Annotated in this window: 52 protein-coding genes (1 of these 52 running past the window's edge); 15 read left to right on the forward strand and 37 right to left on the reverse strand. The window is 58.3% G+C overall.

Translation table 11 applies throughout. The annotated features are described in order from the left end of the window. Positions 1–159 precede the first annotated feature (159 nt). The 24 genes from ACOTXI_RS04365 to ACOTXI_RS04480 form a co-directional block, all read right to left on the reverse strand. On the reverse strand, positions 160–570 hold the full coding sequence (locus ACOTXI_RS04365; RefSeq protein ID WP_227009980.1) for a hypothetical protein: 411 nt from the start codon (positions 568–570) through the stop codon (positions 160–162). Between the two features lie 231 nt (positions 571–801). Continuing rightward, positions 802–2,220, reverse strand: a complete 1,419-nt coding sequence (locus ACOTXI_RS04370; protein ID WP_045410456.1) for a serine/threonine protein kinase — start codon at positions 2,218–2,220, stop codon at positions 802–804. A gap of 24 nt (positions 2,221–2,244) precedes the next feature. Then, on the reverse strand, positions 2,245–4,860 hold the full coding sequence (gene tssH / locus ACOTXI_RS04375) for a type VI secretion system ATPase TssH (RefSeq protein ID WP_058653350.1): 2,616 nt from the start codon (positions 4,858–4,860) through the stop codon (positions 2,245–2,247). A gap of 38 nt (positions 4,861–4,898) precedes the next feature. Continuing rightward, positions 4,899–5,942, reverse strand: coding sequence for a type VI secretion system baseplate subunit TssG (gene tssG, locus ACOTXI_RS04380; protein ID WP_058653352.1), 1,044 nt, complete (start codon positions 5,940–5,942; stop codon positions 4,899–4,901). Next, positions 5,939–7,810: a type VI secretion system baseplate subunit TssF gene (gene tssF / locus ACOTXI_RS04385; RefSeq protein ID WP_058653353.1), complete on the reverse strand. Its 1,872-nt coding sequence runs from the start codon at positions 7,808–7,810 to the stop codon at positions 5,939–5,941. Before tssF ends, tssG begins: the two co-directional genes overlap by 4 nt. A gap of 2 nt (positions 7,811–7,812) precedes the next feature. Next, positions 7,813–8,376 (reverse strand): type VI secretion system baseplate subunit TssE, encoded by a 564-nt coding sequence (tssE, locus tag ACOTXI_RS04390; protein ID WP_008502634.1) that lies wholly within the window; start codon positions 8,374–8,376, stop codon positions 7,813–7,815. Further along, positions 8,369–9,181, reverse strand: coding sequence for a type VI secretion system accessory protein TagJ (locus ACOTXI_RS04395; protein WP_008502635.1), 813 nt, complete (start codon positions 9,179–9,181; stop codon positions 8,369–8,371). Before ACOTXI_RS04395 ends, tssE begins: the two co-directional genes overlap by 8 nt. A gap of 9 nt (positions 9,182–9,190) precedes the next feature. Beyond that, complete coding sequence (locus ACOTXI_RS04400) at positions 9,191–10,189, reverse strand: hypothetical protein (protein WP_008502636.1); 999 nt, start codon at positions 10,187–10,189, stop codon at positions 9,191–9,193. A 16-nt stretch (positions 10,190–10,205) separates the two neighbouring features. Further along, positions 10,206–11,003 (reverse strand): PP2C family protein-serine/threonine phosphatase, encoded by a 798-nt coding sequence (locus tag ACOTXI_RS04405; protein ID WP_008502637.1) that lies wholly within the window; start codon positions 11,001–11,003, stop codon positions 10,206–10,208. Further along, positions 11,000–12,760, reverse strand: coding sequence for a type VI secretion system-associated FHA domain protein TagH (tagH, locus tag ACOTXI_RS04410; RefSeq protein WP_421633924.1), 1,761 nt, complete (start codon positions 12,758–12,760; stop codon positions 11,000–11,002). Before tagH ends, ACOTXI_RS04405 begins: the two co-directional genes overlap by 4 nt. An 81-nt stretch (positions 12,761–12,841) precedes the next feature. After that, complete coding sequence (locus tag ACOTXI_RS04415; RefSeq protein WP_008502639.1) at positions 12,842–13,249, reverse strand: putative T6SS immunity periplasmic lipoprotein; 408 nt, start codon at positions 13,247–13,249, stop codon at positions 12,842–12,844. 67 nt (positions 13,250–13,316) lie between these two features. Then, the gene (locus ACOTXI_RS04420) at positions 13,317–13,799 is read right to left on the reverse strand and encodes an Hcp family type VI secretion system effector (protein WP_008502640.1); all 483 of its coding nucleotides are present in this window, start codon (positions 13,797–13,799) and stop codon (positions 13,317–13,319) included. Positions 13,800–13,979: 180 nt separating this feature from the next. Beyond that, a complete protein-coding gene (locus tag ACOTXI_RS04425; RefSeq protein WP_084831952.1) occupies positions 13,980–14,429 on the reverse strand; it encodes a T6SS amidase immunity protein Tai4 family protein in 450 nt (149 codons plus the stop codon). Further along, on the reverse strand, positions 14,414–14,908 hold the full coding sequence (locus tag ACOTXI_RS04430; protein WP_021240383.1) for a T6SS effector amidase Tae4 family protein: 495 nt from the start codon (positions 14,906–14,908) through the stop codon (positions 14,414–14,416). The genes ACOTXI_RS04425 and ACOTXI_RS04430 overlap by 16 nt, the downstream gene beginning before the upstream one ends. After that, on the reverse strand, positions 14,905–15,336 hold the full coding sequence (locus ACOTXI_RS04435; protein WP_021240384.1) for a Rap1a/Tai family immunity protein: 432 nt from the start codon (positions 15,334–15,336) through the stop codon (positions 14,905–14,907). The genes ACOTXI_RS04430 and ACOTXI_RS04435 overlap by 4 nt, the downstream gene beginning before the upstream one ends. 80 nt (positions 15,337–15,416) lie before the next feature. After that, positions 15,417–16,916 (reverse strand): type VI secretion system contractile sheath large subunit, encoded by a 1,500-nt coding sequence (gene tssC / locus ACOTXI_RS04440; protein WP_013096181.1) that lies wholly within the window; start codon positions 16,914–16,916, stop codon positions 15,417–15,419. 3 nt (positions 16,917–16,919) lie between these two features. Continuing rightward, positions 16,920–17,444 (reverse strand): type VI secretion system contractile sheath small subunit, encoded by a 525-nt coding sequence (tssB, locus tag ACOTXI_RS04445; RefSeq protein ID WP_008502644.1) that lies wholly within the window; start codon positions 17,442–17,444, stop codon positions 16,920–16,922. 75 nt (positions 17,445–17,519) lie between these two features. Next, a complete protein-coding gene (gene tssA / locus ACOTXI_RS04450) occupies positions 17,520–18,530 on the reverse strand; it encodes a type VI secretion system protein TssA (protein ID WP_008502645.1) in 1,011 nt (336 codons plus the stop codon). 11 nt (positions 18,531–18,541) lie between these two features. After that, positions 18,542–19,258, reverse strand: a complete 717-nt coding sequence (tagF, locus tag ACOTXI_RS04455) for a type VI secretion system-associated protein TagF (protein WP_008502646.1) — start codon at positions 19,256–19,258, stop codon at positions 18,542–18,544. A 16-nt stretch (positions 19,259–19,274) separates the two neighbouring features. Further along, positions 19,275–22,895: a type VI secretion system membrane subunit TssM gene (tssM, locus tag ACOTXI_RS04460; protein ID WP_058653356.1), complete on the reverse strand. Its 3,621-nt coding sequence runs from the start codon at positions 22,893–22,895 to the stop codon at positions 19,275–19,277. Between the two features lie 3 nt (positions 22,896–22,898). Next, positions 22,899–24,137: a DotU family type VI secretion system protein gene (locus ACOTXI_RS04465; protein ID WP_008502648.1), complete on the reverse strand. Its 1,239-nt coding sequence runs from the start codon at positions 24,135–24,137 to the stop codon at positions 22,899–22,901. 17 nt (positions 24,138–24,154) lie between these two features. Further along, the gene (tssK, locus tag ACOTXI_RS04470; RefSeq protein WP_008502649.1) at positions 24,155–25,498 is read right to left on the reverse strand and encodes a type VI secretion system baseplate subunit TssK; all 1,344 of its coding nucleotides are present in this window, start codon (positions 25,496–25,498) and stop codon (positions 24,155–24,157) included. A gap of 28 nt (positions 25,499–25,526) precedes the next feature. Beyond that, positions 25,527–26,030, reverse strand: a complete 504-nt coding sequence (tssJ, locus tag ACOTXI_RS04475; protein ID WP_023344389.1) for a type VI secretion system lipoprotein TssJ — start codon at positions 26,028–26,030, stop codon at positions 25,527–25,529. Positions 26,031–26,053: 23 nt separating this feature from the next. After that, complete coding sequence (locus ACOTXI_RS04480) at positions 26,054–26,548, reverse strand: hypothetical protein (protein WP_058653360.1); 495 nt, start codon at positions 26,546–26,548, stop codon at positions 26,054–26,056. Positions 26,549–27,552: 1,004 nt separating this feature from the next. On the opposite strand from ACOTXI_RS04480, the gene ACOTXI_RS04485 reads away from it, so the two are divergent. Together ACOTXI_RS04485 and ACOTXI_RS04490 are read left to right on the forward strand one after the other, a co-directional pair. Beyond that, on the forward strand, positions 27,553–29,841 hold the full coding sequence (locus tag ACOTXI_RS04485) for an FdhF/YdeP family oxidoreductase (protein ID WP_058653362.1): 2,289 nt from the start codon (positions 27,553–27,555) through the stop codon (positions 29,839–29,841). 21 nt (positions 29,842–29,862) lie between these two features. Next, positions 29,863–30,759, forward strand: a complete 897-nt coding sequence (locus ACOTXI_RS04490) for a LysR family transcriptional regulator (protein ID WP_058653363.1) — start codon at positions 29,863–29,865, stop codon at positions 30,757–30,759. Here ACOTXI_RS04490 and ACOTXI_RS04495 read toward each other — a convergent pair. Beyond that, positions 30,738–31,496, reverse strand: coding sequence for a phosphate/phosphite/phosphonate ABC transporter substrate-binding protein (locus ACOTXI_RS04495; protein WP_058653365.1), 759 nt, complete (start codon positions 31,494–31,496; stop codon positions 30,738–30,740). The two genes, ACOTXI_RS04490 and ACOTXI_RS04495, sit on opposite strands and share 22 nt — an antisense overlap. Then, on the reverse strand, positions 31,489–32,460 hold the full coding sequence (locus ACOTXI_RS04500) for a fatty acid desaturase (protein ID WP_087855443.1): 972 nt from the start codon (positions 32,458–32,460) through the stop codon (positions 31,489–31,491). The genes ACOTXI_RS04495 and ACOTXI_RS04500 overlap by 8 nt, the downstream gene beginning before the upstream one ends. A gap of 148 nt (positions 32,461–32,608) precedes the next feature. Here ACOTXI_RS04500 and ACOTXI_RS04505 point away from each other — a divergent pair, with 148 nt between their 5' ends. Together ACOTXI_RS04505 and gap are read left to right on the forward strand one after the other, a co-directional pair. Further along, positions 32,609–33,589, forward strand: coding sequence for a GlxA family transcriptional regulator (locus ACOTXI_RS04505; protein ID WP_058653369.1), 981 nt, complete (start codon positions 32,609–32,611; stop codon positions 33,587–33,589). 78 nt (positions 33,590–33,667) lie between these two features. Further along, a complete protein-coding gene (gap, locus tag ACOTXI_RS04510; protein WP_021240396.1) occupies positions 33,668–34,678 on the forward strand; it encodes a type I glyceraldehyde-3-phosphate dehydrogenase in 1,011 nt (336 codons plus the stop codon). 41 nt (positions 34,679–34,719) lie between these two features. Here gap and ACOTXI_RS04515 read toward each other — a convergent pair whose 3' ends face one another. Next, the gene (locus tag ACOTXI_RS04515; RefSeq protein ID WP_023325486.1) at positions 34,720–35,907 is read right to left on the reverse strand and encodes an MFS transporter; all 1,188 of its coding nucleotides are present in this window, start codon (positions 35,905–35,907) and stop codon (positions 34,720–34,722) included. Positions 35,908–36,022: 115 nt separating this feature from the next. Here ACOTXI_RS04515 and ACOTXI_RS04520 point away from each other — a divergent pair, with 115 nt between their 5' ends. Both ACOTXI_RS04520 and ACOTXI_RS04525 read left to right on the forward strand, forming a co-directional pair. After that, on the forward strand, positions 36,023–36,979 hold the full coding sequence (locus ACOTXI_RS04520) for an AraC family transcriptional regulator (RefSeq protein ID WP_008502659.1): 957 nt from the start codon (positions 36,023–36,025) through the stop codon (positions 36,977–36,979). Between the two features lie 102 nt (positions 36,980–37,081). Further along, positions 37,082–38,767 carry an alpha,alpha-trehalase gene (locus tag ACOTXI_RS04525; protein WP_023344396.1) on the forward strand — a complete coding sequence of 562 codons (1,686 nt, stop codon included), beginning with the start codon at positions 37,082–37,084 and terminating at the stop codon, positions 38,765–38,767. Between the two features lie 64 nt (positions 38,768–38,831). Here ACOTXI_RS04525 and ACOTXI_RS04530 read toward each other — a convergent pair whose 3' ends face one another. After that, complete coding sequence (locus tag ACOTXI_RS04530) at positions 38,832–40,934, reverse strand: TonB-dependent siderophore receptor (RefSeq protein WP_058653370.1); 2,103 nt, start codon at positions 40,932–40,934, stop codon at positions 38,832–38,834. Between the two features lie 112 nt (positions 40,935–41,046). After that, positions 41,047–41,301 (reverse strand): GlsB/YeaQ/YmgE family stress response membrane protein, encoded by a 255-nt coding sequence (locus ACOTXI_RS04535; RefSeq protein WP_008502662.1) that lies wholly within the window; start codon positions 41,299–41,301, stop codon positions 41,047–41,049. A gap of 208 nt (positions 41,302–41,509) precedes the next feature. Here ACOTXI_RS04535 and ycgR point away from each other — a divergent pair, with 208 nt between their 5' ends. Then, the gene (gene ycgR, locus ACOTXI_RS04540) at positions 41,510–42,241 is read left to right on the forward strand and encodes a flagellar brake protein YcgR (protein WP_058653372.1); all 732 of its coding nucleotides are present in this window, start codon (positions 41,510–41,512) and stop codon (positions 42,239–42,241) included. Positions 42,242–42,280: 39 nt separating this feature from the next. Here ycgR and emtA read toward each other — a convergent pair whose 3' ends face one another. Beyond that, positions 42,281–42,892: a membrane-bound lytic murein transglycosylase EmtA gene (emtA, locus tag ACOTXI_RS04545; protein WP_008502664.1), complete on the reverse strand. Its 612-nt coding sequence runs from the start codon at positions 42,890–42,892 to the stop codon at positions 42,281–42,283. Between the two features lie 107 nt (positions 42,893–42,999). Here emtA and ldcA point away from each other — a divergent pair, with 107 nt between their 5' ends. Further along, complete coding sequence (gene ldcA / locus ACOTXI_RS04550; RefSeq protein ID WP_023344398.1) at positions 43,000–43,914, forward strand: muramoyltetrapeptide carboxypeptidase; 915 nt, start codon at positions 43,000–43,002, stop codon at positions 43,912–43,914. Between the two features lie 97 nt (positions 43,915–44,011). Then, positions 44,012–45,745 carry a potassium/proton antiporter gene (locus tag ACOTXI_RS04555; protein WP_021240401.1) on the forward strand — a complete coding sequence of 578 codons (1,734 nt, stop codon included), beginning with the start codon at positions 44,012–44,014 and terminating at the stop codon, positions 45,743–45,745. 96 nt (positions 45,746–45,841) lie between these two features. On the opposite strand, the gene dadX is transcribed toward ACOTXI_RS04555, so the two are convergent. Together dadX and ACOTXI_RS04565 are read right to left on the reverse strand one after the other, a co-directional pair. Beyond that, positions 45,842–46,912, reverse strand: coding sequence for a catabolic alanine racemase DadX (gene dadX, locus ACOTXI_RS04560; RefSeq protein ID WP_058653374.1), 1,071 nt, complete (start codon positions 46,910–46,912; stop codon positions 45,842–45,844). Between the two features lie 9 nt (positions 46,913–46,921). Continuing rightward, a complete protein-coding gene (locus ACOTXI_RS04565; protein ID WP_058653376.1) occupies positions 46,922–48,220 on the reverse strand; it encodes a D-amino acid dehydrogenase in 1,299 nt (432 codons plus the stop codon). A 321-nt stretch (positions 48,221–48,541) separates the two neighbouring features. Here ACOTXI_RS04565 and ACOTXI_RS04570 point away from each other — a divergent pair, with 321 nt between their 5' ends. Next, positions 48,542–50,074: a SpoVR family protein gene (locus ACOTXI_RS04570; protein WP_023293929.1), complete on the forward strand. Its 1,533-nt coding sequence runs from the start codon at positions 48,542–48,544 to the stop codon at positions 50,072–50,074. Between the two features lie 109 nt (positions 50,075–50,183). Here ACOTXI_RS04570 and fadR read toward each other — a convergent pair whose 3' ends face one another. Continuing rightward, complete coding sequence (fadR, locus tag ACOTXI_RS04575; RefSeq protein ID WP_008500512.1) at positions 50,184–50,903, reverse strand: fatty acid metabolism transcriptional regulator FadR; 720 nt, start codon at positions 50,901–50,903, stop codon at positions 50,184–50,186. Between the two features lie 201 nt (positions 50,904–51,104). On the opposite strand from fadR, the gene nhaB reads away from it, so the two are divergent. Together nhaB and dsbB are read left to right on the forward strand one after the other, a co-directional pair. Continuing rightward, the gene (gene nhaB, locus ACOTXI_RS04580) at positions 51,105–52,643 is read left to right on the forward strand and encodes a Na(+)/H(+) antiporter NhaB (RefSeq protein ID WP_023293930.1); all 1,539 of its coding nucleotides are present in this window, start codon (positions 51,105–51,107) and stop codon (positions 52,641–52,643) included. A 143-nt stretch (positions 52,644–52,786) separates the two neighbouring features. After that, on the forward strand, positions 52,787–53,317 hold the full coding sequence (gene dsbB / locus ACOTXI_RS04585; RefSeq protein WP_021240406.1) for a disulfide bond formation protein DsbB: 531 nt from the start codon (positions 52,787–52,789) through the stop codon (positions 53,315–53,317). A gap of 115 nt (positions 53,318–53,432) precedes the next feature. Here dsbB and ACOTXI_RS04590 read toward each other — a convergent pair whose 3' ends face one another. From ACOTXI_RS04590 to ACOTXI_RS04600, 3 genes are all read right to left on the reverse strand, one after another. Next, complete coding sequence (locus ACOTXI_RS04590; protein WP_008500509.1) at positions 53,433–53,873, reverse strand: YcgN family cysteine cluster protein; 441 nt, start codon at positions 53,871–53,873, stop codon at positions 53,433–53,435. 93 nt (positions 53,874–53,966) lie between these two features. Next, a complete protein-coding gene (locus tag ACOTXI_RS04595; protein ID WP_008500508.1) occupies positions 53,967–54,626 on the reverse strand; it encodes a fumarylacetoacetate hydrolase family protein in 660 nt (219 codons plus the stop codon). A 47-nt stretch (positions 54,627–54,673) separates the two neighbouring features. After that, positions 54,674–54,949, reverse strand: a complete 276-nt coding sequence (locus ACOTXI_RS04600) for a YcgL domain-containing protein (RefSeq protein WP_008500507.1) — start codon at positions 54,947–54,949, stop codon at positions 54,674–54,676. Between the two features lie 123 nt (positions 54,950–55,072). Between ACOTXI_RS04600 and minC the strand changes: the two genes are divergently transcribed. The 3 genes from minC to minE are packed head-to-tail and all read left to right on the forward strand — an operon-like array spanning position 55,073 to position 56,889. After that, on the forward strand, positions 55,073–55,780 hold the full coding sequence (gene minC / locus ACOTXI_RS04605) for a septum site-determining protein MinC (RefSeq protein ID WP_008500506.1): 708 nt from the start codon (positions 55,073–55,075) through the stop codon (positions 55,778–55,780). A gap of 23 nt (positions 55,781–55,803) precedes the next feature. Then, complete coding sequence (gene minD, locus ACOTXI_RS04610; protein ID WP_008500505.1) at positions 55,804–56,616, forward strand: septum site-determining protein MinD; 813 nt, start codon at positions 55,804–55,806, stop codon at positions 56,614–56,616. Positions 56,617–56,619: 3 nt separating this feature from the next. Continuing rightward, a complete protein-coding gene (gene minE / locus ACOTXI_RS04615; protein ID WP_008500504.1) occupies positions 56,620–56,889 on the forward strand; it encodes a cell division topological specificity factor MinE in 270 nt (89 codons plus the stop codon). A gap of 73 nt (positions 56,890–56,962) precedes the next feature. Here minE and rnd read toward each other — a convergent pair whose 3' ends face one another. Further along, positions 56,963–57,671, reverse strand: partial view of a ribonuclease D gene (gene rnd, locus ACOTXI_RS04620; RefSeq protein ID WP_123260982.1) — the 3' portion only. 407 nt of this gene lie beyond the right edge of the window; the window shows 709 of its 1,116 coding nt (coding positions 408–1,116); the start codon falls outside the window, past its right edge; it ends in the stop codon at positions 56,963–56,965.

The following is a 57,671-nucleotide window of genomic DNA, read 5'->3' on the forward strand; positions in this document are numbered from 1 at the left end:
TCAGCGCGAACGACTCGGACATCGCCTCGCGGCCCGTCAGTTTCCAGAACAGAAGCCCCTCCACCGGGAGCTGAACGGTAATTCGGTTGAGCATAATCTTTATTCCATCTAGCTTATGCGATGCAGATAAGAGGTTCTGCATCTGTGATAAAGCGTCATTCAAGAAAGGGGCTTTTCCCTCTTGATCATCCAAAAAACAAGAGAGTAGATTTTCAGTGACTCTGATGTGACAAATAAACCTACATTCAACCAGATGTTTGAAAAATCAAACATACTTACTAAAAGAGGGGACAATGAGACCGAACATCTGAATGAAATCAAGCGAAAAAATTCCTGAGCGAGGGCAAGTTTAACCGCTCCGATCTTTCGCTTGAAGAATAAACAGGCCGAAGTACACAAAGAGAGTAATAAAAGTAAGTCAAGCACAAAAAAAAGCATGACCAAAATGCTGAAACCATCACCTGCATAATAATGCAACGAATCACTAAACGCTTTTGCGTCAGAAATGAATGGAATTCTGTGCTGGCGAACTGAATTCACGCAATAAAGCAATATTGCGAGAAGATCCATACCTCCCCAGAAATACCATAGATGGCTATTTAAATGAGCGAGCTTGTTTTGTGTACGCCCGTTATTGTTATTTAAAAAAATGGGGGAGCACATATTGGCTTCAACTCAACCCTCCGGGTTAGGAATAAATTCAAAACGCACAAACAGGAGAGACAATCTTCTCGTACTCCTTTGAATGAAGCCTAAGACTTCGAAGATCGTACACTTCCATAGTCTCCCCTGTTTATATTCCTACGGATTCACCAGCCAGGTGCCCGGCTTGGTAATATCCAGCGTCTGGCCACGCGTTCTTCCGTTGCCCTGCAGTTCAATCTTCGCCTCACCGGCCGGCAGCTTGAGCGATGCATAGCCGTTGGTTCCCGGACGCAGCGCTTTTGGCTCGCCGTTCACTTTCAGCGTTTCGCCGTCGAGGATGCGGATATAGACCAACGCAACAGGGCTCGCGGCAGGCGGTGGCGTCTGCTGTGCCGTCGCCGGTTCGCTCACCTTCGCCGTTTCTGGCTTCACGTCTGGGGCGTTCGCGGCGGTTTCGGTTGGACGCGTCTCTGCCGGTGCCTGCGCAGCCTGCTCTGGCGCATCTTTGCCGCTGCTGAACAGCATCGCGCCAGCGACAACGCCGACCAGCACGCCTGCGGCAACCATGCCCGGGATCCTGTAGCGACGCCAGTCGAGCAGCGACGCCGGCTGTTCCTCCTCCACCGGTACCAGCATCGTGCCGGGCTTTTTCGCCGTCAGCACGTCGTTAATCCCGGCGACCGGCATCTCTATCAGCGCGGCGAACTCATCGATGGACTGTGGACGGTCCTCCATGTGCAGCGCCAGCGCGCGGTCAATGGCCTGCAGCAGCGGAATGGAATAGCCCTGCGGCATGATTTCCACCAGCGGTTTGCAGGTATCCTGAATCGAGCGCACCACGCTGACCGGCGGCGGAGAACCCACAATCAGGGTACGCAGCACGGCGCCGAGGGCGTAAATGTCCGTCCACGGGCCCTGCTCGCTTTCGTTGTCGTCGGTGTACTGCTCAATCGGCGCAAAGCCCGGGCGCAGCATGGTTTCCGTTTCGTCGGAAAGGTTACCGATGGTGCGGCGCGCGGAGCCGAAATCGAGCAGCACCGGCAGGCCGTTATCCTGGATCTGGATGTTATCCAGCGAGATGTCTCGGTGCAGATAGCCTTCGTCGTGGATGGTCTTGATCGCACCGAACAGCATCGGCAGCGTGCGGCGGATCCAGGCCTCGTTGATCAGTTCCGGCTTTTCCTCGCGCAGGCGCGAAAGCGTGGTGCCGCTGTAAAACAGCGTCCCCATGTAGGCCGTGTCGTTTTGCACCCAGAAGCGCAGAACGTGCAGCAGGTTCGGGTGGTTAAAGCGCGCCAGCAGACGGGCTTCCTGGATAAAGCTGTTCAGGCCTGCGGAAAACGCTTTGCCAAAGCGCTCGCTGCGCAGCACCAGGGTCATGTCGTCGCCGCGTACGGCGAGCGAGGAAGGCATAAATTCTTTGATAGCGATAGTGCGTTCGAGCTGGTGATCCCACGCGCGATAGACAATGCCAAAACCGCCGCCGCCGATCACCTCTTTGATTTCAAACTCGTTGAAGCGGTACCCGACCGGGAGCGCGTTTGGGACAGTCCGATTGTTATCATTATCCGTCATCTTTTACAGTTCTCTTGATGATTATTACGCGGCAAACTGACAGTGAAACTCGCCCTGCTCGCAGGTGACGTGCAGACGTCGGTACTGTTCGTCGCTGCGGCTGGCGGTAAGTAAGATCTGGCTCATCTGAGGCAGCAGGGTGTTGGTCAGAATAGCATCCACCATGCGGCCGCCGGACTCCACCTCGGTGCAGCGCTGAACAATCTGTTCCACCACGCTGTCGTCAAACTCAGAAATAATGCTGTGATTCTCCTCCAGACGACGCTGGATGCGCCTGAGCTGCAGGCGAACAATCTGCCCCAGCATCTCGTCGCTGAGCGGGTAGTACGGCACCACCAGCAGGCGGCCCAGCAGCGCCGGAGGGAACACCTCCAGCAGCGGCTGGCGCAGCGCGCCGCTTAAGGCATCAGGCTCCGGCATGAGGTCCGGATCGGCGCACATGGCGCTAATCAGCTCGGTGCCGACGTTGGAGGTCAGAATAATAATGGTGTTGCGGAAATCAATATGGCGCCCCTCGCCGTCTTCCATCCAGCCTTTATCAAAGACCTGGAAGAAGATCTCGTGGACGTCCGGGTGCGCTTTCTCAATTTCATCCAGCAGCACGACGCTGTATGGACGGCGGCGGACGGCCTCGGTTAATACCCCGCCTTCACCATACCCTACGTACCCCGGAGGCGCACCTTTTAAGGTGGAGACGGTGTGCGCTTCCTGGAACTCGCTCATGTTGATGGTGATGACGTTCTGCTCGCCGCCGTACAGAGATTCGGCGAGCGCCAGCGCGGTTTCGGTTTTACCGACGCCGGACGGGCCGCACAGCATAAAGACGCCCACCGGCTTGTTCGGGTCGTCGAGCTTCGCCCGGGAGGTTTTCACGCGGCGGGCAATCAGGTCCAGACCGTGACGCTGGCCGATAACGCGCTGGTTCAGCGTGTCGGCAAGGTTGAGTACCGCGTCGATCTCGTTTTTAACCATCCGGCCCAGCGGGATCCCGGTCCAGTCAGAGACGACCGCGGCGACCACGTTTTCATCCACCGCGGCAAACAGCAGCGGCTCGTCTCCCTGTAAGGCGTTCAGCGCCTGCTGCTGCTCCGCCAGCTGGCCGCGCAGCTCGGCGGTATCTTCTTCGCCCGCCGCGAACAGCGCGGCGCGCAGGCGGATAATCTCCTGCACCAGGCTGCGCTCTTTTTCCCAGCGCCGGGCCAGGGCTTCGCGTTTTGTCTCATACGCGTCGCGTTCGGCGCGTAATGCCGTGACGCGCTCGGCATCACCGGCCCCCACGCGCGCTTCGCGCTCAGCGATCTCAATTTCCACGTCAAGCGCAGCAAGGTGGCGCAGGCAGTCTTCCAGCTGCGCAGGCGGCGCGCTCTGGCTCACCGCGACGCGGGCGCAGGCGGTGTCGAGCAGGGCCACGGCTTTGTCCGGCAGCTGACGCGCCGGGATGTAGCGGTGGGACAGCTTCACCGCCGCGCTGACCGCTTCGTCGAGCAGCAACACCTGGTGGTGCGTCTCCAGCGGCGACACGGTGCTGCGCAGCATCAGAATCGCTTTCGCTTCGTCCGGCTCGTGAACCTGCACCGTCTGGAAACGACGGGTCAGCGCCGGATCTTTCTCAATGTACTTTTTGTATTCTGCCCAGGTGGTGGCGCCGATGGTGCGCAGCTGGCCGCGCGCCAGGGCTGGCTTCAGCAGGTTCGCCGCATCGCCGGTCCCCTGCTGGCCGCCTGCGCCAATCAGGGTGTGGATCTCATCGATAAACAAAATGATCGGCGTGGCGCTGGACTGGACTTCGTTAATGAGCGCCTGCAGACGGGCTTCAAACTCGCCTTTCATGCCTGCACCGGCCTGCAGCATACCGATATCCAGCAGCCACAGCTGAATGTTCTGCAGCGGCTCCGGCACGTCGCCGTCGGCGATACGCAGCGCCAGCCCTTCCACCACCGCCGTTTTCCCGACTCCGGCTTCCCCGGTCAGCAGCGGGTTGTTCTGACGGCGACGCATCAGGATATCGACCATCTGGCGGATCTCCTCGTCGCGCCCGACGACCGGGTCAATCTTCCCTTCCCGGGCGCGGGCGGTCAGGTCCTGACCGTACTGGGCCAGCGTCCCCTGAGCAGCCGGTACTGCACCCGCCGGTGCGTCGACAGCGGCAGCGGCCTGCTGCGTCTCTTTGCTGTTGGCGCAGATGGTATCGAACTGCTCAATCAGCACCTCGACGTTAAGGCGGGTGAACTGCGCCGAAATGCTTTTCAGCACGTTGGCCAGATTCCAGGTTTTGAGTATGCCGATCAGCAAATGGCCGCCGCGAATGCGGCTGACGCCAAACTTCAGCGAGCCGAAGACCCAGGCGCGCTCCACGGCGCTGTCGATATGCTCGGAGAGATCGGAAACGGAACTCGCCCCGCGCGGAAGCACATCCAGCGCGGCAACGATATCGCGCGTCAGCTGCTGCTCGTCGAGGGCAAAGTGGCGGATGACCTGCTGCAGATCGCCATCCTGCTGCTGCATCAGCTGATGCAGCCAGTGCACCAGCTCAACATAGGGGTTGCCGCGCAGCTTGCAGAACGCAGTGGCGCTTTCCAGAGAGGTAAATAACAGCGTATCCAGTTTGCCGAAAAGCACGGCACGGCTAATTTCTGACATGTTAGTTTCCATTAACAATGATTCGGTATACGGAAGGATTACCGCTCTGCGCGATACACCAGATCGCCGCGCGGGACAGGCTGCGGCTGAAGGCCCAGCCAGGTGTTATAGCCTAATCGCCCATGACTGCCGAGCGTGGCGCCCTGCACCGCGTCTGCGCGCAGGATCACCCGCGTTTCCCATTCAAACTCCACGCCGGCGTACTGACGCACCCAGTCGCGCAGCTCGGTGACCCACGCTTCACCCGGCAGAAAGCGGTTGTACTCCTCCGCGCTCAGCGGGCCAATCTCGATGCGAAACTTATGCTGCACGTCGCGGACGGCGACGCCGAGAAAGGCGGACACACCCATGCGCGGCATGCGGCGTCCTTCCCCAAGCTGCGCCTGCTCGCGCGTGGAGAGCGGCATCCACTGCGGCACGTTGCTGACCAGTTTGACCGGCGCCTTAAAATAGCTGCGCAGGATCTTCTCCAGCCCCTCCGGATCCCGCCCGTGACGGGTCAGGTGCCCGGCGTGGGTAAAACGCGCGTGCGCGCTCAGGCTGCCGTTGTCCATCTGACCCGGCTGGCCCATCCCAATCAGCGACGCCAGATAGCCCTCAAAGCGCTTGTTATCGGCGCGGTCCAGCGAGACGGTGGGCTGCGCATCCGCCCAGGCGCGGTAAAACAGCAGCGCAAGGCGGTGGTGGAACAGATCGGCAAACGCGCTCAGGCTGGTGTCCTGATGATGATAAATACGCTCGCGGGCGTACTCGGTCATGTGGACCGGCAGCGGGCCGTTCGGGCCAAACAGGCCGAAGCTGAGGATAGAGACCTCATGCAGCCCGCTCTCTTCCCGCTGACGCACCCTGGCCAGCGTCGACGGAGCAAAACTCATCGACGGCTGCTGGCCAATGCGCAGCGGTTCAAATTTTGGCAGCGGCGCGCGGCCCAGCGGGTAGCGCTCGCCGCCCTGGGCATCAATGCGCCTTAACAGCTGAAACAGATCGTAGCGCCAGGGCGTCTCACGGACGCCGTGCCAGAACGCGTCCGGCAGCTTCGTCAGGCGATGCACGCGCAGCGGTGCAGTGGCAGCGTCACTCATATCAGCGCCCTTTTACCCATGCGCGGCGCCCAGTAGCCAATCTCGCCGCGCTGCTGACTCTTCAGGGTGAACTCAGTGAAGCTGTTGATGGAGACCAGGCGGGCAAAAAGACGCTCCATCAGGCTGCCGAAGAGCCACGGACTTGCCCCCGAAAAGGCTCGCTCATCCACCGTCAGGGTAATGCCGATCCCGCGGGCGAACACCACCGGGCCGGGTTCAGGCACGCGGCGGTGAACCGGCTCCAGCACGCAGTGACGAACGCCTTCCACCTGACGCGCCACGGGCGTTTCGGCCAGGTTGGCGTACAGCCCTAACAGCTGGCGCAGCGCGGCCGCCCCCTCCTCATTGTCACTGTCCATCAGGCTGAGGTAGTTCATCTGCAGCTGGCTGATAAGCCGCCAGGTGCTGAACCCTTCTGCCAGCGCCGGACGCGGCGGCGTCGGCCCTTTACGCAGGGTGAGGGATTTCACCGGCATGGAGTCCGCCATAATGAACTCCCCGAGCTCCTGCTGCAGCATCAGCGGCAGGTCACGGCTGGTGCAGAGCACCTCGGCAGAGATATAGCGCAGATTTTCCTGCCACGGCGCGTGCTGTTCATCCACCAGCGAGACGAAGACCTCCGAGCCGATATAGCCGGTACGGGTGCCGTAGCGCAGGGCGTGCTCGGACAGCACGCGCTGCTCGCGTCGCAGGGAAAAATAGGCCCCGTAGTTGCCCGCATCGCCGCTCCAGGTGCTCCAGAACGGACGAAACGTCTGGTCATCACGCTGGCCGTCCGCGCTGCCATAGATTTTTTTTACCGCGTAGATTTCATAATCCAGCGGACGGATGTTATCGACCACCAGATGGTATTCATGCTGACCGTCATTAAGCTTCTGCCGCGCCGCAACTTTCGGGAACAGGTTGATGACGGGAGTGCAGTGCAGCGCCAGGTGGCTGGCATCGACCACGCGCTCCAGCTGTTCATCCGACTTATCCAGCAGGATGAAGATGTCGAAGGCTTTTTCTTCTTCACAGCGCTGGATCAGCGTGCTCAGGCCGCTGAGGCTAATGAAGCGGAAACGGGCCGGAAACGCGAAATACTCCTGCAGCAGGCGATAGCCGTCAAAGTTGCGCAGATCGTCCGGAAGCAGCGCCTGGTCAGGCTCAAATCCCTCCTGGCGCAGCGCGTCCGTCGCCAGCAGCTGCCGCTGCGGCTGCGGGCTGACCGTCTGACAGACGATCCCGGCGTGGTGCTCCATCACCAGCTCCAGCAGCTTCAGCGCCTCGATATCCGGACCGGCGAGGAAAAACTCAAGACGGTCAAAATCCAGGTGCCCGAGATGTTGCGGGCCGTCGCAGGCGATGCGGATCCGCAGGGCGCTGCCGATCCCCCGCTGGCTCAGACCCAGCTGTGCGAGCGGCAAATCGGCGGGGACTCCGCCCAGCTCGACCTTGTCGATTTTCAGCGGCAGCAGGTTGACCTCGTGCGCCGTGGTATAGCTGCAGGTCACGCCGGTTTTTTTCAGCGCCAGGCTGTCCATCATGGTACCGCGCGGCACGACGAAGCCCTTGCTCAGGTCGCCCCGGCTGCTGTCGGGCAGAATCTCCGCAATCGCCATCGACGGCGTGGGCGCAAGATAGTTCGGCGCAATCATCTCCAGCAGACGCTGGGAGAAGCGCGGAAACTCCGCGTCCATTTTCATCTGCACGCGGGAGGTCAGGAAGGCGAACCCTTCCATCAGACGTTCGGTATACGGGTCCGCCACGTCGATGCCGCGCATGCCCAGCCGTCCGGCGACTTTCGGGTAGCGTTCGGCAAACTCGGCCCCCATTTCGCGCAGGTAGGCCAGCTCACGGTTGTAGTATTCGAGCAGTTTACTTTCCATGATTACCCCGCATCTTTCAGTTCAAAATGGCCGTTTTCCAGATCGACATCGGTGCGAAACAGAAACTCCAGCGGGTACGGCACGCACCATAAACGCCCTTTGATCTCGATGGAGAGCACGTTGTGCAGATCCAGCGAGGAGGTATCCGATACGCAGCGGACCTGCAGCCCCTGCGGCAAAATGCGTGGTTCAAAATTGATGATGGCCTCGGTGAGCTTACGCTGAATGTCGTGCCATTCGATGTCCGACATTCTTTTCCCGGCCAGGGGCGCGACGCCGAAGTTAACCACCGAGCGGCTCACGTGCGGTAGCGCGCTTAAATCGCCGGAGGCATCGTGGTTGATGGTATTAAACAGCCACTGCAAATCGCGCAGCACATTGCGGCGCAGGGCGGCGTGGGTGATCAGATTGCTGTTGGCCGACTCACGCTTTTTTTCCGGGTCGTTATCAGTGAGGCGATCGAGCAGCGAGGGTTGCATTTTGTCGCGCGCCCCCACCTTCTCCTGCCTGCTGCGGGCTTGCCAGCCGCTGCGCAGCAGATCGCCTTCGCCAGCGGGATTACTCATCGGCTCCATCCGTCGCAAACGTCACGAGGCTTAAGGACAGCAGCGGGCTTTCGCTTTGCTCGCTCAGCCAGGCCTTCTGGCCCTGGCCTTCATAGAGCGTGCCGTCAGTATCGAGCGGGTGCCAGTCGGTGGTCCGCCCGAGTTTAACCGCGTCAGAGGCATCGGCCGCAAACGGGTAACGCGCCGGGATCTGGCACACCTGCTCCGTCCCGTCCGTCAGGCGCACCAGCGCGTGACGCCAGACCAGGTCGGTCACGCTGGCAGGCGCCTGGAAACGGATCTCCGCGATAGCGTTAAACGGCAGCCAGAAATAGCGGCCGTTGACGATGGTTTCGCATACCGGGCCGAGACGGGCATCGCCGTCCATCAGCCAGTCAAAGGCCTGCGTCTCCTCGTTTTCGAGGGTAATCTGGCCGGGGGTGGCCTGCGCCTGCTCAAGGGCTTCCAGACGCAGCGCCTGCGCGCGCTCGCCCTCCTCGCTCAGCGCCGCCGCAAGGGTGGTTAGCCACGGCCACTGGGTTTCAGGCATCGCCGGACGCGCCTGTCCCGCCATCACCTGCGCGCGCTGCAGCTCGCCCTGAATGGACTGCTCCAGCAGCGTGACGGTGGGTTTCGCCTGCGGCTTCAGCGCCAGCCAGCTTTTCAGCTGGGTCAGGGCACGCGTCCAGTTACCGCTAAGGGTTAAAAACTGCACGAACGCGGCGCGGAGGTCGGCATCCGCCGGACGGGCTTTGATTTCTGCTTCCAGACGCGCGAGCGCGTCGTTGAGCGACTCACCCGCCAGGTGTTGATAGAGCGTATTCATCGCCATTCCTTAATTTGCCGCGCGCCATGCGCCAACGGCCGGATCGCGCAGCTGAGGACGCAGGGTGTCAATCAGCACGATATTCAGCGGGGTGCCGGGTGCCACCCAGGCGCTCCAGGTTTTTTTCACCGCCGCGATACGCGCCTGCAGCTTTGCATCGTCGCTGGCGGTTTCACGGGAGATCTCCACCGCGACGGTGCCGTTGCTCTTCCAGCTGTTCAGGGTGCTGTCGTAAGGCAGGATCATCCAGCTCTGGTCGCTGTTTGGGGTGCTGAATACCATGCGCTCTTTGTTGACGGAGGTGATCAGCGCGTTTTCCGGGTCGGCGCTCTGATTCAGCCCGGTTACCGGGAAGCCATGAATGTACGTTACCGCCATCTCTTTCTGCCCGCCGTTGCGGGACTGCGACACAACGGTGTGTCCGCTCAGCCAGCTGCCGTTGCCGCAGCGGGTGGTGTCCGAATCCGGAATGAAGAGCGCCGGTGCAGAGGCGCCCCCTTCCCAGAAGGTGCGCAGGTGGCAACCGTCCTGCAGGGTAAACTCCTGCCACGGCGTACGGTCGGCGGCAACGGTGCGGGAAGCCACGTTCTGATCGGGCGGCAGTAACGCGCCGCTGGCTGGGGTGGCGGTGACGGTCGCAGCAGGCGCGGCCTGCTCCTGTTTCACCACCAGCGCCCAGTCCTGCGCTTTGCCTGCCGTGCCCTGTGCCAGCGTGGTACCCGCCGGATCGTTGAGCGTCCAGCTGAGTTTATTGACTTTACTGCACTGGTGTTCCAGCAGCGCGCCAAGACGCGGCACAAAGTTCTCCAGCACGGAGACGTCTTTCTTGCCGTTCGCCACAATGCGCAGCGCCACCTCAGGCTTACACCAGCTCTGCGGCGTGTTGTCTTTGATGTTGTCGATCCAGATATCCAGCTTCTGCGCAGGAGACTGCACGATGCGGAAATTTTCAGCCTGCGCGGTAGAGGTCGCCGCCAGAAGTGCCAAACCCGATAGCCAAAGTTTCATATCGTTCCTTGTGTGTCTAATCAGTTCCGCAGGGAAGAAATTGTGCTGCGTCAGAGAGGGTGTGCAGCAAAGTGGTGTCCTGAGGGTTGCCCATCCATACCGCCAGGGCAGTATAGTTATCCTGGGCATTCCCCTCCTGTTCGCCATTCTTTTGAATGATTTGGTTCATTAAGGTCAGCCACTCCTGCGGCGTATTCACCATATGCAGCGACTGCTTCATTTGCTCTTCGCTGACGCCGTGCCAGAACCCGTCGGTGCAGAGTAAAAAGGCATCGCCGTCTTCAACCTGCACCACGTCGCTGTAGCTCGCTTCCGGCCCGCCGTTTTCAATTCCCAGCGCCAGATAGAGCAGATTGCTGTTCAGGTTGTCGGTCTGGTGCCCGGCATCTTTCATCTGCTGCACCAGGCTGTGGTCGGTGGTCACATGCCACAGCCATCCCCGGCGGAACAGGTACAGGCGGCTGTCTCCGGCATGGGCCCAGTAGGCCAGCCCGTAATCACGGTCAATGAACAGGCTAACCAACGTCGTGCCCATCCGGCGATAGTCCTGAACGGCCTGCTGTTCGCTGAGAATAGTGCGATTCGCCGTCTGCACGTAGTCGCGAATATGCTGCGCATTAAGATGTTTGTCGCCATCAAAGCGGGAGATAATGCTGTTGCGGGCCAGCGCGGCGGCCACTTCGCCGCCCGGCAGCCCCGCGATGCCGTCGCAGACGACAAAGCAGGCTGAACGTTCCCCAATGGTTTCTCCCGTCTGATCCTGGTTGCTGGCGCGCGTCCCCTGGCGGGAGAGAGAAGCCGTTGCGATATTCATTTGTCTTCCGATCCGCTCTGTGAGTCTTTGTACTGATTCACCTCCATGTCATACGCATGAAGGAAGGCCTCGCCGAACAGGGTGTGGAAGTCGTCCTCAATCTCGCCCGCCGTCTCGCCATAGCTGCGAACAAAGTAGTCCCACAGGGCGGCTTTGCGGCTGCCCGGCAGCGCCAGACGCGAGGTCATGCCGTTCTGCTTCGCCTGCTCTTCCAGCTGTTCCGGGTTAAAGGACTGCAGCATCGCGGCAATAATGGCGCGGATGCCGGAGATCATGCCCAGCTGGTGCGCCTGCAGGTCGATCAGCGCGTCGCGCACGGATTTGGTTGGCGGCATAAAGCCCGGCATCGGGGTGCCGAACATCTGGATTAACACGGTTTTGCCGGTCGGCAACAGCTTGAACGGGTTGTTGGCATCGTCCAGCACCATGGTCATGTCGGCTTTTACGCCGCGCTTGAGAATGGAGCGCGAGGAGAGCAGCGCCACGGTCCCCTGAGAGAACATGCCGAGGATCTGCCCCAGCTGACGCATATTTTCACGGTCAAACTGCGGAACGGGCTGCATTTCGCTGAGTCCCATCCCCTCCAGCAGCGCCTCCAGCAGCTCGCCCTGCAGCACTTCGCCCTTCTCACCGCTGTTTGCCGTGGCGGCTGGGGCGGCGGCGTTATTGACCGGATCGATGCGCAGGCGGCCCTTCGGGGCCTGAGCGCTGCTGCGCGCAACGGCCTGTGGCGTCGGCATCGTGAAGCCAGCGTAATCCGGTCGCGCGGGTTCTTCTTCAGCACGCGGTTCCTCCTGCGGCTCAGGGGCGAACAGCGGAGAATCGGCCAGCGCGTCCTCTTCCTGCTCAGGTTCCGGCACGGGGGCTGGCTTCTCGTTAATCACGTCATCCGGATGGGTTAACGGCGCGCCGCCCATCAGCCCGAGCGGGTCGTCATTACGCGCGGCTGGCGCGCTGGACTTACCGCCAAACAGGGCCAGCGGATCGAGCTCATCCGTCCCCTCTTCGTTCGGGGCTGGCTGGGTCTCAACCGGTGGCACCAGCGTGGAAGGCGTAACGTCGTCAAAAATGCTCTCTTTTTTAAACAGCGCTTCGTCGCTGAACAGCGAGTCCGGATCGACATGCTTACGTTCGAGCGTGGGATCGCTGTCGTTGAACATCGCCAGCGGATCTTCGGCGTTACGCTCCGGGGCTGCAGGCTGGGAGAACGGATCGTGCGATGCCGCAGGCTGCGGTTTTGTACGGTTGCTGGAGATGCTGTCGGAGATGGAAAACTCCTGCATCAGGCTATCCCAGATCTCCGTTGGCACGGCGGTCGGCTCGGCTTTCCCACGGGGTGCGGCACTCGCCGGTTTCGGCTGCTGCGCAGGCGCAGGAGCCACGGTCGGACGCGCCTGCTGGTGCAGGCTGGCCGCCATGCGGCTCACGGGCTGGGTATCGTGGATCAGCTCGGTCACTTCGATACGGTAGTCATCAATACCGAGAATGTCGCCATCCTGCAGCTCAACCTGACGCCCTCGCTCCAGCGGAATGTCATTTAATACCACACGGATAACGCTGCCGCGGTTGGTGACGCGGCATTCGCCCTGAGCGTCCACGTGAACAATGGCCTGCAGACGAGAGATGGTGCGGTCATTGTCCGGCAATACCAGATTGTTATCCGTACCGCGCCCAATGGTGCCGCCCGGGGCGTAATAATCACAGCTGCTTTGCGGCGGCTGATGACCGGGTTTCGTAGAAATAATCGTGAATCGCATGGCGTATTCCTGCTGGTATGATTAGCGCTCAAACGCTGCCGCTCTCGGGGCGAGAACGGCGGCGTTTGGGGTTAACACATTCTATTCAGTCTGCGTAAGCTTAAACTGGCCTGAGGGACCTTCTTGTAAGGTGAAGCGGGCCGCATAGCGAATAGAATCGTTTTTCCCTGACACCTTCAGGGCAACATCATATTCTCCGGCTTGCCACGCAATCCCCTGCCACTGGTGACACTGTTGGGTCGTTAACGTCACTTCAGGGCTAAACGTTGACGGCGGCGATACCGCTTTCCATTCATTTCCCGCGCGTTTCATAATGGTGGGTGAATGGCTGGTGACCGGCGCTTCTAACCCGGAATTAGCAGGGATAGCAAAGCAGGGTTCATTATTTTTCAGCGTTACCGAAAGCGACTGATATTGTTCTGGATGAGACAAACAGGCGCTGACCATTAACGTGACTGCAAACACACCGAATAACTTTTGCATAATCATGCCCGCCAATCCTGAGGGCTCTTGAGGTTGATAATGACCGGGGAAAACTCCCCGGCCACATGCGCAATTACGCTTCTTTGTTCTCTTTGATGTTCCAGCCAGCGCTGCTTTCAGCACCTTTACCACCCGACGTGGTCTGCTCCCAGTACTGCTGTTTCACTTTCGCAGCCTGGAATGCATAGGTCACACCAACGGTATCGCCATTGTCAGCACCGGTATACTGAACAGAGGTCACCAGCACATCTTCCAGCGTGATGCGGGAGTATTCCACCTGCTGGCCGCCCGCTTTACAAACGGACAGCTCAACTTTAGTCAGGTGTTTACCGCTTGCGCAGTGTTTCAGGATAGCGGTGGTGGATTTGTCGATCAGTGCGTTAACGTGCAGGTCGTTAAAGTTAACTTTACCGGCACCGCCGCCACCGCCAACGCTCATATTACCTGGCTGGGAAGCGCCCCAGGAGAAGGAGGTAATATCAGTCCAGCCGGTGTGGTTAGAATCTTTCGATTCGCCCGTAACACCCTCGACCTTCAGAAACATATCAATAGCCATAATATCTACTCTTCGTGGATGAACAATATTGCTTTCGAAAAAGCACTTATATGGCAAACAGGAAAGCATGGGGCTGAATAAAACCGTCCATATTTTACCTCTGCCTCATATCAAATGACCCGTGTCATTTGACAGTCTTACATTCCCCCGGAATAAATGGAAAGAATGTGAAGTCTTTTACTACTGCGGGTTATCCTGAATCCAGGTGCGGTCAGGATTTCCGATGATTAATTGAGGAACAAGTTTATTAAGTTCGTCACTATGATAAAGACGCAGACAATTTAACGTGACACCTTTTACGTCGGGCTTTCGCTCAGCATGAAACCCGTTAATGTGATCTTTATATTTTCCAATGAGCGCATCCATTTTCTCAGTGCCATTTTCAGCATCAAAAGGTATCCACTCAATGAATGCACTCGCAGTGCGAGCGGCGTCAGTAGAAAACTGGCTGCCTTTATCTGCCACCTGCGCAAGGCAGCGCGCAAGGACAAAATCTTTAACTACCTGCCGGTATGTTTGCTGCTGATAAAAATCAACGTATGGGTTATCGCCGCGAGCAGAAAAACATAAGCAAGCGAGCAAAAGAAATGCTGTCTTTAGCTGCCTGGATGAAATTATTTTAATTCCCAAAACCAGATTTCCTGACAGTACGGAAAGCAATCGGAGTTACATATAAACGAATTATTACTCAGAGGCTCGATAAGGTCGATATGACCACCGCCATACCCATCAATTTTATTGAAGAAAACAACGCCTTTTCGGCCCAACATCGATCGCGCACCCGCCTCACGATCGGTAAAGATTTCTGCCTTGCCAAACACATGGGATTTATAAAGTTGATCCGCAAGTAATTTTGCGCCGGGTTCGATTGTTTTTCCTTTATAGGGGCCCGACTTTATGGGTAAACGCCCTGTGAATTCAACATTACATTTTAACAATGCCAGACTCATTCTTACCGCACAGGTATTTTCGTATGCCGGTTGCTGCTTGATAATCGTTGAATAATCATAGCCAATTTCTGAGAAGACCTGTTCACCCGAGGCAAAACCCGCGCGGGTATGATTTGAAGAGTAATGCTGACGTTTTAGTTGTTCGTATAATGGTCTCATTTGTCACTCTCCTTTTTGCACGGGCGTAATTCTTTCATTCCGTCAATGATGATTTTTGAAGCGCGTTCCTCGCCTTGCTGTTTCGATAAGTTCGCAAAACGAGAATAGAGAAACTCATGTAGCGTATTTGGCAAAAAAGGCCTGCCCTTGCACCATGCAGTGCCCTCAGACGCGTCGACTACGCCGAGAAGATACATATTTGCCTTGATGCGTTCACGTTCATTCGTTTTCGACAGCCAGGCTTTAGCGAAACGATCTGCACTCAAATTTAAATCGTATCCCGTTAACAACGTCGGATCGCGTTGAAAGTTTGATGTGTCATCCTGAGGCAATGCTTCCGCTTGAGGGTATTTATAATTTCCGGCGTCCGCGCTTGCCAGAGTAGAAACTGCCAGCAAACTGGTTGCGATCAAAAGTCTATGTTTCACCGTATATCCTTATTCACTGACAGAAATTAGCTAAGCTCTTTACGTTCAAATGGCCGGCCCCTGCGGGCCGGCACTCATCATCACGCGTCTTTCGTCTTCAGCGACGGCAGTTTAGATACCAGACGCAGAGAAACGGTCAGACCTTCCAGCTGGTAGTGCGGACGCAGGAAGAACTTCGCGGCGTAGTAGCCCGGGTTGTCCTCAATCTCCTGCACCTGCACTTCCGCAGCCGCCAGCGGTTTGCGGGACTTGGTCTCCTGGGAGGAGTTGGCCGGGTCACCGTCGACGTAGTTCATGACCCAGTCGTTCAGCCAGCGCTCCATCTCTTCGCGCTCGCGGAAGGAGCCGATTTTGTCGCGCACGATGCACTTCAGGTAGTGGGCAAAACGGCAGCAGGCGAACAGGTACGGCAGGCGAGAGGCCAGACGCGCGTTGGCGGTGGCATCCGGGTCGTGGTACTCGGCCGGTTTTTGCAGGGACTGCGCGCCGATGAAGGCAGCAAAGTCGGAGTTTTTGCGGTGAACCAGCGGCATAAAGCCGTTTTTCGCCAGCTCGGCTTCACGACGATCGCTGATGGCGATCTCGGTCGGGCACTTCATGTCCACGCCGCCGTCATCGCTCGGGAAGGTGTGGCACGGCAGGTTTTCCACCGCCCCGCCGGACTCCACGCCGCGAATCGAGGTGCACCAGCCGTACTCTTTGAAGGAGCGGTTGATGTTGGCTGCCATCGCATAGGCCGCGTTCGCCCAGGCGTAGCTGTTGTGGTTCGCGCCGTCGGTCTGCTCTTCAAAGTCAAAGCTGTCGACCGGGTTGGTGCGAATGCCGTACGGCAGGCGCGACAGGAAGCGCGGCATCACCAGGCCCAGATAGCGGGCATCTTCGGATTCACGCAGTGAACGCCAGGCGGCGTATTCGGTGTTCTGGAAGATCTTGGTCAGGTCGCGCGGGTTGGCCAGCTCCTGCCAGGACTCCATCTGCATCACGCCCGGTGCGGTACCGGTAATGAACGGACAGTGCGCCGCAGAACCGATGCGCGCCATTTCCCCCAGAAGCTCAACGTCCTGCGGGCTGTGGTCGAAGTAGTAGTCGCCGACGATGCAGCCAAACGGCTCGCCGCCGAACTGACCGTACTCCTGCTCGTAGATCTTCTTGAAGATCGGGCTCTGGTCCCAGCCCACGCCCTTGTAGCGCTTCAGGGTGCGGCCCAGCTCCTGCTTGGAGATGCTCATAAAGCGGATCTTCAGCATCTCGTCGGTTTCAGTGTTGTTCACCAGGTAGCTCAGACCGCGCCAGGCGCTTTCCAGCTTCTGAAACTCTTCGTGGTGAATGATCTGGTTCACCTGCTGTGACAGCTGTTCGTCGATACCGGCAATCAGGTTCTGAATGGTGCGGTAGGTATCGTTCGAGAAGGTGACGGTATTTTCCAGCGCCTGCTGCGCCAGGGTTTTGACCGCGCTTTCGACGGCGGAACGCGCCTGGTCGGTTTTCGGGCGGAACTCTTTGTTCAGCAGCGCGCTGAATTCATCCTGGCTGAACGCCTGACCCGCCTGCTGCTCGTGTTGTTGAGTCTGGTTGCTCATCGATTATTCCTCGCTACCTTTCGCGCTTTCGTCATTTTTCGGCAACTGGCTCAGGGATTTGAGCAGCGTCGGATCCTGCAGAATTTTTGCGATCAGCTCTTCCGCACCGTTTTTACCGTCCATATAGGTCAGCAGGTTGGAGAGCTGGGTACGCGCTTCCAGCAGCTTGTTCAGCGGCTCAACCTTGCGGGCCACCGCGTCCGGCAGGAAGTCGTCCATGCTGTCGAAGGTCAGATCGACGTTGAGCTTACCTTCGCCGGTCAGGGTGTTATCCACCTGGAACGCCACGCGCGGCTTCAGCGCCTTCATGCGTTCGTCAAAGTTGTCGATGTCAATTTCGAGGAATTTACGCTCGTCGACGGCCGGCAGGTTTTCCACCGGTTTGCCGACCAGATCGGCCATAACGCCCATCACAAACGGCAGCTGAATTTTACGTTCTGCACCGTAGATCTCTACGTCATACTCGATCTGCACGCGGGGGGCACGGTTACGTGCGATGAATTTCTGCCCACTGTTACTCATTGCCATGATGTTCTCCATCAAAGATGCGCGGTGAAGGTGAAACGCCAGGCTCCATGCCTGACGTCATAATGCCTGGACGCGCTATTCGCGGCGCCCAAAGATGTTTTCCAGTTGGTTAACGCCGTCTGGCGCCAGGTCGCGAATAATGTCCATAAAGTTAAGTTCTGACAGCCGCTGCACCCGTTCAATCATCAGCGGTGCGGGGTGGCTCGGTTCGTACTGCGCAAAATACTGCTTCGCTTTTTCCAGCATCAGCTGGGCGTCGGCGCGGCTGGTGACCTGCACGCTGCGCCAGTCGGTCACCGGCTGAACGGGCTGCGTAGCCGTCGGCTGCTGCTCAGCCTGGGCCTGCGCATCACGGTTCGGCAGCAGCTTGCTGATGTCGGTCACCTGACAGGCGCTGGCCACCAGCCCCACGGTTTTCAGCAGTTGCTCCATCTCCGGCACGCCGCTTTCACCGAGATGCCCGATGAGCAGCTCGCGAATGGCCAGCAGACGTTCGTTAATGACGATGACCGCGGCGGTCCCCGGCTGGTCGCCGCGAGCCAGCTCGTCAATCAGCCGCGGGCGCCCGCCGGGATAGTCCGGGCATTCGGTTTTACTGCCGTCCAGCAGCGCCTGGGCATCCCGCAGCGAAATTTCATCGCCGTTTGAACGCAGCAGCGAGGCGTTGCGTACCGCGACCGTCAGGTCAGATTTATCACTCAGCCCGGCGAGAGCGTTGATGCGGTAGAACGGGTCGGTTTCACCGTACTCTTCGAGCAGCGGATAGAGCGGCTCCCAGTAGCGGGCGATCGCCTCCTGCACCAGCAGCAATCCGTCCGCGTAGCCCGCCAGCCCGCGACGGCGGGTCCAGGCATGGGTTAACGCCAGCAGGACGCGAAGATCTTTGGTGCGGGTCAGCAGGCTGGTGGCGTATTTTTCGACCGTGTTCCAGTCAGCAGGCTCCGCCGGGATGATGGTGTCGCCAAACTGCTGTTCCGCTTTCCCAAGACTTGCCTGGTTCATCGCCTGGAAGTCAGCGTCGTACTCCAGGTTTTCGCCGCAGGGGTTGTCGGGGCTTATGGGCGCGAGAAATTCTTCGATATTCATGAGATCCCTGCTTATTCAAACATAGGCGGATAGAGACCGTGACGGCCCGGACGGGCGCCCCCTGCCGGATCGAACAGCAGGGTGAAAAGCTGCCCGGTAAAGTTGCCGCTGTGCACGTGGGTGTAGAGCGGGTATCCGTCGCAGCGGTTGGTCCACCAGTAGCTGGTCTGACGCAGCGGGTCAAAGCACTCTGCCGCCTGAGGCCAGCCCAGCGTGCTCTGGCCGTCCTCGTCGTAGCCAATCACATCCAGGATGTCGGAGCGCTTTTGCGGCTCGACCGGCTGCGGCGCCGGAATGGACATTAGCATCTCGTCGAGCTGCGAGGCGGAAAAACTGTTGCGCACCGCGTGCAGCCCCAGGCGTCCAATCTGCTGATACCAGCTTTCGGCCTGGCTGAGCAGGCTGGTCGACCACTCTGACGGGGCGAAGCTCAGCTGAATGCAAACCGGGTATTGTCGGCCGACGCTGTCGCGCCCGGGCAGCAGACAGCCCATCTGGATCATCTGGCTGCCCAGCATGGGCGGTACCACAAAATTCCAGACGGGTGCTTTCTGAAACGGGCGCTCGCCGCTGCGCTGCTCTTCCTGCTGCCAGGCCAGCAGACCGACCTGGAACCAGTGCGACCACTGGCGCTGTAAGGTGTCAGGAAAGCGGCGCTGCAAAAAATCTCCGGCGCTGGGTAACTTGCCATACCAGCTGTAGCGGTTCATCGCAGGGGTATTCGTCATACGGCTGTCCTTGCGGTTATGGGCATGAGAAACGGGGAAGCTGGAACGGGTTGCGAATGCTGTTTGGCGCAAACTCCAGCGTGACCTGATGTCCGTCGACGTTGAAGGTGGCCTGACGGCTGAGGCTACCCGCCCCCGGGCTGGTGCTCGCTTTATCAAAGAAGCGGTTCAGCGCCCAGGAACCGTTGGTCACCAGCGTCGCCGTGCTGCCGTTCGCCAGACCCAGCTGCATGCGGACCTGGTTGGTGCCGCCCGGCCCCGGCCAGTTCATGATCTGCACCGCCTGCGGCCCGTGGCTGTAGCGCAGCAGCTGACCGTCCACGTCCAGGGTCAGGTTCAGAATGGTGTTATCCATTCGCACGGTGCGAACCGTCACCTTGAAGGACGGCGTGGTTGCGCCGTTAGCAAAGAAGGCGTCGCGAATCGACTGGGCCTGCTGGAACGGTCTCAGCAGCCCTTCGCTTCCCGGCAGCGTTTTCCCGTCGATGCCCGGCATAAAGCGCCAGTTGGCCTGGGTGGTGTCCACTTTGCTGGTCAGGTTATCGCGAAAGAAGGTATCCATCAGCCCGGTCCCCGGCGCAAACATGCGCGCGAGATCGTCAGGGGTGACCTCGGTGCTGGCGCTGCGCACCAGCGGGTAGCGACCGGCAATCGCCTGACGGCAGAACCCCCCCACCTCAACGTTAATGCGCTTACGCACGTTTTCCAGGTCACGGCGCTGGGTGTCGCTGCTGGCACCCACCGCCATGTTGCTGAACATGGTTTGCAGCCCGCCGGGAAGACGACCGGCGCTGGCCTGCAGGCGGCTGATCGCCTCCCCGCCCGGTGCCGGCATGCCGCTGTTGGCGGCATCCTGCACGGCGGTCAGGTAGCGATACAGCTCATCCACCTGCTTGATAAAATCGTCAAACACGATGGTCTTCCCGCCCTTCTCCAGCGGCTGGGCCAGCTCAATCATCGGCGCGTAATGGTCGGTCACCAGCTGCTCCGGCGCCTGGGTAACCGCGGCGGCCTGCGTTGGCGCGTTGTCATTATTGCTGAACAGCGCTTCCAGCGTGCGGGTCGCGCGGCTGCTTTGCGCCTGCGCTTTACCCGCATCTTCCGGCGCTGGCGTATCGCGGGAGAGCGTCAGGACCTGGCTCAGGTTCTGCACCAGGCGGCGCAGCGGCGAGCTGGCGCCGGAAAGCAGGCGCGCGGTGTTGATGCGCTGGGAAAGGTCGGCGCTGTTATTCAGCTGAATGTCAGCGAGAAAGCGATCCCAGTTAGCGATAAAGTCGCGCATATAGAGCTGGCGCACGGCGTTATCGATCTGCTGTTTATCTTCCTGCGCCGTGGCGGCCCCCAGCACCCAGGCGTCGTCCTCGTGCAGCGCCGTAGTGACGCTGTCAATCTGGCCGTTAAAGCTTTTCCAGTAGCCGTCCGGCGTATACAGACCCGGAACGCCTTCGCTCACCGGCTTGCCGCTTTTGCGGGAAAATACCAGCTCGCTCTGCGGTCCGCCCAGGTCGGAAAGGGAGACCGGCTTCAGGTTGTCGTCATGCTCCAGCAGGCGCTTCAGGCGGCCGTAGACGCGGGTTGAAAGCGGCTGCTGGCCGATCATCGCTCTTTCGCGCGCCACCAGGGACTCGTCCTGCGCGTACGGCGAGGCCTGAATTTTCGGCTCCAGCAGCTGCGTCAGGTGCCATTCAAGCTGCTGCAGCTGCGCCTTCGTGACGTTCTGCGGCAGGTTACGCTGCAGGTTGAGCATTACCCACGAATGCAGGAATTTGCCGTCGTAGTGCTTCGGCTGATAGAGCATCTGATAGGCTTTCAGCGCCTCGTAGCTGTATTCCACATCGCTGCCGTTGTCGTTGCGAAGCCAGGTGGTGATGTGCATGGCGACGGCAGGGAGCAGCATCTGATCCAGCGCTTTCTGATACAGGGACTGAGAGGCATCGCTGACGTCATCCCCGCGATAAAGCCCCATACGGCGGGAGACCGGCGGATCGTTCACGTCAAACGCGTCGCTTTTCGGCAGATCCACCAGGCTATTCAGAAGCGGCAGCAGTTCGAACAGATCACGCTGGGTCTGGTTCTGTAAGGCCTTGCTCTGCTGGTCGAGCAGCGGAACCTTCGCATCCACTTCTTCCAGGTAGGCCTTGTTTTTGGCATAGCTGGTGAGCCACAGTCCACCCAGGATCACCAGCAGGGCCAGCAGCGCCGCATAGCCAGACCAGATCACGGCCCGGTTGCGCAGCTCCCACCAGCGGTTTTCTCCGGCGATCCCGGCTTCCTGGAAGATGACGTTTTGCAGCAGGTTCTTGATGAAGAAACTCTGGCCTTTTGCGCCCGGGATTGGCGATTCTTTGCTGACCGAATCCCAGTTATCGCTCTCTGCCCCTTCCGGCAGCGACAGCGCGCGGTTCAGTTCGCCCATCACGCGGTCGAACGGCATGCCTTCCTGCGTCCCGCTGGCGAAGTAGATCCCGCGCGGAGAGAACTCGGTTTCGAAGTTCGAGCGGGCGAAGACCGTGCTGAGGTAATCCGCCAGCAGCGGACGCAGCGCGGCGAACTCCTGCGGGAAAAGATACGCTTCGGCGCGGGTCTTCGCGTCATGCTCTTTGAGCATGGTTTCCGGCAGCCCGGCGTCGAGGCGCTGCTGCAGCAGAGAAAACTCCTGCTGGAAGTTGCCCATCAGGTCGTAATCGGCGTGTTTGGTTTGTTCCCACGGCAGCGTGAAGCCCCAAATCTGGTCGCGCTGCGCTTTATCGTAGTCGGCAAACCAGGCGCGGAAGCCTTTAAGCAGGTCGGCCTTGGTCACCATCACGTAGACCGGGAAGCGAATCCCCAGCTGTTCATGCAGCTCGGACAGACGCTGACGCAGGTTCACCGCCTGCTGGCGGGACGCCTCGGCTGACTGGGTGAGCAGGTCAGAAATGCTGATGGTGACGATCACACCGTTGATCGGCTGGCGGCGGCGATACTTGCGCAGTAACCCCATGAACTGCAGCCATTCCCCGGCGTCCTGCACCTGCTCGCTCTCCTGGGTGGTATAGCGACCCGCGGTGTCCAGCAGCACGGCCTCGTTGGTAAACCACCAGTCGCAGTTGCGCGTGCCGCCAATGCCGCGCAGGGCGGTCTTACCGAAACGGTCGGCCAGCGGGAACTGCAGCCCGGAGTTGACCAGCGCCGTGGTTTTACCGGAACCCGGCGCGCCGATAATGACGTACCACGGCAGCTGATAGAGGTATTGCGTGCTGAAGCGCTGCGTCCACTGAGCGCCCTGTCCCGCCTTGCTGAAGTGCGCTTTTTTCAGCATCTGCGCGGCTTCATCAAAACGGCTGGCGAGGATCTGCTCCTCGTTGTTCAGTCGCTTCTGCGGATCCGCCGCTTCCGGGCTGGTGGTGTTCTCATTGAGCTTGTCCATCAGCTTGCGGTTCAGCCAGGCGTTATAAAGACGCGGCAGAATGTGGCCCTGCGCCCACAGCAGATAGACCACGGCGATACTGATGATGCGGTTCTGTTCAGATTCAAGCGGCCGGGTGTCCACGATGGACAACAGCGGGCCAATCATCCAGATCACCGCCGCCAGCGCCGTGACGCCGAGGAAGCTCCACAGAATGCGGTTAGTCAGTATGGAAAGAAGAGTCGTCAGCATTCCTTAGTTTCCTTGCGGCAATCCGTTCAGCTCGGCCTGGGTATTTTCAGGCGACACCAGCAGAGTAATTTCCACACGGCGGTTACGGGCGCGGTTTTCAGGCGTCGTGTTCGGCGCCACCGGGTTAATCTCGCCCCGCCCTTCCGCTTTCACGCGGCCAGGCTGAGAGAGGCTTCCCTGCAGCATTTTCTGTACCGAGCGGGCGCGTTCCAGAGAGAGTTCATAGTTAGAGGCAAAGCGCGCGCTGCGGATCGGCACGTTGTCGCTGTAGCCCACCACCAGAATTTTGCCGCTCACGTTATTCATTGCCTGCGCGATGCGGTGGATGACCGGTTCATAGCGGTCGCGCACGACGGTCGAGGCAGAGGCAAACAGCCCGTCGCCTTTCAGGATAACCACGCTGCGATCCGCTTCGTCTTTCACCGCGACGAGGCCAGCCTCGATCTCCGGTTTCAGGAAGCCGCGCAGGTTCAGCACTGCCGGAAGCTGACGCGCCGGTTGCTGAATAGTGGTTTCCGGCAGCTGGGACTGGTAAATCTTCGCCAGCACCGGGTTGGTGCTGTCGCCAAGACGCCAGTTGAGCACGATATAAAACAGACAGGCGATAAACCCGGCCAGCGCCACGCAGGCCCAGAGAGGAACCATCGGCCGCCAGAGCTTGCGCAGCACCGGGCGATCTTCCGGATGGGGAGAAAGCGGCGCCGGATAGCTGCCGCGCACGCCGCGGATCATCTGCCACAGCCGCTGCTTGATGGTCTCAAGCTGGGTGCGGCCATTGTCCAGCACCCGATAGCGTCCTTCGAAACCGAGCAGCAGGCAGTAGTTGATCATCTCCAGCAGCAGAATGTGCTCGCGCGGGTTTTGCGACAGGCGCGCCAGCAGCTGAAAGAACTTCTCGCCGCCCCAGGTTTCGTTATGGAACGTCACCAGCAGGCCATTGCTTGACCAGACCCCGCTGCTGCCCCAGGGGGTGAGCGCGGCAGCCTCATCGAGCGCCGTACACAGGCAGTAGCGTGCCCCGACGATCACTTCGTAGGGCAGCCCCGCCTGCTGGCAACGGACTTCAAAACGGCGAATTTCATCGATCAGGCGCTGGCGTAGCGCCACCTGATCGTCGTGCGATACCGAATGACGGATCTGCGGAATCGCATTGAGCAGCGGATTGGCGGCCGCCACCAGCTGATTGTTGCTACTGGCCCCGGTGAACGCGGCATCGCTGCCGGTATCCTGTCGTTCCTGCATATTAAGCGCTCGCTTTATTATTCTGTCGGGCTACGGATGGCCCAAAACTCCATATCCAGCCCCGGGAACTCCCCCGCAAGGTGCAGGGCGAATGCGCCGGACTTATCCATCTCGTGCCACAGCTCGCTGCCCTTTTCGAGCTCAAAGTAGCTGTAGCCGGCATGCCACGGGATCTGCGGCGGTGCAACCGGCATGGCGCGCAGCATAATGCCCGGCAGCTGAAGCTGAACCAGATCGCGGATTTTCGACACCGGTGCGACCTTCATCTGCGCCGGGAAATGGGTTTGCAGGTGTTCGCCCGGCACGTTGGCTTTGACCGCCAGCACGAAGCCGAACTCACGCACCATGCTGGTTTCAGGCACCGTGGCGATGTTGAGGCCGTGAGAGCGCTCGTTAAGCGGCAGCTGGATAGCGTGGTCTTCCATCACCAGCGACAGCCCCTGACGCAGCATCAGCATCAGCTTGCTGAAGCAGTTCGCCAGATCGTCATGATCGTAAATCGGCAGCACGCTTTCGGCGGTACGCTGCGACGTCCAGGTGGCGAGCTCGGTGGCAAACGGCAGCCAGCTGCGCCAGAGGGTTTCCGGGTGCAGCAGCGGGAGGGTTTTTAAATGAGACACCTCGCCCAGATGACGGTTAACCAGCGACAGCAGCGTAAACTCGATCAGTTCAGAGGTGTTAAAGCGGCCGGGCTGGCGCAAACGGCCGCCAATCTGCTGGCTGCGCTGCACCAGTAAGCCGTGCAGATCGTTGATCATGCTGTAGATCTGCGGGCTGTTATTGGCATTGAGCATCGGCGGGATGTAGCTGTTGTCGAGCCGCACGTGGTTGTCGTTACGCTTCTCGGTCACAAACGCCACGCCGATGGCGGTCCACTCCGCCGTGAGGTCTTTTTCGAGCATCAGGGTCAGACGCAGGCGGCCAAACTGGACGGTAGCATCCCCCACCGACATGGCGTTATCGTCCTCCACCTCCTGCTCGAACGCGATAAAGCGCGCCAGCGAGGATGGCTCTTCGCTGAAAATCACCTCTTCTCTCTCGCCACGACGAACCGGCAGTGCGAGCACCACCTTTTCGTTGGTGAGATTGTCAGGAATTTTCAGCGGTACTGGACCGTTACGCCCGTTGCGCACCTGGAAAAAGGTGCCGTCCGGCAGCAGCCCACTGCAGTAGCTCAGGGCAATGCATCCCTGACGAAGCATCGCTTCATCCAGTTCAACGTCGAGAAAGCCCCAGAGATACGATCGCTGCAGCGCGCCCCATTCACGAACATGGTTGAGCAGATAGCTTTCAGTCCGCTGAAAATGGTGTGGACGCAGGAACATGCCTTCGGTCCAGACGACCTTTTCTGCTTTCGTCATGATGATGTGTTTCCTGTTTAGAAGCGCGTTACTGGCTGATGACCCGAATGCCGTTCACGTCGAGAAAAACGTTGGCCTGAAGTTCATCGGCGGACCATTTCCAGAACTGGTAGATATGATTTTCGCCAGGCACGGGCAGAGGGAGTGAAACGCGCCATTTTTTGCCATCCAGCACCTGGTACTCCGCCATCACGCCGATGTAGCGAGCCTCCGGCGAGCTTTGCCCGCTGAGAGTTTTTGACAGCTGTCCCGGCATCAGGAAGAACACATCGCTGTTCAGCAGATTCGCGCCAAGCGTGGCTGACGCGTTGTTCTGCAGGGAGTAGAAGTCGCTGGACATGAAATCCGCATCGGATTTCAGCAACAGCACCCGAACCTTAAGCGGCGCAGATTCATTGATTTGTGGATGAGCCTGAAACTGCAGATTGTAGCGGGAGGGGTCGCTGTGTGAAGACGACGAACAACCACCGATCAGCGCGAAAATCATCGCGTAAAAGAATAACCACAGCCTATGAAAATTTTTATTATTCATAAAAATGCGCTCATGAAAGCCGTTTAGTTCAGGATCCAGGTACCGTTAGCGCTGTCTTTGCAGGCTTTGCTGTTACCGTCGACATCAACACAGGTCGCTTTTTTACGCGCCTTTGGACGAATAGCCTGTTTACGCACGGCGGCATCGTACTGGTCGGCCTTGATAACGGCGCGCATCGGAACGTAACCAATCAGCTGCTCGTTGCCTTCATCGGCAAGCGCCATCCAGTAGTGTTCAACCTGCCCCAGCACCACGTACGTTTTTCCGGTCTCGAGAGTGCGGATAACTTTACCGCCAAAGTCAGGACGGCTCATCAGGGAGGCCGGATACATGGCACGATACGGCTCGTTAACCGGCGTGAACTCCGTCGGCGGCGTCACAGCGTGACGGTGGGTTAAGGTGACGCCGTTGACCTGGCTGGTCTCGATCGTATCGTCGTTAATCACAGGTTTCTGCGGTGCTTTACAGCCCGCCACCGCCATTACAAACAGAAGTGAAAACAGTACGCGCATTTTCATATGCTTTTCCGTAGCGATATTTCGATGATGGAGATAAGGGGATGAAGTTTGACTTAAGTGCTATTGTTAAAATAGCCAGGATATTTTCGGGGCGTTACTACTTTAAGGGCATAGCTACCGCACGAGCCTTTCAGAATAAGGCCCAGTGTCTTCCTGACATATTTTGACAAACGGTAAACAAGTTTACATGAGCTTCGTATCAATTCAATATTTACCGCCGCGTAACTGTTGGTAAATGAAGCAGTCGGAAAATTATAGGATTAATCCTATGATAAAAAACGATATGGCCCACCCTTTCTTATTTCTCCACCACAAAACTACATAACATCATGTTTTATCTATTAAAAAACACAAAAGAGAACCACTTTCATTAACGCAATCACGCTATTATCACCACTACCATAATTAGTAGAATTCGCGTTTTTTTGATGTCAAATGAATATATCCATGATGAATTATTTGTTGCACTAACAGGGTATCTTTAATATTGAAGACGCTTCATCGCCTGGGTGCGAATATTTCACTTATGCAGAAAAATGTTAATTTCATGCCGCAAAAAAAGCGTATATTTTAGGCCGTAATAATTCCACTGCCAGGTATACCTTATATCTATTATTCATTAAGCGTGAGTAAACCTTCCTGCCATTCTCTCAAATGAAAAATGCCTCCAGCAGCCCGCGAGCCGCGAATCGTGGCGATATCTCCAGCGCAACAGCTTCATTCGATGTTTTACTGGCGCTACATACTTTCCTGCTCACTGCCATCTATCTCGCCTACCGGACGATAGATAAGATTTATTATTAAAATGATAAATATTCGTTATAATTTCTTTAAATATTTAAACACCAGACCAGATAAATTACTGTAATAAAAAGAGTTTGCGTTAAGGCATTTTCCCGTTCCGTATGTGCGTTACCATCCGGCCGTCATTGCTTTCACCTATTGCTCTCGTCAGTGATTTTTTGAGCTCAGGCGTTGTGTGATCGAACAAATCAGGAGTGGGTATGAACAAGAAAAGACGCTCGGTGCCAGGCATCAGACACTATGACGGCCCTGCCGGCGGTTGGGGCGCATTGAAAGCGACGGCCATTGCGGTACGCACCCAAATGGATACCTTTGACGCCCCGGCGACGCTGCTGCGCACCAACCAGCCTGACGGCTTTGACTGCCCGGGCTGCGCGTGGCCTGATAAAGAACACAAATCGACGTTCCAGTTCTGCGAGAACGGCGCCAAAGCGGTGACCTGGGAAGCGACCAGCAAACGCGTCACCCCCGCGTTTCTGGCCGCAAACACTGTCTCCTCGCTGCTGGCAAAATCGGACTTTGAGCTGGAAGGCTACGGGCGGCTGACGCATCCCCTGCGCTATGACCGTGCGAGCGACACCTTCCGTCCCGTCGACTGGGACGAGGCGTTTCAACGCATCGGCGAAGTACTGCGCGGGCTCAAACCGGACCAGGTCGAGTTCTATACCTCCGGACGCGCCTCTAACGAAGCGGCGTATCTGTTCCAGCTGTTCGCCCGCGAATACGGCACCAATAACTTCCCCGACTGCTCAAATATGTGTCACGAGGCCACCAGCGTCGGTTTGCCCCGTTCGATTGGCATCGGGAAAGGGACCGTCTCGCTGGACGACTTCGACAAGACGGAGCTGGTGATCTCCATCGGCCATAACCCCGGTACGAACCATCCGCGAATGATGGGGACCCTCCATGAGCTGGCCCGCCGCAACGTGCCGATTATCGTCTTTAACCCGCTGCGCGAGCGCGCGCTGGAACGTTTTGCGGACCCGCAAAGCGTGATTGAAATGGCGACCTACGGCTCCACGGATATCGCTTCGACCTATTTCCAGGTGAAGGCCGGGGGCGATGCCGCCGCGCTGAAAGGGATTGCCAAACACCTGCTGGAAATGGAGTCCGAACGCGGGGACGTGCTCGATCGCGCGTTTATTGCCGAACACACCCAGGGCTTTGAGGACTTTGCCGCCGATATCGCGCAAACCCGCTGGGACGAGATCGAACGCGAGTCAGGTCTCAGTCAGGCGGCGCTCAAGCAGGTGGCAGAGGCGTATGCGAAATCGAATGCCACCATCATCACCTACGGGATGGGCATTACCCAGCACAACAAAGGGACGGCCAACGTCCGCCTGATTGCGGACCTGCTGCTGATGCGCGGGAATATCGGCAAGCCCGGCGCGGGAATATGCCCGCTGCGCGGCCACTCAAACGTGCAGGGGAACCGTACCGTCGGGATTAGCGAGAAACCCACGCCGGCCTTCCTGAACCGTCTGAAGGAGGTTTTCGGCTTTGAGCCACCGTCTCACCACGGCCATGACGCGGTGCAGGCCACCCAGGCGATGATCGACGGCCGCGCGAAGGCGCTCATCTGCCTCGGCGGTAATTTTGCGGTGGCGATGCCCGACCATGAACGCGGGTTCCCGGCCATGGGCTCCCTGGATTTGAGCGTCCACGTCGGCACCAAGCTCAACCGTACCCATCTGCTGGTGGGCAAAGAGACCTTTATTTTCCCGTGTCTTGGCCGTACCGAGCTGGATGTTCAGGCCACCGGCCGCCAGTCCATTACCGTTGAAGACTCGATGTCGATGGTGCATGCCTCATCCGGCAAGCTAAAACCCGCCTCCCCGTTGCTTCGGTCAGAACCCGCTATCGTCGCGGGCATGGCGAAAGCCACCCTGCCGGATACCCGCGTGGACTGGATGACGCTGGTTGAGGATTACGACCGCATCCGCGATCTGATCGAGCAGACCATTCCGGGGTTTGAGAACTATAACGCGCGGATCCGCGTTCCCGGCGGCTTCCGTATGCCGCTGCCGCCAACGCAACGTCTCTGGCCAACGGCGACGGGAAAAGCGATGTTCTCGGTCTTCGACGGCGTACACGAGAACGCCAGCGGTGAAGGTGAGCACGTCCTGCGCCTGATCACGCTGCGCAGCCACGACCAGTACAACACCACCATTTACGCGCTGGACGACCGCTACCGCGGCGTGTTTGGCCGCCGCGACGTGCTGTTTATGAACGAAGAGGATATGGCGCAGTCAGGGCTGGAACACGGCGACCGCGTGGATATCGAAACCGCCCTGCCCGGCAACGGACAGCGTCTGGAAGACATTACCGTGGTGGCGTACAACATCGCGCCGGGGACCGTCGGGGCCTATTATCCGGAGGCCAACGTGCTGGTCCCGCTTGATTATCTGGATAAGGACAGCGGTACGCCGTCGTATAAATCCGTTCCGGTTCGCATCACCCTGCGCTCAAAAGAGATCCGCATGCTGTAAGCCGATCGCGCAGAGAAAAAGATGGATATTAAACAGTTAAAATATTTAATCGCGCTCGACGAGACCCGCCATTTTGGCAAGGCGGCCTCGCAGTGCAACATCACCCAGCCGACTCTTTCCATGCGCATCCGCAGCCTGGAAGAGGAGCTCGGGCTGGTACTGATTGTGCGCGGGCAGCGCTTTGAAGGGTTTACGCCGGAGGGTGAACGCATCCTCGCATGGGCCCGCGCGCTGCTGGCCGCGCATGACGGGCTACAGGCGGAAGCCGCGCTGTGCAAAGGCCAGGTGGTGGGAGAACTCCGTCTGGGGATGGTGCCGCTGGCGAGTGTGGATCCGATGATCTTTATTCGCCTGCTGACGCAAAAATACCCGGAGCTGACCTATAGCCTCTATTCCATGTCCTCCGCGCAGATTGCCGACGGCGTCAGCCGCAATCAGCTTGAACTGGGGATTTGCTATCTCAACAGCATCGACACCAGCCAGTTCGATATTATCCAGCTTCCCAAAACGAATATGGGCCTGCTGCACGACGTCCGCCATTTCCAGCTCGGCCAGGAGACATTGACCTGGCGCAATCTGACGGATTTTCCGCTGGGGTTCCTGACCAAAGGGATGCATTACCGGGCGCATATGGAGGCCAGCTTTAAGTCTGCTGGCATTGAACCGAGGTCCGTTTTCGAGAGCGACTCGACGTTCCAGATCATCCAGGCGGTGCAAAGCGGCGTATGCTGTGCCGTGATGCCGCTGAACAACGGGCTGGAAGAGTTGAACAGCCATTTCAGGATTGTCCCCATCGCCGATGCGGATATCGAGGCCCCTGTCGGCCTGATTATGCGCCGACAGAAACCCGTCTCCTCGCTGGCGCTGCGCTGTTTTACCGACGCGCAGGAGATCTATCACGCCAGCAATGAGGCGTAGGCCTGACGCGTCACCACGCTAAAACCGCGGATCAGCACCGCGTCGCAAACGGCCCGGTGCTCCGGCGAACTCACCAGCGCGTGGAGCGCATCGCGAAGGGCGTTCAGGGTCTCAGGCGAGGTGCGGGGCGAGGTAATGAGCGGCAGCCCTGGCGTCAGAGGGGTATGGTCAATGACCGCCAGACCCGTCAGGCTTTCCGGTTCGTGACGCTGCAGCAGTGCCCAGGTGACACAGTCGATGGCCGCGAGATCCCCTGCCCCGCGTTTGACATCAATCAGCGACTGGCGATGGCTGCCGCTAAAGAACGTTTGCGCGAAAAACGGCTCCTGAGCCACCAGAGGCGCCACTTTTTTTCGCAGCGCATTGTAGCCGGACTGCGAGTCCGCAGAGTTACAGACCGCCCGTCGGCCGCGAAAATCCGCCAGCGTGAGGTGCCGATCCTCCTCGCGCACCACCAGAAAGCTGCGGTAGTGGAACCCTTCGCAGCCCGGGGCCGCGTAGTGAAAACAGCCGACGACCTGCACGTCCGAAAGCTGCGTGACGAGCGGATAACCGCAGGCCTGGCTGAGGATAAGCGCAGGCTGTCGCCAGTGGGTCAGAAGATCGGACTCCGGCCCGTCGGGGACATCTTCGACGGGCACACCGCGCGCGGCCAGCAGCCCCTTGACCGCCAGCCAGAGCGCGCGGGTGTCGGCGCGATCCACCGCATACATGGGAAACGCCAGCAGGTTACTCATATCCCTCCTCCTGTTGTTTTCCGGGGTGAACGGTGACGTCGACGGGCGTGGCCCAGAACTGGCGCAGCCATTCACCGTAGCCCCTGACGAGAAAACCGCGGTTTCGCTCCCGGTACGCCTCCCGGTTTTGCTGGTAGATCGCCTTCAGCCCGTACCACGGCACGCCCGGTAAATCATGGTGTACTGAATGGTAGTTGAGATTTAAAAACAGTATCCGCCAGAACAGCCCGGCCTCGTTAATGACGGAGCGTGCCAGCGGATCGTCCGCCGCGCGATGTTCGAGAAACGATCGCACCTTGGTCAGCGCCAGCGCCGGATAGCTGACCGCCAGCACGAACCAGACGGGGGAAAAACCGACGTGCGTCATCCAGGCGAAAAGCGCCACCAGCAGCGTGATGTGAACCAGCCACATCGTCATCGCCCGCAGGTGAAAATGACGAAACGCCGCCCCGGCGCTGCCCAGCGTCTGGACGATATCCAGCAGCGGCGCCAGCAGAAGCCGACCGGCAAAGGTATTCCGGGCCCGGATCAGGCGCTTCTGCCAGGGGGAAAAGCGCGACCAGCTCGCCTCGGTGAAATAGTACGACTCCGGGTCATCCACCGGATGGGTCAGGCTATCGTACCGATGGTGAGCCAGATGGGAATCCCGGTAGAGGCCATACGGGTACCAGACCGCCAGCGGGAGCGTGCCGAACAGTTGGTTAAGCCAGGCAAAACGGGTGGGATGCCCGTGGATAAGCTCATGCTGCAGGGACATGTACCAGGCGGTAAACCCGATCAGCAGCAGCGTGGCGGGCAGCAGGCCGAGCGTTTGCCAGAACGCCAGCGTGGCAAACCAGCCCGCATAAATCGTGAACATTAACAGCCAGGTGGGCAGTTCGCTTCGCCATAAGAAACCCGACGCGAGGCGGTGAATTTGATTGCGTTGTTGCGGATGTAAATAGAGGGAGCTTCGTTTACCCATTCCTTCAGACGCCGTTTCGCCAGAGACAGAGCCCTGACGATCGGGGATTACGCCTGAAATCACAAACAACTTAAATCGCTTTGCTTTGCCAGAAACGTGAAGTGCGGGCACGCTTGACTTATTCTGTGTTAAAGGTACTTTTCAGGACATGAAGAAGATCCTGATTATCGTTCCCGACGGCGGCATGCTGTTTGAAGCCGCCGGTATCGCCGACATTCTGATGCAGGCCAACCGGCTGCATCCGGAAGGGCTGGCGCATCCCCGCTACCGGATTATCATCGCCACCACGCAGCCTCACCAGGTGATCCACGGCCAGTCCGGTCTGAACCTGCTGGCGGACTATCGTCTGCCGGAGCTGGATCCGCGCGAACCGCTGGACACCATTATCATCACCGGACGCGGCATGAACGAGCAGGAGAGCATAGCCGTGGTGGACTGGCTGCACCTCGCTGCGCCGCACGCCCGGCGGGTAGCCTCTATCTGCGGCGGCGCGATGCTGCTGGCCCAGACTGGCTTGCTGGACGGTCGGCGCGCCACCACCCACTGGCGGCTGCTGGAGACCCTGCAAGCCCAGTACCCGTCAATCCAGGTCGAAGGCGGCCCGCTGTACATTCAGGACGGCCCCATCTGGACCTCCGGCGGCGTGAGTTCCGGGTTCGACCTGACCCTGGCGCTGGTGGAGGACGACTACGGATTTACCCTCGCCCGCGACGTGGCGCAGGATATGGTGATGTACCTGCGACGTCCCGGCGGACAGCTGCAGTTCAGCCGCTACAGCCTGCAGCAGCCGGGCACAGCAGGGCCGATAGGCGAAGTGCAAAGCTGGATCCTACAGAACCTCACCGCCGATCTGTGCGTGGAGAATCTGGCCGAGAAAGCGGCGATGAGCCCGCGTAACTTCACCCGCGTGTTCACCCGAGAGGCCGGGGTCTCGCCTGCCCGCTACGTGACCGAAGCGCGACTGGCCGCCGCCCGCCAGCTGCTTGAGCAAACCCGCGATCCCCTTGAGCGCGTTGCTGAGCAAAGCGGATTTGGCACCAGCATTAATTTACGCCGCATCTTTGAGAAACAGCTTCACCTCACGCCCGGCGAATACCGCAAGCGCTTTCATTGCCGCAAGATGGCGTAATCTGATCCTTTTTTGTCGTTTACGCCAGCCGGCCCGACGCCTACAGTGACTCCAGACAACAGAGATAAGGAGTGCACCATGGTTAAGGTCGGTATTAACGGTTTCGGCCGTATCGGACGTAATGTCCTGCGCGCGGCGCTGGGCAACCCGGATCTGCAGATTGTGGCGATTAACGATCTGACGGACAGTAAAACCCTCGCCCATCTGCTGAAGCATGATTCCCTTCTGGGCAAACTGCCCGCGCCCGTTGAAGCGGGTGACGGTGCGTTGCAGGTAGACGGCCAGCGGATCGTGGTATTTAGCGAACGCGACCCGGCGAATATCCCGTGGCGTGATGCCGGGGTAGACGTGGTGATTGAGGCCACCGGCTTCTTCACCGAGCGGGAGAAAGCGGCGGTGCATATCACCCACGGTGGCGCTAAGCGCGTCATCATTTCCGCCCCCGGGAAGAACGACGACCTGACGATTGTGATGGGCGTCAACCATGACCAGTACGATCCCGCCCGGCACGCGGTGGTGAGCAACGGGAGCTGCACCACGAACGGTCTGGCACCTGCCGCTCAGGTGCTGCATCAGCAGTTCGGAATTGAGCATGGCCTGATGAACACGACGCACGCCTACACCAACAGCCAGGCGCTGCACGATCAGCCGGAGAAAGATCTGCGCGGCGCCCGCGCGGCGGCGCTGTCGATTGTGCCCTACTCCAGCGGCGCGGCGAAAGCGCTGGGGAAAGTGATCCCCTCCCTGGACGGCAAGCTGACCGGGTACTCCCTGCGCGTGCCGGTGCCGGTGGTATCGATTGTCGATTTAACCGTGACGCTGAGCCGCAACGTGACCGCCGAAGAGGTGAATGACGCGTTCCGCAACGCGGCCGCCAGCGGGCCTCTGAAAGGCATTCTGGGCTATAGCGATGAACCGCTGGTCTCCAGCGATTACCAGGGTGACCCGCGCTCCTCGATTATCGACGGGCTTTCCACGCTGGTGATTGGCGGGAATATGGTGAAGATCCTGGCGTGGTATGACAACGAATGGGGCTTCTCTAACCGCCTGGTGGATCTGGCGGTATTGATGGATAAGAAAGGGCTGTAAACCTGAGGCCGGGTGGCACGAACGCACACCCGGCTAAAAAATCACTCCGCTTTCACTTTCACACCCATAAACACAATCACCATCGCCGTCACCAGCAGCAAACCGCTGCCCGCGAACACGCCGCTGGCACCGTTAAGATCAAATACCGCCCCACCTCCGGCCGCACCGGCGCTTATCGCCAGCTGGATTGAGGCCACCAGCAGCCCCCCTGCACTTTCGGCTTCATCCGGAACGGTGGTCGCAAGCCAGGTTGACCAGCCCACCGGAACCAGACCAAATGCAAAGCCCCACAGCGCGACCAGCAGCCCGTCCAGCATGGCCAGATGACCAAAGGCGACCATCATGAGCGCGAGAACGCCCATCGCAAACGGCACCAGCGCCAGCGTCAGGCGCAGATTGCGTGCCAGCAGATGCCCGGCCACGGAGGTGCCCACAAAGTTGGCGATACCAAAGCCCAGCAGGATCAGAGAAATGGTCTCCACGCTCGCCTGTCCTACCGTCTCCAGGAACGGACGCAGGTAGGTAAAGAAAGCGAAATGGCCGCTGAAGATCAGGATGGTCGCCAGCATGCCGCCGATCATCCCCGGACGGCGCAGCACGCGGAACAGCGTACTCAGGCTACCGCTGCTCTCCGGCTTCATGGACGGAAGCACCCACAGCTGCCACAGCAGCGCCAGCATGCTCGGCAGAATGCAGAGCACAAAGACGTTGCGCCAGCCGATCAGGCTGCCCAGATAGCTGCCCAGCGGCGCCGCGACTACCGTGGCAATCGACACGCTGGAGAAGATCACCGCCAGCGCTTTCGGCACTTTATCTGCCGGAACCAGACGCATCGTCGTGGCCGTCGACATGGCCCAGAATCCCCCGATCGCTATCCCCAGCAGCAGACGCCCCATGAGCAGGACGTGCAGATTGGGCGCAAAGGCCACCAGCAGGCTGGAGATAATTTGCAGCACCGAGAAAAACATCAGTACCCAGCGGCGGTCGATACTCTTGGTTGCCGGGGTGATCAACAACCCGGTGACCAGCGCCACCAGCGCGGTGGCGGTGACAGCCTGTCCGGCCATCCCCTCGGTCACGCCCAGGCTCGCGGCCATGGGTGTTAACAAGCTGGCGGGCAGAAATTCTGCCGTAATCAAACCAAATACCCCCAGCCCCAGTGAATAGACGGCCCGCCAGGCGGGTTTTGCAGGCGCTACCGCCTCGCTCGCCGCGACACATGAACTCATCTGTTGATCTCCCGTTATAAAAATGTGACTACTGTCGCAAAAGAATAGAAGGTTCACCCTGGACGATCTATGACATATAATCTCCACTTATTGATTATTCGTCCGGAGTTGCGCCATGACCGTACAGTCACCCGATTTGATCAGCGAACTTTTACGGGGCATGCGCCTGTCAGGCGTGAAATACCGGCGGATTGAAGCCAGTGCGCCCTTTGGCGTCGCGTTTCATCAGGCTCCCGGCCGGGCACAGTTCCATTTTGTGAGCCACGGTAGCGCCCTGCTGCGCATGGAGAGTGGCGCAACGTTCGAACTGAGCGGTGGCGACGCCCTCTTTATTCCCGGCGGGAATTCCCACGCTTTGCTCTCTGACGAGCAGGCCACACTTACCCCGGTCAACGCCTTCCCGAGCGAGCCTATCTGCAGCTCGGTCTGCGCCATTACCTGCGAGCCCTGCCCTGAGAGCGAGAACACCCTTATTTTTAGCGGGTGCATGGATTTTGAGCTGGGCGGGATGCAGCCGCTGATCAAGGCGATGCCGGAAGTGATGATGGTTAGCCGGCTGATGTCCACCTGGCCGGAAATTCATCCGCTGCTGGCGGCGATGGAGCGGGAATCCGCGGCGCGTCAGGCCGGGTATGCCGGGATCCTTGCGCGGCTGGCCGACGTGGTGGCGGCGTTAATTGTGCGGGGCTGGGTTGAAGGCGGCTGTGGCAAAGCCACCGGCTGGGTGCAGGTGCTGCGCGACCCGCGCCTGAGCCGGGCCATTTACGCCATGCACCAGCAGCCAGGCCTGAACTGGAGCGTGGCGGATCTGGCAAAAGAAGCCGGGACTTCCCGATCCGTTTTCGCGGAACGGTTTCTCGCGGCGACGGGAACGACCCCGGCAAAATATCTCAGCGAGCTGAGAATGCGGCTGGCCATTCAGTATATTCGTCATGAAAACCAGCCCATTGAAACGGTCGCGCTGCGGCTGGGATATGGCTCTCTGGCGGCATTTAGCCGGGCGTTTAAGCGCATCATTGGCCATGCGCCGGGCACGCTGCGGGAAGCCAGCCAGACCGCGGAAGAGGTCTGAAAGCGCGGCAATATTTAACGCGAAGCGGGCAATATTCGTCTAAGGTTTTCAGGTGATTGACAACAGCGGTCACGCTGTTTAGTGAAGACAGGAGACGAACTGATGATAAGACCTCGTACACTACGCCCCGCGTTTTTGCCCCTTGCGTTAGGCGGCGCGCTGCTCGGCCTAACGACACTGGGCTATGCCGACGATAACCCCGCAACCCAGACAACCTCACCCGATATTTTACTTGGCCCTCTGTTTAACGACGTGCAGAGCGCCAAACTGTTTCCCGATCAGAAAACCTTTGCGGATGCCGTCCCCAAAAGCGACCCGCTGATGATTCTGGCGGACTACCGCATGCAGCACACGCAGTCCAGCTTTGACTTACGCCACTTTGTCGAGATGAACTTTACGCTCCCTGCGGAAGGGGAAAAATACGTTCCGCCTGCTGGACAAAGTTTACGTGAGCACATTGACGATCTCTGGCCCGTACTGACGCGCACTACCGATAAAGCCAGCAACAAATGGGATTCCCTTCTCCCGTTACCGAAGCCCTACGTTGTGCCCGGCGGACGTTTCCGCGAGGTCTACTACTGGGACAGCTATTTCACCATGCTGGGCCTGGCTGAGAGCGATCATTGGGACAAAATCAGCGACATGGTGGATAACTTTGCGTATGAGATCGACACCTTCGGCCACATTCCCAACGGCAACCGCAGCTATTACCTGAGCCGCTCCCAGCCGCCGTTTTTCTCACTGATGGTTGAACTGCTGGCGACCCATGACAGCGACGCGCTGAAGAAATATCGTCCGCAGATGGAGAAAGAGTATGCCTACTGGATGGACGGCGTTGATGCCCTTCAGCCGGGCCAGGCCAACAAGCGCGTGGTGAAGCTGGATGACGGCGCTGTCCTCAACCGCTACTGGGACGACCGCGATACGCCGCGCCCGGAGTCCTGGCTTGACGATGTGAACACCGCGAAAAGTAACCCAAACCGACCGGCAACCGAGATCTACCGTGATTTACGGTCCGCCGCGGCTTCGGGCTGGGACTTTAGCTCCCGCTGGATGGACGATCCGCAAAAACTCGGCACCATCCGGACCACCAGCATTGTGCCCGTGGACCTGAACGCCCTGATGTTCAAGATGGAAAAACTGCTGGCCCGGGCAAGCCAGGAGAGCGGCGATGCCGCCAGCGCAAGCAAGTATGAGACGCTGGCCACCGCGCGCCAGAAAGCCATCGAGAGCCACCTGTGGAATGATAAAGAGGGCTGGTACGCCGATTATGACCTGAAGAGCAAGAAGGTACGCAATCAGCTCACGGCGGCGGCCCTGTTCCCGCTTTACGTCAAGGCGGCGGCGCAGGATCGTGCCGAAAAAGTCGCCGCGGCAACGTCCTCTCGTCTGTTGAAGCCGGGCGGGATAGCGACCACCACCGTCAACAGCGGCCAGCAGTGGGATGCGCCAAACGGCTGGGCTCCGCTGCAATGGGTGGCCGCGGAAGGGTTGCAGAATTACGGGCAAGAGAAGGTCTCAATGGATGTGACCTGGCGCTTCCTGAAAAACGTTCAGCATACCTATGACCGGGAAAAGAAACTGGTCGAGAAGTATGACGTGTCGACCACCGGTACGGGCGGCGGCGGCGGTGAGTATCCGCTGCAGGACGGCTTCGGCTGGAGCAACGGCGTGACCCTGAAGATGCTGGACCGGGTCTGCCCGAAAGAGAAACCGTGCGACAGCGTGCCGGAGAATCGGCCTGCGGCGAATGATGAGGTGGCGCCGGTGAAAGCCTCGGCGCAGTAAGGGAGTATTGCCGGGTGGCGGCTACGCCTTACCCGGCCTACTTTTTGCCCTAACAGGGCCTTGCTCAGAAACTGTAACTCGCCCCTAGCTGATACGTTCTGTCCCGCCCAATCCAGCAGTTGGTCGCGTCGTAGCAGGTCAGCGTCTCTTTGTTGGTGATGTTCTGCGCGCTGGCTTTAAGCGTTAGCCCTGCCAGCGAAGGCAGAATTTCACCCATCCGGTAGGATGCCGACAAATCGTACTGCGTGCTGCCCCCCAGCTTACCCGCATCGTTAGCCGGTGAGATTTCCATTGGTCCGGTGTAGCGTGCGCCCGCGCCCAGCATCAGCCCTTTCAGCGGCGTGTTTTCAAAGGTGTAATCCCCCCAAAGGTTGAAGGCATTCTCCGGCACCTGCGTTGGACGTTTACCTTTGTACTTGTCATCTTCCGTATTGATCGCGTGGGTGTAGGCGTAGTTCGCAATCAGCGTCAGGTTGTCCGTCGGGCGGCTGATGGCAGACAGTTCCGCCCCTTTGGATTCCACTTCCCCGGTCTGACGATAGTTCAGGAAGCCCGGATCGGAGGTGACGACATTTTTCTGACGGATGTTGAACACCGAGGCGGTAAAGGTAGTGGCGTAGTCGGCCAGCAGATATTTCACGCCGCCCTCCACCTGCTTGCTGGTGGTCGGTTTGACGTCTTTCGCCACGAGCGTGCCCTGCGGCGACACCGGCGCAAAACCTTCGGAATAGCTGATAAACGGCGAAATCCCGTTATCAAAGGCGTAAAGCGCGCCCAGACGTTTGGTGACGCGATCCTGCGATACCCAGGCCTTATCACCGTTTTGCAGATAATTGGTGGTGACGGAGCGATAATCATCGTAACGCAGGCTGGCCAGCAGATTTAACCCACCAAACTCCACCTGATCCTGCAGGTAATAGCCGTTCTGCTGATAGCTCAGACGGTTTTTCTGAGCGGTATACAGCCCTAATGCGCTTTCGCTGATTTGCGAATAGTCAGGATTGCGCATATCCATGCACGGCGTGGTCGACGCGTAACGGTAGTGGAAATGGGAGTTCAGCTTCTGATAGTCAAACCCGGCCAGCAGATGGTGTTGCCAGTCACCCAGCGCCACGGTTTTGGTGACCTGGTTATCGATGTTGAAGCTCTGCAGATCTTCATCGGTGGTGTAGGCAAAACGGTTGAGCTGATAAACCTCGCTTCCCGTGCCCGTTGCATAGACGCTGCGCTGATGCGTGTCGACGTCGAAATAGCGCGCCTTCTGGTTAAAGCCCCAGCCGCTGTCAAACTCATGCTCAAAGCTGTAGCCCAGCATCCACTGACGCTGCTTAAACCCGCTCCACTCATCACCGGCGTAATCGCGCTTGCCCGCGTATGTCGAGCGCAGGTAGGCGATCGGAAGCGGGTTAGACGGCGTCAGGCTCGGGGAGTTCTGCGCCAGCGCATCCAGGGTGAGGCGGGTTTTGCTGTCGGGTTGCCAGGTGACGGACGGGGCAACCAGGTAGTTTTCATACCGGGTGGTGTGCGGCTGATCGTCATTTTCCGTCGCTTTACCCAGCAGGCGGTAGTTCCAGTCGCTGTTGGCAATCTGCCCGGTTGAGTCGAGATAGCCCTCTTTCAGGTTGCGGTTGCCGGTGTCAAAACCGAATTCGGTTCGCGCTTCCCGCTGCGGCTTTTTACTCTGGATATTCACCAGCCCGCCCGGCGAGCCGCCGCCGTAGAGAACCGATGAGGGGCCTTTCAGGATATCAACGCTGTCAATCAACAGCGGATCGATGCGCGCTTTGGTATTGCCGGTGACGTTATAGGGTAACTGCAGCCCGTTGTAGAACTCCTGGTCGACGGTAAAGCCACGAATTTTATATTCGCTCATGTAGGAGGTATTTCCCCGCACTTCGGTTGAAACGCCCGGCGCATAGCGGAGGATTTCATTCACGGAATTCGCATGGCGCTTGTCAATTTCCGGCGCAGAGAGGGTCGTGATGACCTGCGGCGTTTTACTTTCAGCTACGGCCGATTTCGTGGCGCTGTTCGTCCAGGCCGGCAGCGCGCTGCCCTGCTCTGCGCCCGTGACGACGATAGTGGATTCTTCGGCGAATGCCGGAGCGTGCAGTGCGAGCGTGATGGCGCCTGCCAGGGCGCAAAGCGTAAAACGAGAGGGAGTCATAATGTCGTCTTGTTGTCAGATGCAATACGGAACGACAATTATTATCATTTACATTAACAAATCAATACTCAGGTAAAAAAACGGCCCTCCGCAGAGAGCCGTTTACGTTATCTTATGCTCGTCGCAGTAACCTGAATATGCCCAGCACCACAATGGCGCCCACGACAGCGACCAGAAAACTGTGCAGGTCAAAACCACTTATGTTGCCTCCGAAGCCAAACATCGTCGCCAGCCAGCCGCCCACAACCGCACCAACGACCCCGAGTACACAGGTCAAAATAAAGCCGCCGCCATCGTTTCCCGGCATGATCAATTTCGCGATAGCGCCAGCAATAAGACCAAAGATAATCCAGGCGATGATACCCATAGCGATGCCCTCTTGCAGGTTTAACGCATGTGCAGAAAACCATCTGCACAGCTAGCTTAAGTATAGGTCATCGCCGGAAAATCATTTTCTTGTCACCGACTTATCTTTGCCTGAACAGGCAAAAAAAACTCACCGGTTTGTATTAAGTTTCATTGCAGATTGCCGATAACGCTAAGACAGTCTGTCATCTATCAAGGAGCCATCCGGCGTGAGTCATTACAGTGAGCAGTTCCTCAAGCAAAATCCGCTGGCTGTATTAGGGGTATTACGCGACCTGCAAAAAGGTGAAGTGCCGCTGCGCATCAGCTGGTCGAATAATCAGTTCATCAGTAAGATCCTTGACGCCTCGCAGGAGCGGCTGGTGATTGATTTAGGCAGTCAGGAGTATGAAAACCGCGCGGCGCTGAAGGCGGAGAATATCGCGGTGATGGCCGAAACGCAGGGCGCCAAAGTGGAGTTTGTCCTGTCGCGACTGGAACTGAGCGAATACCAGGGGCTGCCGGCCTTTGTGACCCCGCTTCCCACTAATCTTTGGTTTGTCCAGCGTCGTGAATATTTCCGCATCAGCGCCCCGCTTCACCCTGCCTACTTCTGCAACGCCAAAATGCCGGACAAAAAAGAGATTCGCTTCCGTCTCTTCGATCTGTCGCTGGGCGGTATGGGCGCGCTGATGGATACGCCGAAGCCTGACGGACTGGTAGAGGGCATGCGGTTCACGCAAATCGAGCTGGATATGGGGGGCTGGGGGCGCTTTTATTTCGATGCACAGCTGATTGCCATCAGCGAACGCACCGTCGTGGACAGCAAAAATGAAACGATCACCACGCCGCGTCTGAGCTTCCGTTTCCTCAACGTCGGACCTGGCGCTGAGCGCGAACTGCAGCGCATTATCTACTCCCTGGAGCGGGAGGCGCGCGAACGCGCAAATAAAGTTCTGTAAAAAAACATCGGGCAGCGTGACCGCCGCCCGTCTGCGGCATTACATGGCATCCATCGCTTTCTGCACTTTCCAGATATAACGAGGCGCCTGTGGTGCCGGGTGATTTTTCACCACATGCTCAAAGAATTCGTCTTTGTCCATGCCGTTAATCTCTTCTATCGCCTCTTTGCGGTCAGAGGAGAAGGTTCTCAGCAACGCGCCGGCGCCGTTAACGTAAGACACCACCAGCGCGTACTGCATGACCTCCGGATCCTGAATCCCCTTCAGCACGCCATGCTCCATGATGCTCAGATAGGCCGTGCCCATTGAAATGTTGCGTTCCGGGTTCTTCAGCTCGCTGGTCGACGGCTGGCCGCTCCAGCCCATGTAGCGGTATACCTCTCTCCCCGCCGTTGACGCTTTAAGCTGCATCAGCCCCACCGCGTTGGACTTGCTGACAAGCGTGGGGTTACCGCCGGACTCCACCGCAATGATCGCCGTGATGAGACGCGGACTGACGCCCCAGGCTTTCCCGGCTTGTTCACTGATCGGCATCCACTGCATCGCCCGCTTCACCGGCACTTCCGGGTTCCAGGGCGGGTTTTGATAATCATGTTTTGAACTACAGCCAGCGAGCAACACAATCAAAAAAGCAAACCATCTCAATTTCACGTCATCTATCCTTATAGCCGGTCATCGCGGTGCGCCGCCCCTTGAAGCAGGCGGCGTATACGCAGCATGATATAGACAATTAGTTTCTCATTCAGCAAGGAATTGCCATGTCTCAGATTCATCTCATCGCGCCGTCGGGCTACTGCATTAACCAGGACGCGGCGCAGCGGGGCGTTCAGCGTTTGCTGGAATCGGGCCACCAGGTAGAAAATCAGACGATTATCCCCCGCCGCCAGCAGCGTTTTGCCGGTACCGAAGCGCAGCGGCTGAATGATATCAACAGCCTGGTGAACCTGAAGGGTGAAAACCGGATAGTGCTGGCGGTGCGCGGCGGATATGGCGCGAGCCGACTGCTGGAGAGCATTGACTGGCAGGGCCTGGCGGAGCGTCAGCAGCAGGATCCGCTGCTGATATGCGGCCACAGCGATTTCACCGTCATCCAGCTTGGGCTGCTGGCGCTGCATAACGTCATCACCTTCAGCGGCCCGATGCTGGCCGGTAACTTCGGCGCGCCGGAGCTGGAAGCGTTCACCGTGGAACATTTCTGGCGCGCGCTGCGTAATCCCACCTACAGCGTGGAGTGGCAGGGGAATGGACCGCACTGGGAATGCGAAGGCCAGCTCTGGGGCGGTAACCTGGCGATGCTGGTTTCGCTCATCGGTACGCCGTGGATGCCGCAAATCAAGGACGGCATTCTGGTGCTGGAAGATATCAACGAACATCCGTTCCGCGTCGAGCGCATGCTGTTGCAGCTCTATCATGCCGGTATTCTTGAGCGCCAGTCCGCGATTGTGCTGGGCAGCTTCAGCGGCTCTGAGCCGAATGACTATGACGCGGGTTACTCCCTGGAAACCATGGTTCAGTTCATTCGCTCGCGGCTGGATATTCCGGTGATCGCCGGTCTGGACTTCGGTCATGAGCAGCGCACCGTGACTCTGGCGCTGGGGGCGCACGCCGCCCTGCTCCATAATGATTCCGGCTCCCGGCTGACCATCAGCGGCCATCCTGTCATAAAGGCATAAAAAAGCCGTTATACCCCCTTAATAAAACGCTGTTGCCGTCGTTAATATGTTAGGGTTTTAGTAACAGCGTTAACATTGAGGTGGGAGTAAGAGAACATTGGATGCCGCAGCGATAATCAGCCTTTTCATTCTGGGTTCGGTCCTTGTAACCAGCAGTATTTTATTAAGTTCATTTTCATCGCGTCTCGGCATACCTATTCTTGTTATTTTCCTCGCCATCGGCATGCTGGCCGGCATTGATGGCATTGGCGGTATCCCTTTCGATAACTACCCTTTCGCCTACATGGTGAGTAACCTGGCGCTGGCGGTGATCCTGCTGGACGGCGGGATGCGCACCCAGGCGAGCTCCTTCCGCGTGGCCTTAGGGCCCGCGCTGTCGCTCGCCACGGTCGGCGTGTTGATTACCTCCGGCCTCACCGGAATGATGGCCGCGTGGCTTTTCCATCTCAATATCATGGAAGGGTTGCTGATTGGCGCCATCGTGGGCTCAACCGATGCGGCTGCGGTGTTTTCCCTGCTCGGCGGTAAAGGGCTTAACGAACGCGTTGGCTCCACGCTTGAGATTGAATCCGGCAGCAACGATCCGATGGCGGTGTTTCTCACCATCACGCTGATTGAGATGATCCAGCAGCACGAGACGGGCCTCAGCTGGATGTTTGCGTGGCATATCCTGCAGCAGTTCGGGCTGGGGATTGTTATTGGCCTGGCGGGGGGATACCTCTTACAGCAGATGATCAACCGCATCTCGCTGCCCGCGGGGCTTTACCCGCTGCTGGCCTTGAGCGGCGGCATTCTCATTTTTGCCGTTACCACGGCGCTGGACGGCAGCGGCATTCTCGCCGTCTACCTCTGCGGGTTCCTGATGGGCAACCGCCCTATTCGCAACCGCCATGCCATTTTGCAGAACTTCGACGGCCTGGCATGGCTGGCGCAGATCGGCATGTTCCTGGTGCTCGGTCTTCTGGTTACCCCATCGGACCTGCTGCCCATCGCCGTTCCGGCGCTGCTGTTGTCTGCGTGGATGATCTTCTTCGCCCGTCCGCTGTCGGTATTTGCTGGCCTGCTGCCGTTTCGCGGCTTCAACCTGCGCGAGCGCGTCTTTATCAGCTGGGTGGGTCTGCGCGGCGCGGTTCCGATTATTCTTGCGGTCTTTCCGATGATGGCCGGTCTGGATAACGCCCGGCTGTTCTTTAACGTGGCTTTCTTCGTGGTGCTGATTTCGCTGCTGTTCCAGGGAACGTCCCTCGGGTGGGCGGCAAAAAAAGCCAAAGTCGTGGTCCCTCCCGTGGGCTGGCCGGTGTCGCGGGTGGGGCTCGACATTCATCCTGAAAACCCGTGGGAGCAGTTCGTCTATCAGCTGAGCGCTGACAAATGGTGCGTGGGGGCCTCGCTGCGCGATTTGCACATGCCAGCCGAAACGCGCATTGCCGCCCTGTTCCGCGATAATGTCCTGCTGCACCCTACCGGCAGCACCCGCCTGCGCGAAGGGGATATTCTGTGCGTGATTGGCCGCGAGCGCGACCTGCCCGCGCTGGGCAAGCTGTTCAGCCAGTCGCCTCCGGTGGCGCTGGATCAGCGTTTCTTCGGCGATTTTATTCTGGAAGCCAGCGCCAGGTTTGCCGATGTCGCGCTGATTTACGGCCTGGATGAAGGTGCTGAAGACGGAGATAGCCAGCAAACGCTGGGCGAAATCATCCAGCAGCGGCTTGGCGCTGCCCCGGTCGTGGGCGATCAGGTAGAGTTTGCCGGGATGATCTGGACGGTAGCAGAGAAAGAAGATAACGCGGTGCGGAAAGTCGGTTTGAGGCCGATGGAAGAGGAAGCGGAGTAGCGGTTTTTTTTGCCTGGTGACGGCTTCGCCTTACCCGGCCTACAAAATCCTCGAACGTAGGCCGGGTACGCGTTAGCGCCACCCGGCGAACATTCGTTACACCGTCACAACCGGCACCCTCGGTGCCAGGGCACACATCAGTTCATACCCTACCGTGCCCGCCGCGGCAGCCACGTCATCAATTTTGATTTCGTTACCCCACAGCTCGACCGGCGAACCGATACCCGCCTGCGGGCAGGGCGTCAGGTCAACGGCCAGCATATCCATAGAAACGGTGCCTACCGTTCCCGTGCGGACCCCATCGACCCACACAGGCGTACCGGTCGGTGCAATGCGCGGGTAGCCGTCGGCATAGCCGCCCGCCACGATACCAATCCGCTGCTCGCCCTTTGCCCGATAGCGGCTACCGTAGCCCACCGTGTCGCCAGCTTTCAGGGTCTGCACACCAATGATTTCGCTGCGCAGGGTCATAACCGGCTTCAGGCCGCTGTTGGCGATATCCTGCCACTGGCCCGAGGGCGACGCGCCGTACAGAACGATCCCCGGACGCACCCAGTTGTAATGCGCCTCGGGATGCCACAGCGTGGCCGCCGAGTTGGACAGCGAGCGCGGGCAGTCCAGCCCTTCTGCGGCCTGCTCGATGCGGACCATGGCATCGGCGATACCGTCCGGTTTTTCCGCGTCGGCAAAGTGCGCCATCAGCGTCATTTCACCCACGTTCTTCAGGGCGCGCAGCTGCTGCCAGACCGTATGCACCCGCTCAGGCTGGAAGCCCAGGCGGTTCATGCCGCTGTTGACCTTGAGATAGATATCCAGCGGCGCGTGGAGCTTCGCATCCTGAATCGCTTTGATCTGCCAGTTGCTGTGAACGCTGGTGGTCAGCCGGTACTTATCCAGCAGCGGCAGATCGTCGGCGTGGAAGAAGCCCTCCAGCAGCAGTATGGGCCCTTTCCAGCCGCGCTCGCGCAGCAGAATGGCCTCTTCAAGATTGAGTAACGCAAAGCCATCGGTGGCGCTCAGCGCGCTCCAGATACGGTCAATGCCGTGGCCGTAGGCATTCGCTTTCACCACCGACCACACCCGTGCGCCAGGTGCCGCCCGGCGAACAATCTGCAGGTTATCCTTCAGGGCCTTCAGGTTCAGCTGAGCCAGAACAGGACGGGACATGACAACTCCTTAGTTATGTGCGCCGTGCAGGTGCTGTGGACGCGACGGCGTAAACCCCGATTGATAGCGCGCGACACTGAGATCGTCAAACGGAATGGCCGGCGTGCGTCCGGAAATCAGGTCGCTCAGCAGCTGTCCGGAGCCGCAGGCCATCGTCCAGCCAAGCGTACCGTGTCCGGTATTGGTCCACAGGTTTTTGAACGGCGTGCGCCCCACAATCGGCGTGCCGTCCGGCGTCATCGGACGCAGGCCGGTCCAGAAGGTCGCCTGCTCGACAAAGCCACCGCGCGGGAAGAGGTCCCCTACCACCATCTCCAGCGTTTCACGACGCGGTTTCAGCAGTTCGGTGTTGAAGCCGACGATCTCCGCCATGCCGCCTACGCGGATGCGGTTATCGAAGCGGGTAATGGCAATTTTGTAGGTTTCATCCAGAATGGTAGAAACCGGTGCGCCGCTCTCCTCTTTTACCGGAATGGTCAGCGAGTAGCCTTTTAGCGGGTAGACCGGAATGTCGAGAATGCCTTTCAGCATGGCGGTGGAGTACGAACCAAACGCCATGACGTAGGCATCCGCTTTGATCACCTCTTCGCCACACTTCACGCCGTAAATTTTTTCCCCTTCCGACAGCAGCTTGTCGACAGAGGTGTTGTACCGGAATTTCACCCCTGCCTGCTCGCACATCTGCGCCAGACGCTGCGTAAAGAGCTGGCAGTCGCCGGTTTCGTCATTCGGCAGGCGCAGGCCGCCCGTCAGCTTATGCGCCACTTCCGACAGCGCAGGTTCAACCTGACCAAGCTGGCTGGCTTCCAGCAGCTGATACGGTACGCCAGCATCTTCCAGCACGGCGATATCGCGGGTGGCGTTTTCATACTGTTGTTCGGTGCGGAACAGTTGGAGCGTTCCGCCCTGACGGCCTTCGTACTCAATCCCGGTTGAGGCGCGCAGCGCTTTCAGACAGTCGCGGCTGTATTCCGCCAGGCGCACCATGCGCCCTTTGTTCTCCATGTAGTGGCGTGTGTCGCAGTTGCGCAGCATCTGCCACATCCATTTCAGCTGGAACTGCGTGCCGTCAAGGCTGATGGCCAGCGGCGCGTGGCGCTGGAACATCCATTTAATCGCTTTCAGCGGAACGCCCGGCGCTGCCCACGGTGCCGCATAGCCGGGAGAGATTTGCCCGGCGTTCGCCGCGCTGGTTTCCAGCGCGGGGCCTGACTCACGATCGATAACGGTGACGTCATGTCCCGCCTGACTTAAATACCAGGCGCTGGTTACCCCAACGACACCACTTCCCAGTATGACAACACGCATAGCCACTCCATTATGTGCAAAAGAACAATCTTCTAATTACAGATTGATAACCTAGTTGAAAATATTATTCAACATACGACTTTTTTATGGTGACTTACCTCACACATCCCCCAGCATCAGGGGATAGTGCTAATTTGGGATCTCCTGCTGCGCGTTATTTTTAACCAGCATAATATGCTGAGGGACGCCCTTTTTTTGCCGTATCAAAAACGCGAAATCGCAAAGAAAAAATTTCTGCCCCAGCACGCTTTTTAACACGTTGATCTATGCTTGAAAGGAGGCTCTCCAGACAGAGAGAGCACCCACAACGAGGGCGCGCTAATGGCTACTATTGATTCCCTGAACAAGGACAACACACGTCTGAGCGATGGACCCGACTGGACCTTCGAGCTGCTGGATGTTTACCTCGCCGAGATCGACCGGGTCGCAAAACTGTATCGCCTGGATACCTATCCCCATCAGATTGAAGTCATTACGTCCGAACAGATGATGGACGCCTACTCCAGCGTCGGGATGCCGATCAACTATCCGCACTGGTCGTTTGGTAAGAAATTTATTGAAACGGAGCGGCTGTATAAGCACGGCCAGCAGGGTCTGGCGTATGAAATCGTCATCAACTCCAATCCGTGTATCGCCTATTTAATGGAAGAGAACACCATTACCATGCAGGCGCTGGTGATGGCGCACGCCTGCTACGGGCACAACTCCTTTTTCAAGAATAACTACCTGTTCCGCAGCTGGACGGATGCCAGCTCCATCGTCGATTACCTGATCTTCGCCCGTAAATACATTACCGACTGCGAAGAGCGCTACGGCGTGGACGAAGTGGAAAAACTGCTCGACTCCTGTCACGCGCTGATGAACTACGGCGTTGACCGCTACAAACGTCCGCAGAAAATCTCCCTGCAGGAGGAGAAGGCCCGGCAGAAAAGCCGCGAAGAGTATCTGCAAAGCCAGGTGAACATGCTGTGGCGCACCCTGCCGAAGCGTGAGGAAGAAAAAACGATCGCCGAAGCGCGGCGTTATCCGTCCGAGCCACAGGAAAACCTGCTCTATTTTATGGAGAAGAACGCCCCGCTGCTGGAGCCGTGGCAGCGTGAGATCCTGCGCATCGTGCGCAAGGTGAGCCAGTATTTCTACCCGCAAAAACAGACTCAGGTGATGAACGAAGGCTGGGCGACCTTCTGGCACTACACCATTCTCAACCACCTGTACGACGAGGGGAAAGTCACCGAGCGGTTCATGATGGAGTTCCTCCACAGCCATACCAACGTGGTGTTCCAGCCGCCCTATAACAGCCCGTGGTACAGCGGGATTAACCCGTACGCGCTTGGCTTCGCCATGTTCCAGGACATTAAGCGTATCTGTCAGTCGCCGACGGAAGAAGACAAGTACTGGTTCCCGGATATCGCCGGATCTGACTGGCTGGAAACGCTGCACTTTGCGATGCGCGACTTTAAGGATGAGAGCTTCATCAGCCAGTTTATGTCGCCGAAGATCATGCGTGATTTCCGCTTCTTCACCGTGCTGGACGACGACCGCAACAACTATCTGGAGATCTCCGCAATCCACAACGAGGAGGGTTACCGTGAGATCCGCTCTCGCCTCTCTTCCCAGTACAACCTGAGCAACCTTGAACCAAATATCCAGGTCTGGAACGTGGATTTACGCGGTGACCGCTCCCTGACGCTGCGCTATATCCCCCACAATCGCGCGCCGCTGGATAAAGGGCGTAAAGAGGTGCTGAAGCACGTGCATCGCCTGTGGGGCTTTGATGTTCAGCTGGAGCAGCAGAATGAAGACGGGAGCGTCGAGCTGCTTGAACGCTGCCCGGCGCGGTTGAATACGCTGTAGTTTTTTGCCGGGTGGCGGCTACGCCTTACCCGGCCTACGGGTTTTGTAGGCCCGGTAAGCGAAGCGCCACCGGGCGAAAAAAAACCTCTCACACGAGAGGTTTTTTATTTCAGCGGCTCTGAATCGCCAAATCACCCGGCAGCGTTTTCTGCATACGGTGCCAGATTTCACCGGAATCGTGACCGTAGCGGCGCACTGTCTCATACACCTGATCGTGCAGACCTTCGGAGCACAGCTTGCTCAGCTTATGGTAAAAGCCCAGCGCCAGGCTGCGGGCTTCGGGATTGGCAAAGTAGTGACGGCCAATGCGGGTGTAGAGCCCTTTCATGCCGTTGAGGATCAGACCATACACCGGGTTGCCGGAGGCAAACGCCAGGCCACGGAAGACGTTGTAATCGAGGGTGGCGAACGCGTCGGCGTGATCTTCCACCTCGTTGGCACTGGCCAGCACCGCAAGCGCATCTTCCGGATGCTGACGGAAAGCCGTACGAATAAAGATCGTCGCGATGTTGGTGCGAACGGAGAGCAGATTATCAATGAGCTGCGGCACGCTTTCATGATCGAGACGCGCCAGCGTTTCAAGAATGTTCAGCCCGGAGGTTTCCCAGAAGTTGTTCACTTTTGTTGGCTTGCCGTGCTGGATCGTCAACCAGCCATCGCGCGCCAGTCGCTGAAGCACTTCACGCAGCGTGGTGCGAGTGACGCCAATCAGTTCAGAGAGTTCGCGTTCAGCCGGAAGAATGGACCCCGCAGGGAAACGATTATTCCAGATGCTTTCAATGATGTACTCTTCCGCGAAACCCGCCGGGCTCTGCGCCTTAATGACCATAGTGAGATTTCCATTACACAGCTTTTGCAAATTGGACTCATCATACCAGAGGCGTGCAGTGGCAGGTAGCGCGGCAAAGAGAGAAAAGAGGGATCGCCGTTTCATTTTTATGAAATTTACAATGCGGTCTTATCCGCGTCTGGACCGTGAATTTTGCGTATACTGATGTTTTGTCTTACTTGACGGGGAAGGACGTCTGTCGTGGAAATTTCTTTTGGGCGCGCCCTGTGGCGCAATTTTTTAGGCCAGTCTCCTGACTGGTACAAACTGATACTGCTGGTGTTCCTGGTCGTTAACCCTCTCCTCTTTTACGTGAACCCGTTCGTTGCCGGGTGGCTGCTGGTCGCGGAGTTTATCTTCACCCTGGCGATGGCGCTGAAATGTTATCCCCTGTTGCCGGGCGGATTGCTGGCGTTTGAAGCGGTAGTGATTGGGATGACTTCTGCCGAGCATGTCAAAGCAGAGCTGGCTTCAAATCTTGAAGTGCTTCTGCTGCTGATGTTTATGGTGGCGGGCATCTACTTTATGAAACAGCTGCTGCTGTTTATCTTTACGCGCCTGCTGCTCAGCATTCCGTCGAAAATGGTTCTCTCGCTGGCGTTTTGCCTTGCGGCGGCCTTCCTGTCAGCCTTCCTGGACGCGCTGACGGTCGTCGCGGTGGTGATAAGCGTCGCGGTGGGGTTTTACGGTATTTATCACCGCGTGGCCTCCTCTCGTCCCGGTGAGGATCTGCAGGATGACAGCCATGTCGATGCGCATAACCGTGAGGTACTTGAGCAGTTTCGCGCCTTCCTGCGCAGCCTGATGATGCATGCCGGGGTGGGTACCGCCCTGGGGGGCGTGATGACGATGGTGGGCGAGCCGCAAAACCTGATCATTGCGAAAGCGGCGGGCTGGCACTTCGGTGATTTCTTCCTGAGAATGGCCCCGGTGAGCGTGCCGGTGCTGATCTGCGGTCTGGCGACCTGTTTGCTGGTGGAGAAGTTTCGCCTCTTTGGTTACGGGGCACAACTCCCGGAGCCGGTACGTCAGGAACTGCATAAATTCGATCTGCAGAGCCGACGCCAGCGGACGCGCCAGGAGACGCTGCGCCTGATTGCACAGGGGATCATCGGCGTCTGGCTTATCGCCGCGCTGGCGTTCCATCTTGCTGAAGTGGGGCTGATTGGTCTGTCCGTGATTATTCTCGCCACTACCTTTACCGGCGTGACGGATGAGCATGCCATCGGCAAAGCCTTTACCGAAGCGCTGCCGTTTACCGCCCTGCTGGCGGTGTTCTTTGCGGTCGTGGCGGTGATAATCGACCAGCACCTGTTCGCGCCGATTATTGCCTTTGTCTTACGGGCATCACCGGATGCTCAGCTGTCGCTGTTTTACCTGTTTAACGGCCTGCTCTCGTCGATCTCTGATAACGTCTTTGTCGGGACGGTTTACATTAACGAGGCTAAGACCGCGATGGAGCAAGGCGTGATCAGCGCCGGACAGTTTGAACTGCTGGCCGTGGCGATCAACACCGGTACCAACCTGCCGTCGGTGGCGACACCCAATGGCCAGGCCGCCTTCCTGTTCCTGCTGACCTCCGCTCTTGCGCCACTCATACGTCTTTCTTATGGAAGAATGGTCTGGATGGCCCTGCCCTATACGCTGGTGCTTACGATCGTGGGATTGCTTTGCGTCAAAATTACCCTTATTCCCTGTACGCAATGGTTGATACAAGCGGGTATACTTGCGGCGCAGTAAACACTGCAACTCGGGCAGTTTGCTGCCCGTTTGCCTTTTCGCACGATAAACATCCAATTACGTTTTATTTCGCCAGGTACAGGTGGCGCGAAAAACGAATTCGTTTACACTGCGCTTTCTAAGCATGTTCCAGGGAAATGATTATGTTGAGATTTTTAAACCAGTGCTCCCGCGGTCGCGGAGCGTGGTTGCTAATGGCCCTGACCGCCTTTGCGCTGGAAATGGTCGCGCTGTGGTTCCAGCACGTAATGGGACTCAAACCTTGCGTGCTCTGTATTTACGAACGCTGCGCGCTGTTCGGCATTATGGGGGCTGGCCTGGTCGGCGCGATTGCGCCGAAGTCGCCGCTTCGCTATGCCGGGATCGCAATCTGGCTCTACAGCGCCTGGAAAGGCATTGAACTCTCCTGGCAGCACACGATGATGCAGCTGCATCCGTCACCGTTTATGACCTGCGATTTTGCCGCCCGCTTCCCGAGCTGGCTGCCGCTGGACAAATGGCTGCCGCAGGTGTTCGTTGCCTCCGGTGACTGCTCCGTTCGCCAGTGGGAATTCCTGACGTTGGAGATGCCGCAGTGGCTGGTGGGCATTTTTGCCGCCTACTTCATCGTGGCGCTGCTGGTGTTGATCGCTCAGCCGTTCAAACCGAAGAAACGCGATTTGTTCGGGCGCTAATTCGCCCGGCGGCGCTTCGCTTGCGCGGGCCTACGGTTTTGTAGGTCGGGTAAGCGCAGCGCCACCAGACACAACAGCGCACAATAAAAAACCCGCTTTGGCGGGTTTTTTAATCTCAACGGGTCGGGTGGTTCATGATGTGATCTTCCCAGTCCCGCACCTCGGACTCTTTTACCGCAATGTGGCGCACGGAGATACGTTCGCCGTGCATCGCCGCTTTTGAACCGGTCAGCAGGGGGTGCCAGTCAGGCAGACCTTTCCCCTCCGCCAGCAGGCGATACGCGCAGGTATGCGGCAGCCATTCAAAGGTGGGCAGATTCTCACGGGTTAATTTAATGCAGTCTGGCTCGAACTCGAAGCGGCGCTCGTAGTTGCGGCACTGGCAGGTTTTGATGTTCAGCTGCTTGCAGGCCACGTTGGTGAAGTAGATTTCGTCCGTGTCTTCATCCATCAGCTTGTGCAGGCAGCACTGACCACAGCCGTCGCATAAGGATTCCCATTCCGCGTCGGTCATGTCGTCGAGAGTTTTGCTTTGCCAGAAAGGGATGTCGTTCATCAGGATGTCCACACGTCAGAAGAAAGCGCACCTTATAACGAGTCTGGCACGTCGTTGCAAGTTTTGCCGCCCTTTTCAGGCGGCAAGAGGAGGTTACAGCACGCGGGTTTTCAGCGACAGGCCGTTAAAACCAACTTCAAGTTCATCACCGCTCGCGAGCGGACCAACGCCTTCCGGCGTGCCTGTCAGGATCACATCACCCGGCTTGAGGGTAAAGAAGCGGCTCATGTAGGCGATCAGCGGCACAATCTTATGGATCATGTCTGCCGTGGTGCCCTGCTGGCGGATTTCACCGTTAACCTTCAGGCTGAGCGGCGTGTCCTGCGGATTACCGGTAAATTCGCTCACCGGCACAAACGCCGAAATCGGGCAGGAATTATCAAACCCTTTGGCTTTTTCCCACGGCTGCCCCGCTTTCTTCATTTTACCCTGCACGTCGCGTAGCGTCAGATCCAGCGCCACGCCGTATCCGGCGATCGCTTTTTGCACATGCTCTTCGGAGGCCTGACGCAGCGTTGCGCCGATCAGCACGGCGAGTTCCACTTCGTGGTGTACCGAGCCGAGCCCCTGCGGCAGGGCCAGCGGCTGGCGAATATCGCAAAGCGCCGTTTCAGGCTTAATGAACAGAACCGGCTCTTCTGGCGTCGCACTGCCCATCTCCTGAATATGTTTTGCATAGTTGCTGCCCACGCAAACCACTTTGCTGACGGGATAATCCAGTAATGCACCTTGCCAGTTATGATGTTGATACATGGTCGACCCCTAAACGGTTGATGTGTTGTGCTCAAAAACAGTTGAGACTATTTTTTACCGTTCGCCTCAAGATGCTGTTTTAATAAATTCTCGGGTGGCGGCGGAAGCTGTAAATAATAGCCCTGCTCGGCTAATGCCGTTTTCACTTTCTCCAGATCGGCATTCACCAGTTTCTTGCGACCATCCAGCGGCAGCAGCATCGCCATCTGCGGTCGGCCAAAGCTCTTCATTAATTCTTCAGGCACGCGTGAAAAATCGTCTTTCTTTTCGACATAAAGATAGGTCTGGTCACGGGTTGTACTTCTGTAGATCACACAAAACATGTTTTTACTCTGAATTAATGGGTGGTTGCTTGCCTCAATATACTCCTGACTATAACATGCCTGATACTCTTCGGAATATCGCAGCGAATGGTTGCGGTTAATAGCAAATTGAGTAAGGCCAGGATGTCAAACACGCCCATCGAGCTTAAAGGCAGTAGCTTCACCTTATCAGTGGTACATTTGCATGATGCAAAACCCGAGGTTATTCGTCAGGCGTTAGAAGACAAAATCGCCCAGGCTCCCGCCTTCCTGAAGCACGCCCCTGTTGTTATCAACGTCAGCGGTCTTGAAGCGCCGGTTAACTGGAAACGTCTCCAGCAGGCCGTCTCCTCGACCGGACTGCGTATTGTCGGCATCAGCGGCTGCAAAGATACTGAACTGAAAGCGGAAATTGACCGTGCGGGGCTGCCGCTTCTGAATGAAGGCAAAGAAAAAGCCCCGCGTGCGGCACCCGTTGCCGTCGAAACGCCCCCTCCTGCGGCGCAAAACGTTACAAACATCACAAAAACGCGAATGATTGATGTGCCGGTTCGTTCCGGTCAGCGCATTTATGCACCAAACTGTGATCTGATTGTTACAAGCCACGTCAGTGCTGGCGCTGAGCTGATTGCAGATGGCAATATTCACGTTTACGGTATGATGCGTGGACGTGCGCTCGCAGGTGCAAGTGGCGATCGGGACGCGCAAATATTTTGTACTCACCTGACGGCGGAACTGGTGTCCATCGCAGGTGAATATTGGCTGAGCGACAAGATCCCAGCCGAATTTTATGGCAAAGCGGCTCGCCTGCTTCTGGCAGACGACGCGTTGACCGTTCAACCGTTGAATTGATCCCTTTTTAACAAGGAATTTCTATGGCACGCATTATTGTTGTTACTTCGGGTAAAGGAGGCGTTGGCAAGACCACCTCCAGCGCGGCCATCGCTACTGGTTTGGCCCAGAAGGGAAAGAAAACCGTCGTTATCGACTTCGATATCGGCCTGCGTAACCTCGACCTCATCATGGGATGTGAGCGTCGCGTCGTGTATGACTTTGTGAACGTCATTCAGGGCGATGCCACGCTGAACCAGGCGCTGATTAAAGACAAGCGCACCGAGAACCTCTACATTCTCCCGGCTTCTCAGACGCGTGACAAAGACGCCCTGACCCGTGAAGGGGTAGAAAAGGTGCTCGACGAGCTGAAAAAAATGGAGTTCGACTTCATCGTCTGTGACTCCCCTGCCGGTATCGAAACCGGTGCCCTGATGGCGCTCTACTTCGCTGATGAAGCAATCATCACCACCAACCCTGAAGTTTCATCCGTGCGTGACTCAGACCGCATTCTCGGGATCCTCGCCTCTAAATCCCGTCGTGCGGAAAATGGCGAAGACCCGATTAAAGAACACCTGCTGCTCACCCGCTACAACCCGGGCCGCGTGAACAAAGGTGACATGCTGAGCATGGAAGACGTGCTGGAGATCCTGCGCATTAAGCTGGTGGGCGTTATCCCGGAAGATCAGTCCGTGTTACGCGCCTCTAACCAGGGCGAGCCAGTGATCCTTGATACAATGGCAGATGCAGGTAAAGCTTACGCCGATACCGTTGACCGTCTGCTGGGAGAAGAACGTCCTTTCCGCTTCATAGAAGAAGAGAAGAAAGGTTTCCTCAAACGCCTGTTCGGAGGATAAGTTATGGCATTACTGGACTTTTTTCTCTCGCGGAAAAAGAACACCGCCAACATCGCAAAAGAACGTCTGCAAATTATCGTTGCGGAGCGTCGTCGTAGCGACGCCGAGCCTCACTACCTGCCGCAGCTGCGCAAGGACATCCTGGAAGTGATCTGTAAGTACGTGCAGATTGACCCGGAGATGGTGACGGTGCAGCTGGAACAAAAAGACGGGGATATTTCGATTCTGGAGCTGAACGTGACGCTCCCGGAAGCGGAAGAGTCGCGTCCGTAGGTTTGTGATTTCGTCGCCCCGGTAAGCGCAGCGCCACCGGGGGAATATGCCGGGTTTATCACCCGGCATATTTTTATCGCGGATAACCTTCCAGCAGCGTATTCAGGCGATCGGCCATCAATTCCCCGCGCCATCCCGCCATCATTTCCGGCAAGCCATTCTGCGGCTTCAGCTTCCAGTGCCAGTTAAGCAGCTGGTTAATCTGACGGCGTGAAGCGAGCAGTTCCGCGCTCAGCTTGCTTTCCGTAGCCACCGTCTGCACCAGCGCTTTGATGTCCTTAAACGCTTTGCGATAGCCCGGCATGTCCATCAGGTTCAGCAGCGGTTCCGGCAGCGCCTCTTCCGGCAACGCCTGCGCTTTTGCGACCAGCGCCAGCAGGGTTTTGCCGTGGAAACGGATTTCGCTGCCCGAAAGCCCAATGCTGTCCAGCTCGCCGAGGCTGCCCGGCATATAGCGCGCAACCGCCCAGAGATGCTCTTCGCGAACCACAAAGTTAACGGCCAGATCGCGCTCGCGCGCTTTACGCAAGCGCCAGTCTGCCAGCAGCTGCAGGCACGCCAGCTGACGCGTACGCAGCTGCCAGGCGTTGCTGATGTCGCGCCAGGCCTCTTTCGGATCCACCACTTCCTGACGACGCAGCTGGGTCATACGGCACTCGTCCAGCGCGGCGGACAGCCAGCCGGATGCCTCGGCTTCTTGCATCAGCTGTCCGGCGATCGGCAGCAGGTAAAACACGTCAGCCGCCGCATACTCCAGCTGGCGCGCGGTAAGCGGACGGGCC

Source organism: Enterobacter cloacae complex sp. BZL2005 (assembly GCF_049238885.1).
GTDB lineage: Bacteria > Pseudomonadota > Gammaproteobacteria > Enterobacterales > Enterobacteriaceae > Enterobacter > Enterobacter roggenkampii.

Coding starts and splice junctions, on each gene's coding strand:
- ACOTXI_RS04515 (WP_023325486.1), bottom strand. CDS start 35,907: ATGAGTTCATGTGTCGCGGCGAGCGAGGCGGTAGCGCCTGCAAAACCC.
- ACOTXI_RS04365 (WP_227009980.1), bottom strand. CDS start 570: ATGGATCTTCTCGCAATATTGCTTTATTGCGTGAATTCAGTTCGCCAG.
- ACOTXI_RS04405 (WP_008502637.1), bottom strand. CDS start 11,003: ATGAATATCGCAACGGCTTCTCTCTCCCGCCAGGGGACGCGCGCCAGC.
- tssF (WP_058653353.1), bottom strand. CDS start 7,810: ATGGAAAGTAAACTGCTCGAATACTACAACCGTGAGCTGGCCTACCTG.
- ldcA (WP_023344398.1), top strand. CDS start 43,000: ATGTCTCAGATTCATCTCATCGCGCCGTCGGGCTACTGCATTAACCAG.
- tssE (WP_008502634.1), bottom strand. CDS start 8,376: ATGAGTAATCCCGCTGGCGAAGGCGATCTGCTGCGCAGCGGCTGGCAA.
- ACOTXI_RS04485 (WP_058653362.1), top strand. CDS start 27,553: ATGAACAAGAAAAGACGCTCGGTGCCAGGCATCAGACACTATGACGGC.
- ACOTXI_RS04490 (WP_058653363.1), top strand. CDS start 29,863: ATGGATATTAAACAGTTAAAATATTTAATCGCGCTCGACGAGACCCGC.
- gap (WP_021240396.1), top strand. CDS start 33,668: ATGGTTAAGGTCGGTATTAACGGTTTCGGCCGTATCGGACGTAATGTC.
- tagH (WP_421633924.1), bottom strand. CDS start 12,760: ATGCGATTCACGATTATTTCTACGAAACCCGGTCATCAGCCGCCGCAA.
- ACOTXI_RS04400 (WP_008502636.1), bottom strand. CDS start 10,189: ATGAAACTTTGGCTATCGGGTTTGGCACTTCTGGCGGCGACCTCTACC.
- tssK (WP_008502649.1), bottom strand. CDS start 25,498: ATGACGAAAGCAGAAAAGGTCGTCTGGACCGAAGGCATGTTCCTGCGT.
- tssJ (WP_023344389.1), bottom strand. CDS start 26,030: ATGAATAATAAAAATTTTCATAGGCTGTGGTTATTCTTTTACGCGATG.
- ACOTXI_RS04495 (WP_058653365.1), bottom strand. CDS start 31,496: ATGAGTAACCTGCTGGCGTTTCCCATGTATGCGGTGGATCGCGCCGAC.
- tssG (WP_058653352.1), bottom strand. CDS start 5,942: ATGAGTGACGCTGCCACTGCACCGCTGCGCGTGCATCGCCTGACGAAG.
- ACOTXI_RS04565 (WP_058653376.1), bottom strand. CDS start 48,220: ATGCGTGTTGTCATACTGGGAAGTGGTGTCGTTGGGGTAACCAGCGCC.
- ACOTXI_RS04520 (WP_008502659.1), top strand. CDS start 36,023: ATGACCGTACAGTCACCCGATTTGATCAGCGAACTTTTACGGGGCATG.
- ACOTXI_RS04595 (WP_008500508.1), bottom strand. CDS start 54,626: ATGTATCAACATCATAACTGGCAAGGTGCATTACTGGATTATCCCGTC.
- minC (WP_008500506.1), top strand. CDS start 55,073: ATGTCAAACACGCCCATCGAGCTTAAAGGCAGTAGCTTCACCTTATCA.
- ACOTXI_RS04465 (WP_008502648.1), bottom strand. CDS start 24,137: ATGCAGGAACGACAGGATACCGGCAGCGATGCCGCGTTCACCGGGGCC.
- ACOTXI_RS04370 (WP_045410456.1), bottom strand. CDS start 2,220: ATGACGGATAATGATAACAATCGGACTGTCCCAAACGCGCTCCCGGTC.
- ACOTXI_RS04590 (WP_008500509.1), bottom strand. CDS start 53,873: ATGAACGACATCCCTTTCTGGCAAAGCAAAACTCTCGACGACATGACC.
- tssA (WP_008502645.1), bottom strand. CDS start 18,530: ATGAATATCGAAGAATTTCTCGCGCCCATAAGCCCCGACAACCCCTGC.
- dadX (WP_058653374.1), bottom strand. CDS start 46,912: ATGTCCCGTCCTGTTCTGGCTCAGCTGAACCTGAAGGCCCTGAAGGAT.
- ACOTXI_RS04395 (WP_008502635.1), bottom strand. CDS start 9,181: ATGAATACGCTCTATCAACACCTGGCGGGTGAGTCGCTCAACGACGCG.
- ACOTXI_RS04530 (WP_058653370.1), bottom strand. CDS start 40,934: ATGACTCCCTCTCGTTTTACGCTTTGCGCCCTGGCAGGCGCCATCACG.
- ACOTXI_RS04415 (WP_008502639.1), bottom strand. CDS start 13,249: ATGATTATGCAAAAGTTATTCGGTGTGTTTGCAGTCACGTTAATGGTC.
- minE (WP_008500504.1), top strand. CDS start 56,620: ATGGCATTACTGGACTTTTTTCTCTCGCGGAAAAAGAACACCGCCAAC.
- dsbB (WP_021240406.1), top strand. CDS start 52,787: ATGTTGAGATTTTTAAACCAGTGCTCCCGCGGTCGCGGAGCGTGGTTG.
- tssH (WP_058653350.1), bottom strand. CDS start 4,860: ATGTCAGAAATTAGCCGTGCCGTGCTTTTCGGCAAACTGGATACGCTG.
- ACOTXI_RS04600 (WP_008500507.1), bottom strand. CDS start 54,949: ATGTTTTGTGTGATCTACAGAAGTACAACCCGTGACCAGACCTATCTT.
- ACOTXI_RS04420 (WP_008502640.1), bottom strand. CDS start 13,799: ATGGCTATTGATATGTTTCTGAAGGTCGAGGGTGTTACGGGCGAATCG.
- ACOTXI_RS04480 (WP_058653360.1), bottom strand. CDS start 26,548: ATGAAAATGCGCGTACTGTTTTCACTTCTGTTTGTAATGGCGGTGGCG.
- tssB (WP_008502644.1), bottom strand. CDS start 17,444: ATGGCAATGAGTAACAGTGGGCAGAAATTCATCGCACGTAACCGTGCC.
- ACOTXI_RS04505 (WP_058653369.1), top strand. CDS start 32,609: ATGAAGAAGATCCTGATTATCGTTCCCGACGGCGGCATGCTGTTTGAA.
- tagF (WP_008502646.1), bottom strand. CDS start 19,258: ATGACGAATACCCCTGCGATGAACCGCTACAGCTGGTATGGCAAGTTA.
- ACOTXI_RS04570 (WP_023293929.1), top strand. CDS start 48,542: ATGGCTACTATTGATTCCCTGAACAAGGACAACACACGTCTGAGCGAT.
- tssC (WP_013096181.1), bottom strand. CDS start 16,916: ATGAGCAACCAGACTCAACAACACGAGCAGCAGGCGGGTCAGGCGTTC.
- ACOTXI_RS04535 (WP_008502662.1), bottom strand. CDS start 41,301: ATGGGTATCATCGCCTGGATTATCTTTGGTCTTATTGCTGGCGCTATC.
- fadR (WP_008500512.1), bottom strand. CDS start 50,903: ATGGTCATTAAGGCGCAGAGCCCGGCGGGTTTCGCGGAAGAGTACATC.
- ACOTXI_RS04525 (WP_023344396.1), top strand. CDS start 37,082: ATGATAAGACCTCGTACACTACGCCCCGCGTTTTTGCCCCTTGCGTTA.
- ACOTXI_RS04430 (WP_021240383.1), bottom strand. CDS start 14,908: ATGAGACCATTATACGAACAACTAAAACGTCAGCATTACTCTTCAAAT.
- minD (WP_008500505.1), top strand. CDS start 55,804: ATGGCACGCATTATTGTTGTTACTTCGGGTAAAGGAGGCGTTGGCAAG.
- ACOTXI_RS04500 (WP_087855443.1), bottom strand. CDS start 32,460: ATGGGTAAACGAAGCTCCCTCTATTTACATCCGCAACAACGCAATCAA.
- tssM (WP_058653356.1), bottom strand. CDS start 22,895: ATGCTGACGACTCTTCTTTCCATACTGACTAACCGCATTCTGTGGAGC.